The organism is Nocardia mexicana NBRC 108244, from assembly GCF_001613165.1.
Lineage (GTDB): Bacteria > Actinomycetota > Actinomycetes > Mycobacteriales > Mycobacteriaceae > Nocardia > Nocardia mexicana.
Window position 1 is genome coordinate 1 of record NZ_BDBV01000057.1, and the last position, 57,671, is coordinate 57,671.

27 protein-coding genes and 1 pseudogene (1 of these 28 running past the window's edge) are annotated in these 57,671 nt (G+C 66.2%); 13 read left to right on the forward strand and 15 right to left on the reverse strand.

Annotated elements, in window-relative coordinates:
* Positions 1–187 precede the first annotated feature (187 nt).
* Entirely contained in the window at positions 188–376 is a 189-nt protein-coding gene (locus NM1_RS42450; RefSeq protein ID WP_147288878.1) for a hypothetical protein, read from the reverse strand.
* On the opposite strand from NM1_RS42450, the gene NM1_RS23545 reads away from it, so the two are divergent.
* On the forward strand, positions 341–2,077 hold the full coding sequence (locus tag NM1_RS23545; protein ID WP_444980092.1) for a hypothetical protein: 1,737 nt from the start codon (positions 341–343) through the stop codon (positions 2,075–2,077). The two genes, NM1_RS42450 and NM1_RS23545, sit on opposite strands and share 36 nt — an antisense overlap.
* 68 nt (positions 2,078–2,145) lie before the next feature.
* Here NM1_RS23545 and NM1_RS23550 read toward each other — a convergent pair whose 3' ends face one another.
* The 6 genes from NM1_RS23550 to NM1_RS23570 all read right to left on the reverse strand — a co-directional run bounded on the left by NM1_RS23550 (position 2,146) and on the right by NM1_RS23570 (position 33,133).
* The gene (locus NM1_RS23550; protein ID WP_068023719.1) at positions 2,146–2,670 is read right to left on the reverse strand and encodes an ROK family protein; all 525 of its coding nucleotides are present in this window, start codon (positions 2,668–2,670) and stop codon (positions 2,146–2,148) included.
* Positions 2,667–3,572 carry an alpha/beta hydrolase gene (locus NM1_RS23555; protein ID WP_068023867.1) on the reverse strand — a complete coding sequence of 302 codons (906 nt, stop codon included), beginning with the start codon at positions 3,570–3,572 and terminating at the stop codon, positions 2,667–2,669. Before NM1_RS23555 ends, NM1_RS23550 begins: the two co-directional genes overlap by 4 nt.
* Positions 3,573–3,652: 80 nt before the next feature.
* Positions 3,653–4,255: a TetR/AcrR family transcriptional regulator gene (locus tag NM1_RS42455; protein ID WP_169814316.1), complete on the reverse strand. Its 603-nt coding sequence runs from the start codon at positions 4,253–4,255 to the stop codon at positions 3,653–3,655.
* A gap of 125 nt (positions 4,256–4,380) precedes the next feature.
* Entirely contained in the window at positions 4,381–4,536 is a 156-nt protein-coding gene (locus NM1_RS42460) for a hypothetical protein (RefSeq protein WP_157123993.1), read from the reverse strand.
* 718 nt (positions 4,537–5,254) lie between these two features.
* Complete coding sequence (locus NM1_RS23565; RefSeq protein WP_169814317.1) at positions 5,255–5,590, reverse strand: helix-turn-helix domain-containing protein; 336 nt, start codon at positions 5,588–5,590, stop codon at positions 5,255–5,257.
* Between the two features lie 552 nt (positions 5,591–6,142).
* Complete coding sequence (locus tag NM1_RS23570; RefSeq protein WP_255286208.1) at positions 6,143–33,133, reverse strand: LuxR C-terminal-related transcriptional regulator; 26,991 nt, start codon at positions 33,131–33,133, stop codon at positions 6,143–6,145.
* Between the two features lie 498 nt (positions 33,134–33,631).
* Between NM1_RS23570 and NM1_RS44115 the strand changes: the two genes are divergently transcribed.
* The gene (locus NM1_RS44115; RefSeq protein ID WP_255286209.1) at positions 33,632–34,078 is read left to right on the forward strand and encodes a hypothetical protein; all 447 of its coding nucleotides are present in this window, start codon (positions 33,632–33,634) and stop codon (positions 34,076–34,078) included.
* An 810-nt stretch (positions 34,079–34,888) separates the two neighbouring features.
* Positions 34,889–35,122, forward strand: a complete 234-nt coding sequence (locus tag NM1_RS44120; RefSeq protein WP_255286210.1) for a hypothetical protein — start codon at positions 34,889–34,891, stop codon at positions 35,120–35,122.
* 1,404 nt (positions 35,123–36,526) lie between these two features.
* Here the strand turns inward: NM1_RS44120 and NM1_RS44670 are convergent.
* Positions 36,527–37,951 (reverse strand): annotated as a pseudogene (locus tag NM1_RS44670) (preprotein translocase subunit SecA); the annotation flags it as partial.
* 1,146 nt (positions 37,952–39,097) lie between these two features.
* Between NM1_RS44670 and NM1_RS44135 the strand changes: the two are divergent.
* Both NM1_RS44135 and NM1_RS44140 read left to right on the forward strand, forming a co-directional pair.
* Positions 39,098–40,051: a hypothetical protein gene (locus tag NM1_RS44135; protein ID WP_255286213.1), complete on the forward strand. Its 954-nt coding sequence runs from the start codon at positions 39,098–39,100 to the stop codon at positions 40,049–40,051.
* Between the two features lie 69 nt (positions 40,052–40,120).
* Positions 40,121–40,243 (forward strand): hypothetical protein, encoded by a 123-nt coding sequence (locus tag NM1_RS44140; RefSeq protein WP_255286214.1) that lies wholly within the window; start codon positions 40,121–40,123, stop codon positions 40,241–40,243.
* A 369-nt stretch (positions 40,244–40,612) separates the two neighbouring features.
* On the opposite strand, the gene NM1_RS23575 is transcribed toward NM1_RS44140, so the two are convergent.
* Together NM1_RS23575 and NM1_RS23580 are read right to left on the reverse strand one after the other, a co-directional pair.
* Positions 40,613–41,035 (reverse strand): YbaB/EbfC family nucleoid-associated protein, encoded by a 423-nt coding sequence (locus NM1_RS23575; RefSeq protein ID WP_169814318.1) that lies wholly within the window; start codon positions 41,033–41,035, stop codon positions 40,613–40,615.
* A 66-nt stretch (positions 41,036–41,101) separates the two neighbouring features.
* Positions 41,102–42,778 (reverse strand): WXG100 family type VII secretion target, encoded by a 1,677-nt coding sequence (locus NM1_RS23580; protein ID WP_068023731.1) that lies wholly within the window; start codon positions 42,776–42,778, stop codon positions 41,102–41,104.
* Between the two features lie 254 nt (positions 42,779–43,032).
* Between NM1_RS23580 and NM1_RS42465 the strand changes: the two genes are divergently transcribed.
* From NM1_RS42465 to NM1_RS23600, 4 genes are all read left to right on the forward strand, one after another.
* Positions 43,033–44,166, forward strand: coding sequence for a lysozyme family protein (locus NM1_RS42465; RefSeq protein ID WP_068023734.1), 1,134 nt, complete (start codon positions 43,033–43,035; stop codon positions 44,164–44,166).
* Positions 44,167–44,264: 98 nt separating this feature from the next.
* Positions 44,265–45,404, forward strand: a complete 1,140-nt coding sequence (locus NM1_RS23590; RefSeq protein WP_068023737.1) for an asparaginase — start codon at positions 44,265–44,267, stop codon at positions 45,402–45,404.
* 91 nt (positions 45,405–45,495) lie between these two features.
* Positions 45,496–45,978 (forward strand): hypothetical protein, encoded by a 483-nt coding sequence (locus NM1_RS23595; RefSeq protein WP_068023739.1) that lies wholly within the window; start codon positions 45,496–45,498, stop codon positions 45,976–45,978.
* A gap of 78 nt (positions 45,979–46,056) precedes the next feature.
* Positions 46,057–47,217 carry an acyl-CoA dehydrogenase family protein gene (locus NM1_RS23600; protein WP_068023873.1) on the forward strand — a complete coding sequence of 387 codons (1,161 nt, stop codon included), beginning with the start codon at positions 46,057–46,059 and terminating at the stop codon, positions 47,215–47,217.
* A gap of 84 nt (positions 47,218–47,301) precedes the next feature.
* On the opposite strand, the gene NM1_RS23605 is transcribed toward NM1_RS23600, so the two are convergent.
* From NM1_RS23605 to NM1_RS23620, 4 genes are all read right to left on the reverse strand, one after another.
* A complete protein-coding gene (locus NM1_RS23605) occupies positions 47,302–47,721 on the reverse strand; it encodes a hypothetical protein (RefSeq protein ID WP_157123995.1) in 420 nt (139 codons plus the stop codon).
* A 236-nt stretch (positions 47,722–47,957) separates the two neighbouring features.
* Complete coding sequence (locus tag NM1_RS23610; protein WP_147288874.1) at positions 47,958–49,166, reverse strand: cytochrome P450 family protein; 1,209 nt, start codon at positions 49,164–49,166, stop codon at positions 47,958–47,960.
* 56 nt (positions 49,167–49,222) lie between these two features.
* On the reverse strand, positions 49,223–49,774 hold the full coding sequence (locus NM1_RS23615) for a DUF4254 domain-containing protein (RefSeq protein WP_246010816.1): 552 nt from the start codon (positions 49,772–49,774) through the stop codon (positions 49,223–49,225).
* Positions 49,771–50,574 carry an alpha/beta fold hydrolase gene (locus tag NM1_RS23620; protein ID WP_068023748.1) on the reverse strand — a complete coding sequence of 268 codons (804 nt, stop codon included), beginning with the start codon at positions 50,572–50,574 and terminating at the stop codon, positions 49,771–49,773. Before NM1_RS23620 ends, NM1_RS23615 begins: the two co-directional genes overlap by 4 nt.
* A gap of 174 nt (positions 50,575–50,748) precedes the next feature.
* Here NM1_RS23620 and NM1_RS23625 point away from each other — a divergent pair, with 174 nt between their 5' ends.
* A complete protein-coding gene (locus NM1_RS23625; protein WP_507762181.1) occupies positions 50,749–51,990 on the forward strand; it encodes a GAF domain-containing protein in 1,242 nt (413 codons plus the stop codon).
* Between the two features lie 69 nt (positions 51,991–52,059).
* On the opposite strand, the gene NM1_RS23630 is transcribed toward NM1_RS23625, so the two are convergent.
* Complete coding sequence (locus NM1_RS23630) at positions 52,060–52,791, reverse strand: IclR family transcriptional regulator (RefSeq protein WP_068023750.1); 732 nt, start codon at positions 52,789–52,791, stop codon at positions 52,060–52,062.
* Between the two features lie 110 nt (positions 52,792–52,901).
* Between NM1_RS23630 and NM1_RS23635 the strand changes: the two genes are divergently transcribed.
* The 3 genes from NM1_RS23635 to NM1_RS23645 form a co-directional block, all read left to right on the forward strand.
* Positions 52,902–54,068 carry a pyridoxal-phosphate-dependent aminotransferase family protein gene (locus NM1_RS23635; RefSeq protein WP_068023754.1) on the forward strand — a complete coding sequence of 389 codons (1,167 nt, stop codon included), beginning with the start codon at positions 52,902–52,904 and terminating at the stop codon, positions 54,066–54,068.
* Between the two features lie 230 nt (positions 54,069–54,298).
* Positions 54,299–55,645, forward strand: a complete 1,347-nt coding sequence (locus tag NM1_RS23640; protein ID WP_147288873.1) for an MFS transporter — start codon at positions 54,299–54,301, stop codon at positions 55,643–55,645.
* A 160-nt stretch (positions 55,646–55,805) separates the two neighbouring features.
* On the forward strand, positions 55,806–57,671 hold the 5' portion of the coding sequence (locus NM1_RS23645; protein ID WP_068023756.1) for an FAD-binding and (Fe-S)-binding domain-containing protein. Its footprint extends 1,107 nt past the window's final position; only the first 1,866 of its 2,973 coding nucleotides appear in the window; the start codon lies at positions 55,806–55,808; its stop codon lies beyond the right edge, outside the window.

Sequence of the window (57,671 nt, forward strand, 5' to 3'; positions counted from 1 at the left end):
GCCGCGACGACCAGTGCTCCCGGCTCCGGCTCCGGCACAGACGCTGCCACGACCAGTGACCCGGGCGCTTGGTAGGAGGCTGTGATTCGGACCGGACCCAGGAAAGGCCTGACGGATGGCTGCGGCGGTGATACCTACGGCGAATTGGCCCATGAAGGCCGCGGCCACGGTATCGCGTGTTCCCTGATCACGGTGATCGGCCCGACACGACCATCGATCCGGTTCTAGGACTGCGGGCGTGGGTGTCGAGATACCGCACGAAGTGGCGGCGTTCCTGAATTTCATAGGTGTCCCGTATCCGGACATCGACGAGGATCAGGTGCGCGAACTCGCCCGGCAGGTGCGGGCCTACGCCGAGAATGTCGCGAGCACCCACGAATCGGCGACCGGAGCGGTACAGGATATGGGCTCGGTCTATTCGGGCAACTCCTACGAGCAATTGGTCGCGGCGTGGGCGCGCATGAGCACCGGCAATATGGCGCAACTCGATCAAGCGTGCCGGACGGTGGCGCGGGTGCTGGACATCGCGGCGGAGGTGATCAACGCGGTGAAGGTCGCCGTGCTGGCCTCGCTCGCCGCGCTGGCTGCCAGTTACGCCTCGATGATGGCCGCCACGATGGCGACGGGCGGAGCGTCGGCGGCGCTCACGTTGGCGGTTCGCGCGGCTGCGAACAGGCTCCTCGACGCCATGCAGGACATGCTGCTCGGGTATATCGCCACCGAGGTGATCGATAAGGCTATCGAGCCGCTCGAGGATGCCGTCGAGCGCATGATGAACGGGGCCGCCTACCATAACCCGGCCGACGAACTCAGGGCGCCGCCTTCATCGCAGCAGCAGCTTCACATCGATCCCGACGCAGTGCTGCGCTACGCCGACCTGCTCGACAAGTACGCCGACGACATGCTCGACCACTCGACGCGGTTCGCGGAAAATGTTGCGGCACTGGAATTCAGCCGACCCGGCGGCGACGGAGAACCAAGCGCCACGGACCCGGGCGGACAGCCTCCACCACATTCGAGCACGCCCGGGGACGACGGTCGATCTCGGGGTGGAGCCACAACACCGGGTGAGGTACCGGCCAAGGCCCCGGCACCTCGGGTGTCGCCCGGCGGTCTGGGCGACGGAGGCGCATCCCCGGACCGACCCGTGGCCGACCGTTCGATGGCGACGGCACCGACATCGGACGCGCCGGGGAAGTCGGATCGTCCGAACGCTCCCTCGGAGAACCACCCGGCCGCAGCGCAATCCGGGGGCCGACCCGGCACGGGCGATCCCGTCGCCGACCGTGCGGCGGCATCGCCTGCACCGATGACGGCAGCCAGCGTTACCTCTCCGGAGGGCGAAAGCGCAGCGGAACGCGGCGGGTCCAATGGGCAGCAGGCGCCGGTCGGTTCGTCGATAGGTTCGGAAAGCCTTGCACAACAAGGTAATCCGGCTTCGAATATGCCGGTGACATCGGCTCCTCAGGGCTCGGGTCCGTTGTCCGAAGCAAACTCCCAGTCCCCCGGACAGCAGCAAGACGCTCCCCGGGGGCAGAACGCTCCCCGGGGGCAGGGGACCGCACAGCCTTCGCGCGGGCAATCGCAGCCGTCCACTCCGTGGCAGCGCACCGGACGAACGAGCGGCCCGAAACAGGAGCGGCGCGGCCCCACGCGCCGGGCGACCGCTCCGGCCGCAAAGCACAAAACCGGGGCGACTCCCTGGTCGAAAGGCACCCGGCCCGCGGCTGAGGAGACTGCCGAGCCCAAGGTGTTCGCACCGGAATCCGCCGAGCACAAACGGGGTGCGGCGGAACCCTCCGGTCCCAAGGTGATCGCGCCGGATACCGGCGTCCCCAAGGTGATCGCGCCGGATACCGGCGGTCCCAGGGTGGTCGCTCCGGAGACCGTCGAACGCAAGACCGTTGCGCCGAAAAGTGATGAGCCCAAAGGGAACACGTCTGACGCCGGGGAGACCGAAGCGCAGACCCCGGAACCCGTCGAACAGGTGCCCCCCTTGGGAACGGCCGACCACGCGGCCCCCGGGGATTCCGGGCAGCAGCGTCGCGATGTCTCTTCGCCCACGGCGCGGCCATGAGGGACGTAAATCTCCTTCGGGCGCACGGTGGATGCGCCAGCGCGGGGCGGCGTTGTGATGGCCTCGCTTCACCGCGCCTGACGGCGGCACACCGCTCGACCGGTCGGCCAATGGCGGGCGGGTTCGCGCAGGTACCTGGCGCCGGGGCCGCCCCTGCGGTCGGGCGCGGACCGGTCGTCCCTCCGCTCATCGATGAGCAGGGCGAGGGTTCCGGCGCCGGCCAGTATCGCGTCCCCCCATCCGCTACCGCCGCCACGTTCGGCCAGCGTCAGGCACAGTCCATCGGTCGCCACCCGGACGATGGCGACGGGAAACAGCCTCCGCACCGCCTCGGCTATTCCGAAACCGTTGCGCCACTGTGGTATTCCGTCCGGCGCGATTATCCCGCTCGGCCGGTGCACCGGGCCCGGGCAGGCAATGACGACCGCGGTGACCTCCTCGTCTCCGGCGACATCGAGCAGGAGGTCGCGGCACGTGGTCCAGGCATCGTCGACGGGTACCGGCACCCGCCGGATGTCCCACGATCCGGACTCCGCGCCGATTCGGCTCGCCGCGAATTCCGCGCGCCCGACCTCGAGCGCCATGACGGTCATGAACTACCCACCGCCGCAGCACCTTTCAGGTGGGTGAGCAGGAAGTCGCGAGCCGCGCCCGACGCTCGGTCGAACTGCTCGCCATAGACCGAGAAATGGCCACCGGGCACGAGCTCGAGCTGTTTCGGTTCCAGTGCTTCGGCATATCCGGTGAGGGCGAGGTCGGTCGGGGTCAGCGTGTCGTGGTCGGCGACCACCATCAGCAGCGGTGTCGGCGACACCCGTGAGAGGAATGCCTCCGGCGCGTAGGCCTGGAACTTGTCGATACTGGAGAGGGTGACCTCGTTCCGCCAGGTCGGAACCTGCGGCCCGTTGGCCATCAGCCACTCGTAGACCTCTATGCCGGGCATCGCGACCATGTCGGCGGGATCGTCGGACGCCGCCTTGATCGTCTCGTGCGGCTTCCCCACTGCACGAGCGAGACGGTCGGCCGCGATGGCGTCCCGCACCGCGGGAATCATGATGGGCGACACCAGCCGACTGAACGTAGCCCACCCGTGCGTCAGCGGAACCTGGGACACCACGGCGCGCACCCGGCGATCGGTCGCCGCGACGACCAGCACGTGCCCACCGGCGAAACTGGTGCCCCACACCGCGATTCGGCTCCGGTCGATACCGTCGAGGGTCTGGGCGAAGGTGATCGCATCCCGGTAGCCCTCGATCTGAGCCGCCGGGTCGACCTCGTAGCGGGGCTCGCCGTCGGAGGTCCCGAAGCCGGGATGGTCGTAGACCAGGCAGGCCAGGCCGGCGTCGGTGAACACCTCGGCGAACGGCGCCACCCACTCCTTGACCCCGGCGAAGCCGTGCGTCATCACCACGAGCGGTGCCCCGGCTTCCGCGGGGCGATACAGCCATCCGCGTAAGGTCACGCCGCCACTGGTGAACTCCACGTCAGACCGCATCGCCACTCCGATTTCGTTACATACTGGAACGTAATGAATGCTAGCCCGCATGAAATGTGACGTCAACCACAGGCTCGGCCCTAGCTGTGCCGATAGCCGACCGCGTCGAGCGCCGCGCGAACGGTCAACTGCACGAGGGATTCATCGATCGGCCCCAGCGTCGGTATCAGTGCCCGCATCAGCATGGGCCCGGTGATCAGGTCGCAGATCCATTCCGGATCCGTGCCCGCGGCGATCTCACCGCGTGCGACCGCGCGATCCAGAATCGATGCCGTCGAGACCCGACGCGGCTCGAGGAATCGCTCGTGGAAACGGCGAGCGAAATCCCGGCTCCGCGACAGCTCCTCCAGCAGGCCCGGCATCGCGTTGCGCAGCACCGGGTCGTTGAACAACGCCACCTGATGCCGCTGGATGGCCAGCATCTCGGCCTCGATGCCGTCCAGGTCCGCCGCGCCGGGCTGCAGGCCGAACCGCTCGATGAGCACCGACAGCACGAGTTCGGCGCGGTCGGAGAATCGGCGGTACAGCGCGGGACGGCTGGTCGAGGCCTCGTCCGCGACCGCCTGCAGAGTGACCGCGCTGTAGCCCCGCTCGGCGATCAGCCGCGCCGTCGCCGTCAGCAGGGCGGCGTCCAGCCCGGGATCGCGCGGGCGGCCCGCACGCGATGGCCTACTGTCTGGCATGGCAACACCGTACCCAGGCTGGGGATTCAGTCTCCGGTTCGGCTGTGTGGCAGGGGAGCTACCTCGGCGACCCATGGCCAAAGGGTGCCGGGATGGTGGTTGAGCAATTCCATCGTCTTCGGAATCTAGCTGCGAGACAGCACGATACGGCCCGGCCAGTGAAGCTTGTCGAAATGCGAGGCCGGGTCCAGCGCCTCGGGCATGTGGGTCGCGATCGTGGCCGGGGTGGGGTAGCGGTCGCCCACGAGGGTGTCGTCGTTCGGTGGGTAGTCGGGTGGCACGTCGCGAGTTCGCCGAGGATCTGTGCCGGACGCCGGCGAGATTCCAGTTGTCCAGTCGTACACCCCCGCCGTTCTTGGCCCAGAGGTTGCGGTAGAGCAGGTTGCCGTGGCTCAGGCCCGCCTCCCAGATCGTATCTCCAGGCACCCAGATCTGTTGCGAGAGCGGTATTCTCATCGCACGCAGCATCGGGTGAGCCTGCCTCTGCTTGATCCTCTGCATGCTGAGGTACAGCTGCTCCTGTTCGGCGACTGTGCGGACCGTCAAGTCGTCGGGGAGCGGCTCCATCGTCTGCAGCAGTCGTTCCTGCTCGAGCAGATGGTCGAGGGTCTGCCTCCAGTCACGATCTTCGGTCGTGGGAACGCGGCCCGGACCCATATCGCGGAACGAATCCTCGTCGGCACGCGCCATCGTTTCGGGCACGTCGACACCGGCCACCTCACGGGCCAGTTTCTCCGCTCGTTCCTCGGTCAGTGGGACAACGGTGATCGGCCGGTTTCCGCTGTCGCCTATCTGCGACGAGATTCGGGTTCTGCGATCGGCGGTCCGGGAACATCGGTTCGGGCCGACTTCCCCGCGCTCAGGATCGCGGCCCGCCTACCCTCACCGTCGTCCAGGGACCGCATTTCCCGGCCGCTGCACAGCGCTGTCAGGCGGCGCCGTCGAAACTCCCGCGGTGTCTTCCCCGTATCGGGCCTTGAACGCCGCGGAGAACCAGGTCTATGCGAATCCGGTGCGTGCGGCGATCTCTGTGATCGACATCGACTGCGCACCAGCGCTTTCCAGCAGGTCACGAGCGACACGCAGGGCTGCCTCCCGGCGCACATCGCGATAGGTGGTGCCCGCCTGCTGCAGCGCGACTCGCAATTGCCTGGGCGACCAACCGAGCGCATGCGCGACCGCGGGTAGTCGCACATCCGCGACACCGATGGAGTCGCGCACGTAACGCCGCACCGCCTCGGCGGTCTCGTCGAGTTGCCCGCGCTGCGGTCGGGTGTCGGGCGCAGGTCGCGCTGCTGGGCACAGGCGCCGACGTGCGGTAGTGATCGGTGTCACCGTCACCACTTTCAGCGGAGAATCCGCGAGAGCGACCTGACCGTTGGCCATCAGCGCGCCCGCCGCCGAGGCCGCGAGGGCGAATCTCCATCGTCTGGTTGCGATTCATGATTGTCAATCTCCCGGGAATGAGCAATTCAGGGAGTTCGAGCGTCTGCCGCCGGTCGCGGTCCGGCCAGATGCAGCAACAGACTCTGCCGCTAACCGTAACTTCGCCGAACAAAGACTCCAGGGCGGTTCGCCGGGGCGCCGAAATGCCTGTGCGATAGGAGGTCTCGGTTCACCGTTCCTGGCGGTGGCACACCACTCGGCCCGTCACGGTGCCGTGTGGCCCACCAGTGGAAGTCGTCGCAGTAGTCCGCTGCGCTCATTCCCGGCGGCAGGTGACGGTCGATTTCGGCGAGGGTGGGGTAGTGGTTGCCGGATGGGGTATCGAGCTCGTTCAGCAGTTGTTGGAGTTCCCAGCCGACCGTTGCGTCCGGCCTCAGCGCGAGGGCACCGCGTATGCGCGCTCTCGGATACCGGCTGTCCGGGATTGTGTTGTGCGAAGAGCTATTCGGCCATATCGCCACGGAACGGCAGGTCCTGCCCCACCAGGTCGACAACACCCATCGTAGTTCCGGTGCTGTGCTCGTGAGCGACGACATCGGGGCTCTCGGAGCCTTCGTCGTCGGGGTTGAGGTTGATCTCGACGGTGTCAGGACCGGAATCGGCATCGCGAACCCCTTGCCGGATGGTGCCGGACCCTGCGTCGGCTGAGCCGTCGGATGTGGGGGTGTCGTCGGGCAGCAGTCCGTGTTGGCGGAGCATGGGGCCGTGTGTCGGGTCATCGCCGGCGAACTCGCGGAAAATGTCCATCGGATCTCGGTGGCCGAGGAGGGCAAAATACTTGGTGCGCAGCCACTCGCCCAGTTCCAGGGGCGTCCCGTCGAAATTGGTGATGACTTCGGCGAGACAGGCGCGCAGCACTCGGCTCCAGCAGTAGCTGTACTGCAGACCCGCGTAGGCGCCGTCCATGATGTGGCTGAAATTCAGAGTTCGGAAGGACATACCTATCGTGTCGAGGGAGATTCCCGCCGCGGCCAGTGTTTCTCGTTCGAATCGTTCGACTACGGCGGCCGCGTCCTCGTTCGGCCCAGGCACCGGTACCTCCTCGGGCGTCAGCCGGTGCCACGCCTGGTCCAGTATGGCATCGGCGAGGTCGCGTGTTATATATGCACCTTGATCGTGGTGCTCTCGGAGTTGGCGTGCCCCCAGCTCGGTGATTCCGGACGGAACCTCGATGTAATCCCACGGTACCGCTGCCCATCCGGCGGGCAGACCGACATCCGACAGCAGCATCTGCAGGGCATGGCCGACCTCGTGCCATGCGGACAGTTTCTGCTCGCGGGTCAGCTTCGCCGCTTGCCCGGGTGCAGGTTTGGTGAAGTTGAGGACCACCGATACCACTGGTTTGGTGCCCAGCAGACGGGATTGCTCGGCGAGGAGTATGTTCCAGGCGCCGGACCTCTTGTCATCCCTGGCGTACAGGTCGGCGAACACCAAGCCGAGTGAGCATTCGTTCCGGTCGAATACCTCGAACGCCCGGACGTCCGGATGCCAGGCGGTAACGTCGTGCCGCTCGGTGACGGTAAGGCCGAAAATCCGAGCCTGCCGCCGAATTTCGAGCAGTGTCTGTTCGAGGTCGAACTGCTGATCTGCCGGGGTATCGGTACCGCCGGTGTCGTCATCCCGCATCTTCTTGGCGTAGTAATGCCAGTCCCAGGGCTTGATCGGGCCTGCATCGGGGCCCAGATCGCCGTCGTGGTCCATAATGGTTTGCATCTTGTCGGAATCCGCCGTTGCGGCGCGTGTTGCGTATGGCATCACCTCGGTCAACATATTCATTGCGGCATCGGAGCTGCCGATGGTCTGCCCGGCTGCCGCGTAGTTGGCGTAGTGCATGAAGCCCAGCTTCCTGGCGAGCAGCGCACGCGTCCTGAAGACCTCGAGTGCCAGCTCGGCGTTGTTGTCGTTCCCGCGCTGCCGTGACCGGGTGTAGTAACCTTCACGAACGTCACGGTTTCGGAGAAAGGCCAATTCCGGGGGGGAAGTGAGCAATGTTGGGACGAGCCGATACACGCCGTTGTCGTCGGCCAGGGCCGATAATTGCTCGGGGGGTAGTCCGTCCAAAAGTTCCGGATCGGTGACTTCGAAGGCCGCCGCGATTCTGTTATTGCGCACGTTCTCGCCGAACTTGCTGGTCAGATCGGCTATTTTTGCCTTGAGCCCGCGAACTTCCGCCTTGTCGTCCGGGGACAGCAAGACACCTTCTCGGAGGAGTTCGGCATGCAGATTCTCCAGCACGTAACAGTCCTCTGATTCGAGGCCGGCGCGTTGTTCGTGGACGACATCTATCCGGTCGAACAAGGCGCGGTTGTGCGAAACAGCGGCGTTCTGCAGTGTTATCAGCCGTCGCACCTCGGCATTGACCTCGTCGAGTTCGGGGCTCCCGGCCAGCGCCGACAAGGTGCTCAACAACATCTCCACCCGGTGCGGGGGCTGCTCGGACAACTTCAACGCAACGACGGTGTTCTCGAACGTCGCCTGGTCGACGGGGACGGTCGTGATCGCATCGAGTTGCTCGTTCTGCTCGGCGATGGCGTCTTCGGCCATGCGTACAATCACTCGGACATCTGCCAGGATCTCCTCGAAAGGGGGCAGGTGATAGTCCGACAACCCGTGGAATCCGGGGTGATTGAAGGTCATATCGGTTTCGGGTCCGGGATTTACCATGTCTGCGGCCCCACCGGCCTCGCCTCGGGTTTCGTTCCCGGCACGATCAGTGATGTCGCCGAAGGCCGGCTGTCCGGCGGCCGGAAGCGCCGTATCCGTTGATTCGGAGAGCATTTCGGCGATGCTGTGCACGATGTCGTTCGCCGTGCCCAGCGCGAACTCCGTGTTTTCGCCTGAGACGGTGCCGCGCAGGTACTTGTCGACGACCGAGATCAGATATTCCTCGGCTGGTCGCGAACCTGCTTGTGACCAGACGATGGAACAGAGGGTGCGGGCGCGCAGATACTCAACGCTCTGCGCCTCGAGCCGCTGGCCTCCGGGGAAGAACGGTACCGACCACGGGTCGTCCTGCGAGGTGGTGCGTTCCGGCATGGTCCGGAACTTCCAGACACGGACGGTATTGCCGCCGCGTGTGACCTCCTCCGGGGTGAAGAACATGGTGCGCCAGTCGATCGTGTGCTCGTGGGCCAGCCGGTCGATCGAGGAGCCTGCAAAATTGATCAGGGCGAGTGTCGCGTACAGGGGCGCGCGCTGGATGAGCCGGCGGAGTTCGAGAAGATCCTTCTCGGTGAGTTCCACGTTGCGGAGTGCCTCGACGTCTCCGGTGAACAATGCGAGAAACCACTCCCACCGATTGCCGATCCAGTCGGCCCCGAACGGTGCTCCGTAATCCGGGAGCGGCAGATTGCGGAGGTATGCGAAGCCCTCGGGGCTGATTTCCAGCAGTTCCTCGATGGCGGCCCGCACCGGCACCCAGTAGTCCGCTCCGGGCATACTGTGTTCGGCGTCGGGCGCCAGGATCGTGCGGGGGCGCCGCAGGGCAGCTGCGAGGCTTGTCTGTGGGTCGTTCGCGGTGTCCGGATGGTCGTCGAGGGCGCGGACCGTGCCGTTCGAGAATTCTCGGATCATTCGTCGCATCGGGTCGAAATGTATTTCTCCGTAGGCCGCGAAGACCGCTTTTCCATCTGCCAGGTACTCTTCTATCTTTTGGGAGGCGATGTGCTCTCTGCGAGTCTGGCAGGCGATGGCGAAACCGCGAACAAGGCTTTGTTCGGGGCGCAGGTCGGTATCGGTGGTTTCACTCAGCAGCCAATCTTCGTCTTCTGCAGTGAAACTGGGCCCGCGTCCCGGATACTCCTGCGCTAGGAGGCGGAAGAACTCGCCGCGTACATCGGTGCAGTCGGGAAGGATGAACGCATACAGGTCGAGTGCTTCCTGTAGATGACTATCCATATCTGTGTCCGTCGCACGCAGCCCTTGGGGTATATGGCGCAAGACGTAATACAGGAATACTACATCGCGGTCGTGGCCGTCGTACAGGAATTCTACGCCCCGGTCGTGGCTGTCCTGAATGAGAAAGTCGACCTGGTCCTGTATTTCCTCTTCGAGGGATACGAGTTTGATGCCGTGCTTTCGCGCAGCGTACGCCATCAGTGCCATCTCGCCGCGAGAGCTGGCAAATGACCCTCGCGGCGTCGCACCCGGCTCGGGAACTCGACCCTCGACCCCGATGACCCGATCCTGCCCCGTCGTGTCCGTGACCCATTCGTCCAGGCATTGTGCGAGCGCCGCCGATTGTGGGTGATCGGGGTCGGAGCTGTGGATGGTACCGGCGAGGACACTGGCACCTGTCGTTGCGATGCGATGCGGCGCGTTGCGGTCGGCGGCATTCACCACCCTGGACTGGCGCCCCGGCAGTCGTCTGTTCTCCTCGCTCGGAGGCGTAGGCACTACCGGGGATGGCTTATTGGGAACCGGATCGGTGTGGTGCACACCCTCTCCCCAGGGGCGGCCGTCTTCGGGATTGTGGTGAAAGGCGAGATGGGCATTTCGCGGTACGACCGCGGGTTGGCGTCCAGCGCCGACGAGGCGATGGCGTTCGGGGGCGATACCTGCAGCCGCGGCGAGGTCGTCGAGGGGGTTGAAATGCATTGTCGGGCTTGGCGGTACGGAATCGCGGGTGCCTCCGGCCTTCTTGGCTCGGGTGCGCGGGGACTCATCGTCGGTTGTGATCCGATCGCGCGCTTCTGAGGTGCCGACATCGGAATCGTTGTGCCGCACCGTGATTCCCGTGACCACGACATCTCGGATGTAGAAGCGTCCGGTGAAGATGGTTGGGGTGGGGTCCGATGTCGCAACGTTGATCTGCGGAACATGAGCTTCGAACCAGCCCGACCGGGCGTTGTCCGGGTCGGGATGCAGCGTGACCGTGATGTCGGTCCGGATCGCTTGCCGCCCGGTCAACCGGTGCAGGAGGTCGATAGCGTTGTCCTTGGCGCACACCACGACCTGATCCCAGTGCACGTCCGGGTGTGCCCGGGCGAGACGTAGCAGGCGACTTCGTTCCTCCCACCCGGTCGTGAGAAGCGCTCGGGACGGATCGATGGCAACGTGGGCCTTCGTATCGAGGCCGATAGCGCGCACAGTTCGCGTGGACCCGGCGGCGGCCGCCGAACAGGTCCGGCTCGAGGTCGTGGCACCGGTCAGGTCGCCGGGCCAGCGGGGTCGGCCGTCGTGACCGACCAGGATCGGTTGGTTCTCCTGACCGAACTCGCGTAACACCTGTTCGGCGCACAGTCGCACGTTGTGCGCGGAACTCCGCTCGTCTCCGTGGACCTCGGCACTGCGCACATCGGCCGGCAGCACGTGCCGGAACAAGGTCGGCGTCGGCGTCACGTCGACCGCGGAAAGGTCCTGGGGCGCAGTTTGTCCGGCTTCCTCCGGCGGATGCGAGGTCGGGTGCAGACCGCCTCGATCGCGCAGCAGTGCCAATGCCTGCTCGATCGCGGACACGGTCGCTGCATGGTTCTCCAGGTGGTCCAGCGTGAGTTCACGCAGGCTGGCCGAACGGTCCGCCGGAGTCTCCGGAGCGTCGGCCAGCGTCGTCAGGCTCGTGTGGAGCCGGTGCACGGCCAGGCCGGCCATCTGTAGCGCCTTCTCTCCGGGCATCCGGGAACACACCGCTGCCAGCGCCTTGTCGGCACGGCCGATCAGGTCGATCCCGGCTGCATAGCCGGGGCTGCAGGTCAGATAGAATACCCCGTGATTGAGCAATGCCGATAGGTACGACCATGCCGCGGCGCCGAGTTCGGATGCCGTGCCGTTCAGGGCCTCCGCGAATATCTCGGCTCGGTCGAGCAGCGAATGCTCGGCATCGGCAAACTCGCCGCCCAGCGGTATAGCCGAGCCGTGTGTTCGGGTGTCGTTTCGGGCTCCGGCTACTTTCTGATGCGCGGACATTGTGGAAGGGTGCTCGGCTCCGGGACCGACCAGCCCCATGCGCAATGCCTTTATCCCGATCGGAGTTCGCCCGGTTGCGCCGAGTTTGATGCCGATACGTTTCCTGCTCTGCTCGACGGCGCGTTCATCCATCCCCAGGCTCTTGGCGATGGCCTTGTCCGTCAGCCCGTCCACCATGAGCTGAAGCAGTTCGAGTTCCTGTGGGGTCGGCATGGCGGAAGTCCTGGGCCGCGGCAGATTGCGGGTGGTGATCAGTCCCTGGGCCCTGGCTTTCGCCAACGCCTCGAGCACATCTTCGGCGTCGAATTTTTTCAGCGTGCTGGAGAGCCGGTTTCGCGCGGTCCTGGGCCGGACGCCGAGTCGTGCCCCGATCTCGGCTTCGGACAACCCTTCGTAGACAAGGGTGAGGACTTCGACATCGCGCCGAGACGGTACTCCGGGGGGAGTGGGTCGGCTGCGCTCACGCGGTCGCGCGTTCGGGAAACGCTGTCCCAGTTCGTATTCCAGGGCCCGCAACTCCTCGGCCCAGAGCAGTTTTCTGTGCGGGTTCTTCACGCTTTTGATCCGCCGCCGAACGGCGGTGATGCGTCCGCGTATATCCGTCTCGGTGAGATCTGAGCCCATGAGTAGATCTCCACTCATCTGCCCGGCCCGATATATTACGGGGTCGCCGTATCTTTCCTTCAGAATCGGCTGCTGTATCGTGTAGTGGCTCGCGCCGAATCCTATGAATACATCGGCGCCCTGCCGATGCCAGCGGTCGATTCCGTCCAAGATGGCCAGCTCGCGAGTATTAGTTTCGAAGCGCGATATTCTGTTGACCGGGTTGTCGTCGTCCATGAGGTTCGGGTTGTTCATGTCCTCGAAATCATCGGCGACATCGAATGGCTTACGCATGTGCTTTTCGTACAAATCTACGAACTTGGCGTAGGTCAGCTCCTGTACACCGTCCTGGTGCGGCCATTTACCGGTCCTTCTCAGGCGATTCTCCAGGTTGTTTGCCCATTGTGGAATCCCCGAGAGAATGACATCGGGATCCGTACCCTGCCTGTGGCCATGCCGAATCTTGTTCGTAAAGATGCGCAAGAGGTGGAGTTCTTCTCGATGGGGGTCGAGAATTATCCAATCGTCCAGATATATGTCGCATCGCTCCACATGGATTCCGTGGTTAATTGCCAGGTGTTTGGTATGCCAGTTGTCGCCGTGTGCAATGGCTTCGGCACGACTCATTTCTCGTATCCTGTCGGTGGGTATCTCCCATCCCTCATACAGGACGACGCGGTCTCGGCCCCCCGACTCGGCGTCGAACTTGTCGAATGCGCACGCGATCAGGCCGAATTGCGGATCTTCGGGATTATATTTGTGTTGCTGCGCGCTATACCATATGGAGCGACCGTCGGATGTTGTGTATCGAGCAACTCTGGCAGTATGCTTGAATACTTTCTTCATCTTGTTTTCTATAATCTCGCACTCCGGCCTGCTTTCGTTGAAGATCTGCCCGTCTGCGATGCGGTAGCCCAGGATTTCGTCGAGAGGTTCGTGCTCTTGACCTCCGCGAGCAGAATCGCCGCTGGTTCGGGCGCCGTCGGGCTGCGGATCCGACTGTGCGTATTCACGGTGCTGTGGTCGGCCTCCGTCGTCGGATCGGCCGAGTAGTTGGACCGGGTGTTTGCGGCGTAGGTATTTCGGCGCGGGTCGGCGGGCGGGCGTGGGTATGCCGTCGGTGGTCGTGAAGTAGGCGACGAAGGCTTGTGTGTAGGTGTCGTAGCCGGGTTGCCATTTGTTGTCGCCGTCGTAATTGCGGATGTGGATATTGCGGTGTTCGGCCGTGGGGTCTGTGCTGTTGGTTTCGGGGGTGGTGTCGTCGGGAGGCTCGATGAGGGTGTCGAAGACGAGGATTTGCCCGTTGGCTTCGACGAGGTAGTGGATGTGTCCGTCGACGGTGACGGCGGCTCGATCGATGTCGTTTTCGGGGTCGCGGATGGTTGCGGCGGCGGTGGCGATGGGGTCTGCGCCTTTGGTCTTCATGGGCCGCAGCTGGGCACCGAGGGTTTCTTCGGTGATGCGCCAGTTGTCCTTGGCGTTCCATCTGGGGTCGGTGTCATCGGGTTGTGGTGCGGTGTCGTCGCCGAGTGCTTTGTGGACGCGGGCGACGTGGATGGCGCAATTCTTGACGACCTCGGGATCGGGTGACTGGGGGACCGTGAGCCTGCCGCCGTCGTGGTCGAGATATGCGACATAGGCTTCGACGTCGTCGAGGTCGTCGATCTTGCCGAAGTACTCTTTCGACAGCCGTTCCCATTCACCGGCAGTGTGGACCCGTGGGATGCGTGAGTCGGTGGTATCACGTTTCTTCGGTTTCGGACGATCGGGGTTGTCCGGATCGGCGATGTCGACATCGACGACGAAGACCTCCCGCCCGTGCCTGTGGATCAGCGAGGTGCGCCATTGATCGCCGTCCCTGACCATCAGGAGACCGGTGTCGGCGGCACTATCCGGGCTGCTGACTTCATCGAGGACGTAAGCGAAGGGATTGCTGGTGTCCGAGTCGGGGCGGGCTTCGGCGAGTTGGGTGAGAATCGCGCTTTCGGTGCTGCCGGGGTCGGGTGTGAGGGCGGTCCGGAGTTCGCTCACTGCGTTCCTGCCCGGCCCGGGGCCGGTTGCACTGTCGAAGCCGAGCGCGCGGACGACCTCCGCGACCTGCTGGACAGAACCCAGCAGTTTCGACCTCCTGCTCCGTCGGGGGATCCAGCGGGCCGCGGAACCGACCGCGAAGCAACCTGCCACTGCGCAGGCGCCGATTCCGGTCGGTTGGTCTCCTACCAGCGCCAGCACGCCGCCGCCGATCGCTCCGCCCAGCGCGAACGAACCCATCATCTGCGAGGTGCGTATGCCGGCTGCGGCCCCGGCCTTCTCGGTTGGTGTGTTTGCGTTGACGAAGGCGTTGACCGGTATCCCGGCCGCACCGAGGGCCGCCCAGCCGGCGCCGAGTCCGATCGAGCTGATCAAGGGGTCCGACGTGAGCGCCAGCAGAATCGAGGTTGCACCCAAGGCGCTCAATTTGGCATTGAGCAACGCGTCGACGCTGAACCTTGACGACCACTTCTTGGGAGTCAGGTTGCCGAGCAGTGCCGCACCGGGGACCAGCGCCGCTATCGCGCCTTGCTGAAAATCCGTGAGACCGGAGGAGACCATCAGGTCGCCGAATTGGATCCCTTGCACTCCGAGGTAGAAATTGGTCATGACATTTTCTGCTGCTGCTCGCCTCAGCTGAGCATCGCCATAGACCGCATCGATACCGTCTTTTACCGATTTGTGGAGATCTCTGGTAACTTGGACAATGCGATTCGAATCGCTTTTCGGTCCGTTTCTCTGCGGAGGTGCATCAAGGGGCATGTGAGACAATGCCCTCAGATTTGCCGCGCTCGACAGGAAATCGATGAGTGCGGCCGGCCACGCACCGGCGGTCAACAACAGCGGTGCGAGGGAATTCGACATTATTCGGGTGCTGTTCATCTTGAAGTTGTTGAATTTGCTCAACGCAAGATTCGAATTGCCGATGTTGGCCCGGAACCACTTCCTGGAAACATTGTCGTATACAGTGCTGGACGCCGCCGCCACGAACGTTGATCCGACGAGTATGGGGACGGTGTATGAGCTTCCGGTCGCCAGAGCGGCGGTTGCGGTAGCCGACGCCAACGCTACCGTTGCGCTACTGCCGAACATCAGCTTCTTCAGCGAGAGGTGGTCGGACATATATCCTGCGATCGGCGATCCGAAAATGCCCGGCGCGCTGGCGATCATCATCAACGTACCCGTTGGTCCCGGTCCGACCTCCTTTATCAGGTATAGCTGCGTCGTCACGCCGAGTATGCTCGTGCCGGCCGCGTTGAAATATTCGGCACCCATACGAAGGCGAATATCGGATTCGGTCCGAAGCAGGTTGAAGAGCTTCTTGCCATCGGTGCTGGCCGGTGGCCCGGTTTCGCCGGACCCCTTGGATCCGTCGGGCTCGGGATCCGGTTGTCCGCCACGAGCGCCGCCGCCACCGGTGGCGTGCAGTATCCCCAGCGTGCGGGGGTCGGGGGTCAGGTCGCCTCGCCGGAGCCTGTCGTCCCAGGGGCGATCGTTGAAGCCTCCGGTCTCGAAGGGAACGCCACCCCAGACCTTCGGCCGATGTACGCCGGGTTCACCCGTCTCGATGGATGGCGGTGAATTCCTCGGTGCGGGATCCGAATCGGTCCAAGGTGTTTGTCGGTTGGATCGATTGCCGGATGCTGCTGTCCCCTTCCCGGGATGTTGTGCAGAGTTCGGTGGCGGCGATTCCTCGACAGGTAGTGGCGTTTCGGCTGCCTTGGCGCCGGAATCCTGGTGCGATGGCTCGGCCGGTGTCCGTGGCGGGCTCCACGGCGTCGAACTGCTCCCGGTGTCACGGCCCGCCGGCGGTTCGGAGGGATTCGAGGTGGGAGCCGGTTCGGGCCGACCCTGCTCGGGTTCTCCTTCGCCGCGAGTAGGAGAACCGATCGGACCTTGGAGGTAGTCGCGTCCTGGTACGCCCGGAATCCCTTCTCCCGGAACTACTTTCACGATGGGGCTCCGTTCGGAATCGAACAGTGCCGCGGTGACGATTTCCTCGGCGGGGCCCTCCGTACCCCATCTGTAGGGACTCCAGCTCTCTTCTCGATCCCGGCGTTCGAGCACCTGGGTGGTCGGGTCGTAGCCGACGAGATCGCCTACGTGGATACGGCCATCGATGTTGCGCATCAGGTACATGTGCGCACCGGAACCATTGGGAGCGTCGATCGCGACCGCGGCCTGGGATCCGGGGCCGAGGGCCTCCAGCTCCGCCGCGATACGGTCGCGTGCGGTACCGCTCTCGTCCGGTTCGACGCCCTCGAACCACCCCGCACGCGTCAACTTGCTGAATTCCGTTGCCAGCAGCCCACCTGCGGGGAACGGCCCACGGAAGGGTTCGACCCGGACGCCGTCCAGTGCGAGCTGATTCAGCACCCACAGCACGCAGTCTCGCCGGCCCTCCATCAGGCTGGCGAGTGCAGGGTCGTGCCACGAAGCGGGAGGTCTGCTCGGCGGACGATGGGCCGCCGAGCCGTCGACGGCCGTGAACTCTCGGGCGCGCCCGTTGCCTGCAGTGCCCGTGGACAATCCGTCGTCGTGAACAGTCGAAAGGCTCGGCCGCCCGCCGGGTTGGCCGGCGTAGTATTCGCGGGTCTGCCTGAGCCCGAGCATATCGGATTGCAGGCGGTCCACCGCGGCGTCGTGGCCGCTGTACCCCATCCACAGCACCACAGCGACTCGGCGGCCCGGGTAACGTGCGGTGGCCGCTTCGTACTTCGCCACTGCCTCGGTCACCCCGGCGGCGACCGACTGCATGTCCTGGTCACGTCCGCCGATGACGAACTGGACATCATCCGCCGCATCGGGATCGCCCAGGACTGTTGTGAAATGTCCCGGTGTGTATTCCCACACCCGGACCGGGGGATTGCCGGGCAGGTCGGCGGCACGCTCCTCCAACATTGCCAGTCCGGCTACAGCAGCGTCGATATTGATGCCGTAGAGCAGTTCGGCCACGTCGGACGGCATCGCTCCGGTCTCGATCGCGTCGTTGACCCGCCGCAGTTCCCGCAGCATTTGAATCCGCCCGTACCTGTCTCGCCACACGGCCGGAACATCTGCCAAATCGACATGGTCCGTGAGCGTCCCGACCAGGTCCCAGCGTTGTTCCTGGCTCAGGGAGTGAAATGCCTTGGGGCCGACCCATTTCGCGCTGTCACCGTCGTCGGTGACCTGCTGTTCCATAGCGGCCAGATATGCCGACAGGTGATCGGCCGCGGCGGCCTCGACCCGGCCCCTGTCGGTCTCGGGAAGATGCTGTGGGAGTACCTGTCTGGGCTTCGGGTTCGCGCGCAAGCGGTCCACGAGCGCTTCCAGCCGACTGCCGAGATCCCGGGCGTTCCGGTCCGCATCCACGAACCGGAGGTACTCCGGTGTTTGGGAGATATTCGGCTGCAACGGATCTCGAAGTCCGGTACCAGCGATGTCGGCGGCCGTCTCGATGCCGGTCCGAGCACGCTCGCGCAAGGCGTCGGCGCTCTGGTACTGCTCGTCGAGAGTTGCGAGTTCCTCGAGTAGTCCGCCGATACGGGCTGTCTCCTCGAGACTGGTCATAAGGCGATGCAGGCGGGTGTACCGCTCGACTTCCTCCCGCCGCGCAGCACCGGTCGGCGACGTATCCGCCTCGCCGAACCGGGTGAGACAGTGCACCCACGGCCCCACGACGGCCGGTTCGACCCCCAACTGCTCGGCGATTCGTGCGCCCACGCCCCGCAGGTTGCCCTGCAGGCGACTGCGAAGGCTCGAGAGGTTCTCCGGGCTCAGGTCGCCCAGATCTTCCGGCGCCAGGCCACACGACTCGGCAAGCTCCCTCGCCGCGGCCAGCGCGCTCGTGTGCGCCGCTCGGCTCTCACGGCGGGCCGAGTCCAGGGTGTCGGTGAGTTCGATCCGAGCGTCCAGCTCATTGACCCGATTCGCACAGGCGAGCAGATCACGAGTCTTCTGGAACCGGTCGGTATAGGTGCCGGTTATCAGCGGATCGGGTTCCGGCTGGTTCAGCTGACCTTCCACCAGCACCTGCGCCTGGCCTGCCATTCTGCGCAGGGTTTGCAGTGCAGGCGATCCCGGCCGCAGGATCGCCGGATCGATCCGTAGCGAGCGCGCCAGGTCGTCGCGCCGGGTGCGGGCCTGTTCGCGCAGCGATTCGAGTCGTCCGCGGGGCGAGCCACCCGATGGCTGGTAGCTCCGGCCGTCCCCCGGCGGGAACATGTGCGGGAAGGCATCCGGGGTGCGTGGAGGCCGGTTCGGCATCGCCTGCGCGGAGTCGATGCCACCGGTCGCTGACCCCTCTGCCGTGCCGCGGCCACCCGTGTAATCCGCTGTGCCGGAGGACAAGCGTCGATCGGTGGGTTTCGGTGCGGTGCCGTCGCGCTGCCCTTCCGGGTCTCCGGCCCGCCCGGCGGTTCCTCCGGTGGATCGCGACCAGGGCGTCTCGGGTGCCGCTTTGTCGGGCGGTGTTGCCGGTGCGGGGTCTGCCTGGGGCGTGCGCCGGAAGATGGCGCGCACCGTTTTGCCGTGTTGTCCGGTGGGTTTGAGTTCGACGCCGATCGATTCGCCGAACTCGAGAATGATCTGGGCGCCTCGGCCGTGCATACCGGCGGGCCGGTCACCCTGCCTCTCCGTGTCGGTACGTTCGGCCTCCATGTCCTCGAGGCTGAACATCGCCAAGAGGTCATCTTCATCGAAGTCCGGTACCGTCAGGTTCCATCTGGGTAGTTTGCGGGAGTTGTCCTCGAATTCCAGCACCAGTTCGGCGTCGTTCAGGTGCGCCGTGACGACGACGCCGCCCGTGTATAACATCGCGTTACCGGCGAACTCCGACACCGCTAGTACGGCGTTCTCTACAACGTCCTCGCTGAGTCGTCCGGTGCCCTCGAGTGCCGCGCCGACGCGGTTCTTAACCTCCGAATTTTCTTCTCGGTAGCCTTCTATCTCGAGTCTGATCACCTGCTGTGAGGGGCTTGTCGATTGCTCGGCCGATTCGGCATCCACCAGGAATCGAATCCGTCGTGTCCGTTGCCCGTCGTGGTGCATCACGAATTCCCACGACGTTTGCGGGGAGCTTTCCAACAGTTCGGTGACGCCCGCGGCTTCGGGCGGCCATGCGGTGGGGTCGTCCGGGTCATCCAGATCCGATTCGTGGCGCCATGGCACGCGGGTGGTGGTATCGGTGACCTCGACCGATATCCATCGCGCCGGCCCCTCACCGCCGTGGTCGAGCCGAACCCGGGCGGGGTCCTCCGCCGTGCGCAGCAATGCCTCGAGAGCTTCCTCGGCAGCCGGGAGATGTTCTGCCACAGGCCAGTCCGCCATCAGAGCACGAAGAGTGCTCAGATCGGACCGTTTGGTGAGTCGTTCAGGGTCGGCTGTCGGTTCTTCGGCCGGCTCGTCCGGTATCGGGGAACCGATCCTTTTCTCCGGATAGTCGAATCCTCGACGAGATGTCGACGGGGCAGTGGGCTCGAGGGCGGCCACCGGGCGACGGTCGCTTCCGAAGGGAAGTCCGTAGACCTTCTCTCCGTCGGGCCCGGCAGTGCCGCGCCGGTATTCGTGCCAGGCTCCGACGCGGTGATCGCGATTCAGTCGTTTCTTGGTGGGGTCGTAGCCGGCGTAGTCGCCGACCATGATGCGGCCATCGGCCAGGACGCGCATCAGATAGAGGTGCGCGCGACCGCTGCCGGGAGTCTCGACGGCCACGGCGATCTGCGCCCCCGGGCCCATCACGGTGAGCAGGTCGGCGATCTTGTCGCGGGCGGTGCGGTGCTCGTCGGGTGTAAATCCATCGGCGTGCCATTCGGCGCCTGTGAACATTCCCAGTAGATCGCCGTCCGCTCCGGACGCCGGCAGCGATCCGCCGAGCATCACCGGCACACCGTCGAGGGCGAGTTGGCCCAGGACCCAGTGGGCGCAGTCGCCGGAACCCTCCAGCAGGGCCGCCAGAACCGGGTCGTGCCACCACGTCAGAGGGTTGCCGGGCCGCCGGGGCGCAGTGTCCCGGATACTCGGCGGGTCATCCAGTTCGTCCCGGTCTTCGAAACCGTCCTGGTCGTCCAGCCGTTCCAGCGCGTCCAACTCGTCCCGCACACTCGGCCCGCTCATACCCGGGCGTTGACGTGCCAGTTCGATCAGCATCTCGCCTGCCAGACTCGGCGCGCTCAGATAGATTCCGGGCTGGTCATCCGCGCCGGGCTGTCCGGTGCGGACGCTGGGTGGCGCCGGCACCCCGCCCGGCTGGCCCGCATAGTATTTCCGGATTCGGAGCAGCCCGGTGAGATCTGACGCCAGGGCGTCGGCCGCGGTGTCGAGGTCCTGGAATCCGGTCCACAGCACGGTGGCGACGCGCCGGCCTTGTCGCGCCGCGGCCGTGCAGGCGTCGACTGCGGCGGCCACGCCCTCGGTTGCGGTCTGGGCCGTGAGATGCTGGTCGCCGATCACGACTTGGATCTCGTCGGCGGTGTCGACGTCACCGATGGCCAGCATCAGGTGCCGAGTGTCGGGGCTGAATTTCAGTACCTGCACCTCCGGCCGACCGGGCAGGGCCGTGGCCCGCTGCTCCGCCAGCGCGAGTCCGGCCACCGCGGCCTCGACGACGGTCGTCAGGTCGGCGAATTGGACCGGAATGTGTTCTGCGATATTCGCGTACTCTGCGATCGCGGCTCTGCGATCGCGGTCGCGCCATCGTGCGGGGATCCGGTCCAGCCCGACGCGCTGGTCCAGCACCCCGACCAGATCCCAGCGTTGCTCCCGGTTCAGCGCATGGAACGCCGCGATCGCCGCGTCTTCCGCGTCGAATGGGACGCCGTCGACCATGGCCTGCAGCTCGAGGGCCTGCATCACCGTGGCCATCTGATCGACGGCCGCCGCCTCGTTGTTCAGCTGTGGCGCGGCGATCGGCTGTTCGGCATCCGATACGTCGGGGACAGGCGTCGGGTCGGGCAGTAGGCGCCTTGCCGGAGTGGCGAAGACCAGCACGCTGTCGGCCAGTTCGTTGAGCAGTCTGTCGAGGTCGCGCACCTCGGCATCGTGTTCACGGAACGTTGCGTACTTCGAACCCCGGGCGGCGGGCGGTTCGAACGGATCACCGATCTCGGCGGTGATCGTCTCTGTGGTTCCGCCGACGTTCGCACGGGCCCGTTCACGCTGTGAGGCGGCCAGGTGCCGCTGCCGGGCGGTTTCCTCCAGTTGCGCCGTCAGGTACGGGGTTCCCGGATCCAGTGTGTGGTACAGCTCGGCATTCTCTGCCAGCGATTCGAGCGCGGCATACTGCCGGGCGAGTAGGCGACGAGGATCGTCGGCGGGCACACCCCTGACTCCGAGGAATCTGTCGATCCACCCCACCCACGTCCCCAGTGTGTTCGGCTCCACACCCAGCAGCTCCGCCAGTTCCGTGCCCACCTCATCGCACCGCACGGCGAAATCCATGGGATCTACCTCGCCCCACGCCACAGGGGCCGAGCCGTCGAGGGCCAGTCGGTCTGCTGCCTCGTCGGCTGCCAGGCGCGCCTCGACCCGTCGGTCCGCGGCGCGGCGGCGGGCCTCCTCCACCTTGTCGAGCAGACGGATCTCGGATTCCAGCCGGATGACTCGCTCGGACAGGGTGAGCAGGTCCCGGTGATAGCGGAACGACTCGGCATCCGCCCGGGCGCCCCGGTCCGCTCGGGGCGATCGATCGGCCTGGCGAGCCAGTGTGTTGCACTGCGCCTTGCAAACTTGCAAGCGTGTGTCCCACAAGATATTCCCCGGCCGGAGGGCCGCTGGATGATATCCGCGCCGCGCGGCAAGTTCGTCACGTTGTGCGAGGGCTTGTTTCCACAGCTCGACCAGACGATCTCGGGGGCCGGGCTCCGGCACAGGTTCCGTCTCGGGAGTGCCGGGGACCGCGGCGCTGCCGGTGAATTCCGCCTGCAGTTCCGCGGCCTGTTCGAGGACGCCGGAATCCACCAGGGCGACACCGGAATCGGTGAGCCACCGGTCCACAGCCATCGCGTGGAAATCGCCCAGCGCCGCGATGACTCGTACCGGATCCTCGCCGGGAACGAAATCGGTGTAGCGAGCGTTGATTACCCCGTCACGGCGTTCCAGGACAAGCGTGACCCGGCCGGGTTCGGAGCGAACCGGGTTGAGCGTCACCGTGATCGAGATTCGCTCGGGTTCGGCCCGTAGATCGGCGACCTCGGTCCAGTAGAAGTCGCCGGCGCCGGGTATCTGCTCGGCCAGGCCCGCGCCGCCGCGATCCAGGTAGCTTGCGACGGAATCGGTCTGCCCGTCGGCCTGCCAGAATTCGCTGGGTTGGAACCCGCGGAAATCGATGTCGGACAGGTCGACACCCGCCGCGATCAGCCAATGACGAACCTGCGCTTCGTGTTTCGGAAGGTTGCTTTCATCGCCGATCGTCGCGCTGACCCCGGCGCCCTTCAAGCGCCCCGGCCGGTCCGGGTCGAACACGAAGATGCCGGATCCGCTGACACCCGGGTTGTCGAGTGCGTGATACAGGCTGATGTGCTCGACCTTATTGGAGGCGGCGCACAACACCTCTCCCGGTGTGCCGTCCAGCACGAAGGTCTCCGCGATCGGGGCACCGACGTGAGCCCGCCCCTTCGAATCGTAGAACACGCCCCCGCGCGCGGTCAGGGTTCGGGCCTTGCGTTTCGTAATTATTTTGGGAGCGGGCTTATCGTTGGAATTCGCCGGTGCCACATCGTATTTCGGGCGCAGCCCATCACCGCGGAAGAGCCATCGACGGAATTTCTCTTGCGCAGTGGCGATTTGGTCCGGCGGCGCCTCATCGCCGGGCATGCCTTCGATATCGCCGTCGCGCGGGGGCGCCTGCTCGGGGTTGGGCGGGCGGAGAGCCGACAGATCGCCGTCGTCGGATCGGAGGTAAGCGACGAAGGCTTCCTTGATCCGGTGGCGGCGGAAGGACTGTTGCCAGTCGTCGTGCGCGCGCACGCGGGGAATGCGGTCGGGGTCGTCGGCGGCGGGGTTGGGATTGCCGGGGTCGGTGATGTTGGTGTCGAAGACGACGACATTGCCGCCCTTGCGGCCGTCTGTGTTGGTGACGAGGTAGGTGTGCATCTTCGTGCCGTCGTCCACGAGGACGACGGCGGTATCTGCGTCGTCCTCGAGATTCCGTACGTCGTCGATGACGTGTGCGAGGGGGTCGTCGAGGTAGGGGTTGATGTGAGTCTTGGTGAGCTGGGTCCTGATGGAATTGGACAGGTCGTGCCATTTGCTCTGTCCGGGTTCGAGTTTTCTTGCCGCGTCACCGTCGAGCGCGCGGATACCCTCCACTACTTGGTTGATGCAGTTCAGCAGATTGTTGTCGACCGACAACCACGGACGTTCGGGATCCACGCCGGCCTCGCGCAGGGTCGCGAAGGCGCGGTCGCGGAATGCGGTGAAATCGTCCCCGGATTCTTGGGCGGCTCGCAGGGCCGCGTAGATGGCCCAGGCGCGATGCGAACCGAAGCTGATGGTGCCGGGCTGTTCGGCTCCGAAACCTACGCCGTCCATCACCTGCTGGGTGAAGGCAGGGACGGAGCGCAGGAGTGCCCCGGGATGTTGCGTGCCGTATCTGCGTAACCATGATGCGACGCGACGGGCGTCGTCGATCTTGTCGACGTAGATGACGATGCGGTCGTCACGCGCGGACGCGGGGCCGGCGATCTTCGTGCTCACCACGCCCGGGAAATCATGGGGGCGGTCCAGGATCTCGTGCACGATGCCGCTCATGAGCGCGGGCGCGGCGTCGGGATGTGCGTTGACATAGACACGGAAACCGGGTTGGTCAGCTGCGTCGGTCCGTTCGAACTGGATGAAGTCGATGGCGTCGGCCATCCGAATGGCGCTGTCGATCCGGTCGGAGTCGAGGTCCAGCGTCATTCCGGCCGCGGTGGCCTTGGCACCCGGATGCTCCGAGCCGCGTTCTCGAACGATATCGGTCAGCGTTGTGACGTAGGACCGGAAATCGGTGGCCGTCCCGGTATCCGGTGATGTGTTGTATCGGTCGTAGGCATCCTTGTCTGTGACAACGGATTCCCGGTTCTCCCACACGTGCCGCAGGAATTCCTCGAGACTTTCGAGGGACAACTGCGGTGCGGCACGGCCATTTCGCTGGTAGGACAGCTCACGCACCGCGGCGAGGTCGTCGAACGATGTGCCCGGGCGCAGTGTCCGAGCGAGTTCCACGAGTGTGCGTGGTTGGTCGAATACGCTGGGGAAGTCCGCTTCCGCCCGTTCGATGTAATCCGGAGTGCCGGTCGTTGCCGAAGTACTCCACGGTGTCGTGGCTCGCGCAGGCCCATTGCCGGTTTCGGGCACCGGACCATCGCGATCCGTCGCCGTGCCCGTCGGCTGTGCGGGACTCGCGGCCTTGGTGGGACCGTCCATCACGACGACCGTGATGTTGTCGGTTTCGGGCTCCGTCCCGTCCGCCCGCCGAACACCGAGGGCCCTCTGGACCATGGCCTCCGACGCTCCGAGCCGGTTTTCCGGTGATCGTTCCAGCTCTTGCCGGACGGTGTCGGCGAGCGCTTCGTCGGAGACGCCCTTGAGCGCCCCATCGGAAACCAAGACCACCATGCCGTTGCGGGTTCGCCTGTGGCTCTGGGGTTCCGGCTCTGTCCACGGGTCTTGCCATTGCTCCGCGTTGCCGCCGAGGCCGCGGGTGATCACCGACGCGAACGGCAGCTCTTCGGCCTCTTCATCGGTTAGTTGCCGGCCTCTGCTCCTGGCCAATTCGATATGTTTCTGGGCGCCCGAATCGTCCACGGTCAGCCGTTCCGCCGGACCGCCGTCGAGCGGAACCCAGTACGCCCGGGCGTCGCCATAGGATTCGGTGACGATCTCCGTGGGAGTCACCAGCGCCACGACGATCGTGCAGGCGGGCGGGATTTCGCAGCCGACGAATTCGTCTTCGATCAGCTTGCTGACCGCGGCCTGAGCGGCATTGATGGCATCTTTCACGACCTGCGTCGGATTCCACGGCGCTCCGGCCGCGGTGGCTGCCGCCGCCTTGTGCAGGACGACACTGGCGGCTTGCGATGCCACCTTCGCGGCGAGATCGCCACGCGCCGTGTGAGATACACCGTCGCACACCGCGGAGAGAGTCATCGGCTCGCCGTTGACGATGGCCTCCGCCACCGCGAAGTCGTCCTCGTTCTCGGAGTGCCCTCGGCCGACATCGGTATATCCGGCGGCGTGCTTCAGGCCGTCCTCCGGCCCCTCCTTGCGACGCTTGGGCGGTTTCGGCAACTGCATCCAGGGCAGATGCGGGACCCAGTCGTATTCCGGCGCTGGCGGGGCAGCTTCCGGAGCCTCGGCCTCGCTCGGCGTCTGCGCCCACGGTGACAGCCGGGGGGCGTGTGCTTGCTGCACTCCGAGCGGTGCGGGTGCGTCGTCCGGGTTTGCGGGTAGCGGGGTGGCGTCTGCCGGAGTCTGGGCGGCCGGGAGCGCGTCCAACGCCGCGACCAGGGTCCGGACCCGGCTGTCCGCCGTGTGGAAGTCGTTGAGGGCCCGATTGATTCGCCGCTCCAGCTGGGCGGCTTCGGCAGCGTGGCGTGCGGTGTCGTTACTGTTCAACCACTCCGCCAGCCATCGCCGCATCGCATCGACGTGCTCGATCAACGCCGCCAGCCGTGACCGGGCGATTGTCACGTACGGGTTATCGGCGACCCGCTGCAGCTCCTGCAGGGCGGCAAGCGAGACCTGCAGTGTCCGTTGATATTCGAACGCGGAGGCCCGCGGATCCGCGGCGGCCGGGCCCAGTTGCGCGAGCACCGCGTGCACCCCGTCCACCGCCTGCATCAGCCGTTCGGTGTCGATCGATGCGAGCAACTCGGGGTCACGTGTCATCGGCTGCGCATCCACCGGTGCCGCAGCCAGTTTCGCCGAAACCTCGGCGAGTGCGTGATCGGCCGCGCGGAAGCGCTCGCTCGCCTCCCTGGCCTCGTCGGCCCGCATGGACGCCGTGGGTTGCACCTGCCCGTCGCCCTGGTCGGTGACGAAATCATCGGCTGCTGTCGCTGCGGCCAGCCACTGCGCCACGGCCTGGGCGAGACTCGTCAGAACGCGGTGCCGGGCCGGGAGGATCTGGGGCCCCGGGTCCAGCAGTTCATCCAGCAGCGCGACGATCTGCTCGAGGTGGCGAAGCCGCTCCACATCGGCGTGTGTCACCGCCTCGTGCGTATCGAACATCGCGTCATCCCGCTCGGCGGCGACCGCATCCCGCACCGCCCGCACCTCCTCGGCATCGAGCGGTGCATCCGCCTGACGCTGGCCGGATTCCGAGTAATTCGGCTGCTGTTGTCCGGTACCCGGTGTACCCCAAGGCATTCCGGTCTCAGGGTTGATATTGAAGGCCAGTACGCCCATCGGGGCGTCTGCGGGGACATGGGTGGCCATCCCGCCGCGGCGCTTTCGATTGCCGAGCGCATCGACATCACCGAATCCGTCGTAAGCCGTTGTCGCTCCGGGCGGTCCATCGACGCGGCCGCCGCCCCGTCCTCTCGACCTCGATGCGGGATCTGTCGCTGAGGCCCGGGCCGGGGTACCGGAGCTGTCCGGAAGCATGCCCGCATTCCGTGCTGCCGCTGCCATGTTCGAGCGACCGGAGATGCCGATCTTGGCGCGGATGCGACGGAGGTAGGTCTGCACCGTCCGGTTCGATATACCCAGTGCGGCAGCGATTTCGGGGTCTGATCTGTCCTGCTCGACCAGAACGAGGATCTCTCGCTCGCGGGCGGTCAGCGTGATGTTGTTGTCTGCGGGGGATTGTTCGAGGGGTGTGTCTGTGTCCTCGGCGGGGGCGGCCGCACGGTCGCCGACCTCGAGCTTGTGACGTATGCTGACCAGCCGGGTCTTCACGGTGCTGACCGAGATACCCAGTGCGGCAGCGATTTCGGCGTCGGACTTACCCTCGTTGACAAGCGTGCGAATCTCGGCTTCGCGCTTGGTCAAGGCGTGGTCGGCGGACTCGGGTCCTGGTGACCGAGTACCCTCGGATCCCCGTTTCTTGCCTGTGGCGGCTGCTCCTCCTGCCGGGTTGTCGTGCGGGGCCGGGCTGGAAGTGTCCAGGCGACGCCGCGATGTATCCAGCGCGATAACCGGACTCGGCGCGCCCGCGGGATAGATCGCTGCGATCAACTGCGTGCGCCCGCTGATCTGGACCTTTCGACCGATACTGTGAACGTGCTTCTCCGCAGTTCGTGTCGATAGGCCGAGGGTCGTTGCGATCTGCCTGTCTGTGTACCCCTTCACGACCAGTGCGAGAACTTCGAGCTCACGGGTCGTCAGCCGATCCACTGTCACGCCCTGTTGCCGCGCGACCTCCATCGTCTCGGCCCAGTTGGCCGCGGACGGATGAACGGGTGCGAGGAGTCCTTCGTGGAGGGCGGCCGCGGCGATCCCGGACCGCTGCCGCAGGCCGAGCTTGTGTCCGAGACGGACGACGCATTGGTTCACCGAGTTGAGCTCGAGCCTGATCAGGGTCGCAATGTCCTTGTAGGCCATCCCCGCCACGACCAGGCGAAGTATCTGTGTTTCACGCGCGGTCAGCTCGGCGACTCGGTGATCCGGGTCGACGCGTGACGTATTGGGCAGGACTCCCAGATAGATAGCCGCCGCCACGACGGCTGCTGGATCAGCGGGAACATCGGCTCCGAGCTTGTCGCGGATTCGAACCAGATGAGCGTTCACCGTTGCCGCCGAGTGCCCCATTTTCGCCGCAATCTGTTTGCGCGACATATCTGCGACGAGCAAATCCAGCACCTGGAGCTCTCGACCGGTCAGTCCGAGCGAGATCGCGGCCGAAGTGGGCGCGTTCGAGCGCGGTTCCTCGGCCGCTGGTGTGCCGCTGACAACACCCCCGTTGGGAGATTGCGCGGATATCTGCTGGCGCAGCGCGCGAAGCGCGTCCAGTTGATCCGGGGAGGCGGCACGGCCCTGGCGCATTGCACGAATCGCGGCGACCATCAGCCGATGCTGTCTGGCATCGAGTGCGCCGATGCCTGCTTCCAAGGCATCCCGTGCCAATTGGTGTAGCCAATTGTCGATCTTGCCCTGCGGATCATTCCGCCATTCGAGTGCTTCCGCGCGCTGGAAGGCGCTCGCTCTGACCGCCCGCGCCACTTCCACGAAGGGCACCGCCAGGGGTCTGCTCGCCGGAACCCCCAATGTCATGAGAATACGCCGGATTACGGCATCCCCGAGTTGTGATCGCAGCTTCTGCGTCGCCGCTGGGCCACCGGACCGGTCCGCATCGGGAAGTTCTTCGATTTTGCGGGTCGGCGGGCCTCCGCGGCGTCGCGAAGGCGGGAACGGGATCAGTCGGCCGTCGTCGCTGTCTGTCGCCGCTGCCTTGCTCTGGAATGTGTTGTAGCGGACGACGTATGCCTTGTCGACGTGGTCGTAGGGGGGTGCCCATTTGTTGTTGCCGTTTTCATCGCCGTCGTAGGAGCGGACGCGCGGGATGCCGGGGTCGGTGCCGCCGATGCGGACGTCGAACACGAGGAGAGTGCCGGAGACGTTGGTGATGATGTAGCCGTGCGCTTTTTTGTCGTTTTCGACGATGACGAGGGCAGTGTCTGCACCGTAGGTGTTGTTGCGGATGTATTCGGCGACCCCGGCCATGGGGTCGGGATTGCCGGGCAGCGGTTCCGGTCCGGTGTTTCGGAGTTGGGCTTGGATGTACTTCTCTAGGATCTTGTAGTTGTCCTCGGCATCCCAGGCACGGTCGGTATCGTCGGGATCGGGTGTGTCGAGTGTGGTGATGTTCAGCGCACGGAAGACCCGGGCGAGCTGGATAGCGCAATTCTGAATGACTTCGTCCGAGACTAGCGGTGGGGCTGTCCCGGGCGAGTTCTCCTTCTGTTCTGCGAGGCGAGATCGGAAGCTCTGGCAGGTATCTCGCGGTATGCCGAGTGTGTTGCTCGTGTCCGCGTCGGGGAGGCCCTCCACCAGCAGTTGCAGAACCTCGACCTCGGTGGGATACAACTGGATCTGTTCGGAGGAGGCGTGGGCCGCCTTGCCCGCGCGAACGCCGACAGCGGACGCGAGCTTCGTGTCCAAGTGGGCGAGTAGCTGATTCAGTTGAGCAGGCGGCATTCCGAGCGCGCTCGCGATGGATGATTCGGTCAACCCTGCCGCGACGAGACGGACAATATGTGCCTCGCCGTGCGTCAGTTCAACGAAATCAGCCGGGTCGATCACACGCTGCAGCGATCCCTGGATCACCATCGGAATGCGGCCGCGGACGCCGAGCTTGCTGCCCAGGCTCTCCAGATAGTCGTCTACCGTGTGTTCGGAGATTTCCAGCTGTGCCGCAATCTCTGTGCGCGACAGGTCCTGTGCTACCAACTCGAGTGCAAAGCGCTCGCGGGCGGTCAGGGTGCCGTGAGCGGCGGTGTTCGATAGTGGCCGGGTGCGATCGGGCGACCCGATGTCGAGCAGTCCTCGGCTCAGTGCTTCCCTGATGGTGGATACCAGGCCGGTGGTGCCCAGCTTCTTCCCAGCGCGAACCAGATGACCCCGCACGATGCCCCGCCTGCCACCCATCCTGGCCGTGATGGAGTCGAGTGTCAGGTTTTGCGCAGCCCAATTGAGCGCCTCGAGTTCAGCGGGTGAAAGCACGGCCGGTCGTGGTTGTGTGCCCGGCTCGTTCGTGGGTATGGCCCTGCCGCGCAACGGTTTCATGGCGTTGTGTGGCCCGGGGATGTACCCGTCGCCGGGTTGCGGGGCGTCGGGGCCGTAGGCGTGGACCTCGCCCGGATCGGTTCGCCGCCGGTTGCGGCGTGGGCGGGTTTCGTCGAAGGGGGGTGTTGCCTGATGGTCGCTACCGGAAGGGAGCTGATTGGCTTCCGGGAGCGTGGAGGACTGTGAATCCCCGGTGGCTGGCGATGTTTCGGACGTCGAATCGTTCGATCGCCACTCCCAGTATCCCAATTCATCGGCCGCCGCCAGTACTCGTCGTCCCATTTCGGAGTCGGCCGCGATGTGCTGGCGGAGCACTTGGTTGGTGACAGTTCTGCTGACGCCGGCCGCCTGTGCGATCTCGGTTTGGGTGGGCTGGTCTGCGAAGTGCCCGGGGACGAATGCCGTCCCGGCGAAATGTGGTGGGGTGAACCGGTTCCGGGCGAATGCGGGATCGATGACGCGGTGCAGGTCGGCTGGTATCGGGTAGCCCAGCCATTGCGCGGCGACAAGGATGCGCTGCTCTTGCTCCGTGTACGTCGGCTTGTCCCGGTGGAACGTCTGAGAGACGTCCGATGCGGTTACTCCCGCGAGCCGGGCGACATCCTGTCCTAAGGGTTTTTGGTTCAGTTCCCGCTCGTCGAGGGCGAGGTATCGTGCGGCAAGGTTGGCGAGCTCGGTAGGGTGCGTGAGATCGATGTGGGCAATCGCGGTCCGTACTGGTGGCTGGTCGATTGCGTCGGTCGGGACGCCGAGTAGCCGGGCCAGTTGAGCGCGGAGGGCTGCGACGCGTTCGATGGCGAGTCCGGGTGCGCCGGGATGCCTCCAGTACCCCAATTGATCGGCCGCTGCGAGTACTCGCTGTCCCCTCTCGGAGTCGGCCGCGATGTGCTGCCGGAACACCAGATTGGCGACAGATTTGCTCACGCCGGCCGCCTGTGCCACGTCGGCTTGGTACGGCTGGGCCGCGAAGTGTGCGGGGACGAATGTCGTGCCGGCGAAATGCGGTGGGGTGAACCGATTTCGGACGAATGCGGGATCGATGATGCGGTGCAGGTCGGCTGGTATCGGGTAGCCCAGCCATTGCGCGGCGACAAGGATGCGCTGCTCTCGCTCCGTATACATCGGCTCGTCGCGGTGGAATACCTCAGAGACCTCCGACGGGGTCACCCCTGCGAGCTGGGCGACGTCGTTCACCATGGGTTTCCGGTTCAGTTCCTGCTCGGCGAGGGCCAGGAACCGGTCGGCCAATGCAGCGAGACGGGCGTCTCGCTCCGACGGCGCCGCGGTGTCGATGCGGTCCATTGCCGCTCGCACCACCGTTTGGTCGACCGTACCGGGCTCGGTTTCGAGCAGGTCGGCCAATGTCCTGCGCAGAGCTGTGAACTCATCGGCCACGCCCACCCGAGCTGGCGTGCGCCGACGCCCCGAACGGGGGATCGTCGCCGCCGACTCTTGATCGGGGGCCTGCGGGACGGTCAGGTCACCTCCGAACTCGGCGACCTCCGCCGCGGGAACTCCGGCGACGGCGTGTGCGGCGTAATATGCGGCGGCGTCGAGTGCCGCGGCACTGCTGCCCATCACCGCCGCGGTCTGCTCTTCGGACAGGCCCCGGATGTGCCGGAGCATGAGGTAGCGGTGTTGCAGAGGCTTGGTGTCTTTGAGTGCGTCGACGCGGTCGCGTAGCTTCTGTGCGCTTGTCCGGGCCAGTGCCTGCCCGTATGGGCCGGTGCGAATGTCGTCGGGCAGCGCCGACCAGACCCCCCATCGCAGTCGGGCGGTTTGGAGCCGGTCACGAGCGACGTCTGCATAGATGAGCCCAAGGGCGGCCCCCGGGTTCTCGGAGGGTGACGGCTGTCGCTGTGCGATGCGGAAGGTCTCGTCGGTGATGTCGTGTGCGAGCCGCTGCTGCTGTGTTTCGTCGAGTTCGAGATTGCCGCGTTCGATCTGTTTCGCAACGGCGGATCGTGCCCTCGCGAAAACGTCCTGCCCGAACCGGTTTCGTAGATCCGCCGGCGCCCGGCCGAGTATGTCTCTGTCGCTCGGCTCAGTCCGACTGGGTTCGTCCGGTGTGAGGGCCGAGAGCTTGCCATCCTCGGAAGTGAAGTAGGCGACGAAGGCCGCTGTGGTTCCCGCCGCCGTAATCCCCTGGGACGTCTTCTTCAGTTCTTCGCCTGTGCGCACGCGGGGAATGCGGGGCGGGTTGTCCGGCTGCAGATTGTCGCGGGCGTTCGGATCGTTGAAGTTGGTGTCGAATATGACGATTTCGCTGCCGGGTTTGCCGGACCTGGTGACGAAATACGAGTGCATGGTGGTGCCGTCGTCGACGAGGACGACGGCCGAATCGGCGCCCCTATCGCCCTGTCGGACGGCATCGAGGATGTGGCCGAGGGGGTTTTCGCTGTCGGGATCCAAGTGCGCATCGGCGAGCTGAGTTGCGATGACGGCTGCGTTGGTGGCGGACCCCGGGGTCATCGCGGACTGTAGATGCGGCCATCTATTTTGCCCCGGACCGGGTTTGACAGCATCGTCGAGGCCGACCGCGGCGATTGCCTCGGAGACCTGGCGGATGCAGTCTTGGAGATTCAACGCGGCAGCCAGGTCGCGAACCTGGCGGTCGGCCGTGTCCTGCGCGTCGGTTGTCGCCACCACCCGTGGGTCCTGTTGGACGACATCGGGGACGTCCGGTACCGTGCCCGCGCTGTCGGACCATGATTCCAGCCATGCCCGGACCACGTCGGCGTGGTCGATCAGCAGTGCCAGCCGCGCCACGTCGACCTCGGCATCAGGATTGTCGTCGACGGACTCGAGCACATCGAAGAGCTCGTCCAGTCGTGTGAGCGCCTGTTGCAGCCGCTGATCGGGAGTGAACAGCTTTCGCAGGCCTTCGTGATCGGCGCGGAAATGGTCGGCCCAATCAGCGACCTTCCCGATCCTGTCCAACTCTGCTGTGACGTCGTCCCAGACTTGCCGCAGCCGGGCTGTGTCGAGCCACCGCAGCAGGTCGGCGCCGCGTGCGAGCTCCGGTGTTTCGGGTTGTGCGGCAGCGAGTTTCGCGTCCAATTCGGCCAGTTTGTCGTCGGCGGTGCGCCAGGGGCCCGGCGGCTGCGCTGCGCGATCGGCCAGCTCGGTCGCGGCGATCGCGCGGTCCTTCTCGGCCGCTGCCATCGCCTTGTCCCGCTCGGCCGTCTTGTTCAGCCAGTCGACCACCGCGGCGGGGATGCGAGCCAGGAGCGCATGTCTCTCGCGCGGGACCGTGGTGCTCGACGCGACCAGCAACTCGTCCAGCAGTGCGCGCAGGTGGTCCAGCCGGACGAATTCGGGCCCGTGCGAGTTGTCGCGCCGGGCGACGATCTTGGCGCGCACCGACTGTACCCACTGCGTGTAGGCGGCTGACGGCTCATTGTGAGGTCGGCCGGTCGCCGGGCCGTAGGCGGAGGCCAAGGTTTGGACCGGCGTGCCTCCGTATTCGGAGGGCCCGGTGGTGTTCGATAGTTCGGGTTGTGCCGCCGGTTTATCTCCGACGGCGGTGTGGTCGCCGATGGGCGAATCGGGGCTGATCGCCGTGACCATTGCGGGGTCGAAGCCGCCGCGTGGTCCGGCCACGCCGGGCTCTTCGAACGCCTCGTCCAGTCCTGCGGTGGGTGTTTGTGCGCGAGTGACCGGCTCTGCCGGGGCCGCTGTAGGGGTGGTGTTACGGCCCCGAAGTTGTATCTGCGTCGCGAGTTTCTCGATCGCGGAGACCTGGTGCGCGGTCAGGTCGTCGCCGCGGTGCAGTCCGGTGATCGCAGTGGCGGCGAGTTTGTGTTCGGCCTTGTCCAGGTGATTGACGTTGTCGAGCAGCATGTCCCGAGCGACGCCGAGGATCCAGTCGGCGACCTCCTCGCCTTCGGGCACGGGCCAGCGATTGTGGTCGGCGAATGCTATGACCGCGAAATGGATCGCGTGTGCCAACCGCGTGATCTGGATGGGCGGCATGCGGCGCAGGGGGTCCGCGCCCAGCATGGCCAGCACGCGCTGGATGTTGTTGCGGCCGTAGTGACGGGCCAGCGCCGTGGAAGCCGACTTGTCACCGGTCTGCGCGAGAAGCAGTGTGCTGTCGTCGATCGGCCACTCGCCGAATGGGTCGATCAGTGCATCCTGTTGTGCCGCTGAGGGTTTGGTCGTTCCAGCGGTGGTGCGGACCGGCGCTGCGCGCGGCCCCGTACCAGTCGAGCTCGGGTCCGGAGGCTTACCGTCCAGGCGCGCTGTGGCGAGGGGAGACGTTGGGCTGAAATCTGTTTCGCCGTGCTCACGGTCCTCGGCGCCGTCCCACCGCAACCACTCCGGTCCGTCGACGTGGAGAACTCCCTCACGGATGCCGGCGGCCACCATACCGGCGGGCGCGTGGATGCCGAGCCGGGCGCCGATGGCGTCGAGATGATGGCGGATCTCCGATTCCGGCATCGACAAGATCGCCGCGACGTCCCGCTGGGTGAGGCCCTTCGCGGTCAGGGTCAACACCGATTTCTGATCGTCGGATAGCCGCAGTGTTCCCGGCCGTTTCGTCTCCGTCTGTTTTGCGCCGGGGAAGGCGGTGATATCGAGGTCTCCGCGACGGGTTGCCTCGGCGACCGCCGCGGCCAGGGTGGTCGTGTCCAGCTGCTCGTTGATTCGCCTGGTAATGGCGCTCACGGTCCGCCGCGGTAGATCCAGGCGCCGGGCGATCACGTTGCGCGGCAAGCCCTGTGCCGTCATCTCGAGGACGGAGAGCTCGGCATCGGCGAGCTCGGCGGCCGTTCCGGGGATTCCGCGCTCGGTGGCGATCGAGCGGCCCAGGCGGCGCAGCGCGCCGGCGGCGATGGCCCGGACACCTGCGGCGTGCCAGCCCATCCCGGTGGTGGTGCGCGCGTTGTGGATATACGCGGTCTGATCCTCCGAGAGTCCCCGCCGGAATCGTTGGTGGAGGGCCTCGCGCTGGCTCGGATGGAGTCGATCGACCAGCTGCCCGAACAGGTGCAGGGGTGCCGCGGCGAGTGCCGCCACGACGGGGTCGGATTCCGTGACACCCTCCAGCGCCATGTAGGCGGTGACGACTCCCCGTTGCAACTGCCGGAGTTCCTGCGCGACATTCGGGTCCATCTCGGCGGCGGCAGCCGAATGCTTAGGTGCCACAACGGGTTCGACCGGGACGCCGGCATCGTCGACCGGCTGGTCTGAAGCGGGCGACTTGCCGGTTGGCGCGAGCGATTCTCCGGGAACGACGGGTGTGTCGGCGGCGGGCACCGGCGGTTCGGCGGGAGCCGCGGGTGCATCGGCATGCCCGGTGCTGCCGGTCGGTGTGAGTGCATCGGTCTGCCCGGCGGCGAGCCGTCCGGCAGGGGAGGCGACCAGTGTGCCCGGAACTGTTGGTGACGCGGACACGATCGATTCGGTGTCTTCGGACAGCGCTGACGATGGTGTGTTTGTGAGCGACCCCTGGGCCGCGACCAGAGCGCCCGCGCGGTGCTGCGTGTGCACCACCTGGGTAAGCAACTCCAGCGCGATCTGATGGGCGGCGAAGTCTTTGTGCTCCTGCGGCGCGTGCCGCGGGCGCAGCGCTTGTAATGCGTTCGCAACGTGGTGGCGCTCGGCATCATCCAGCTGAAGCAGGCTGTCGAGCAGGACATCGTCCGTCTTCTGGCGCAGCCAGTCGTCGACGTCCCGCCCTGCGGGGACCGACCATCCGTCGAGATCGGCGGCACGGAGCCCGGCGAAAGCAATCGCGTCCGCCAGCTGCTGAACCGGCCGTGCGGGTGGGCCGGTGGCGGCGCTCCAGCCCAGCGTGGTGGTTACCTGCTGGAGGACGGTCGGCCAGGAGCTCTGCACCTGCGCCGCCGGATTGCCCCGCTGAGCCTGCTGCAGCATCGACCCCGTGTCGGCCGGATGCTGCGGCCACCCATCAGCTGCGGCGGCCGGATCGGCGGCGGCATCGGGAGTCCCGGCGACGTGGCCTTGCCCGGCAACGGCATCGGGCGTTCCGGCGGCTTCGGACTGTCCAGCGACGACAGCGGGCAAGCCAGCGGTTGCACCGGATGCGGGGATCGGTGGCGGGTGCTGAGGTTGCTGCGGGGAGTTGGTCTCGGGGTTGACTGTGTGCGCGGCCGGTGGCGAGTTGGGGAGGTGGGCGGTGGCCGGATCATGGGTGTCGGACTTGCGGACGCCGACGGGCTGCAGCTTGTCGACCATCGCACTGAGATTCTTGTCGGCCTGGGCGACATTCTCCTGGGAGATCATGAGTTTGTCGGTGGCCTTGTGCAATTGTGCCTGGGAGTGATTGCTGGGCGTGGCCAGATGTTCGGCAAGTACGTTCTGGTGTGCGTCGAGCGCGGTTTGGTGCTGGGCATAGCGAATGATGGAAATCTGGGCTTGGGGGGTCTGGGCGTAGAGGGCGTCGTCGGGTGCGGTGAAGTACTGGACGCTGCCTCGGCCGCCGGCACGCGCGGCGCGGTTTTCGGCTTGGATATCCATGGCCCGGGATTCGGCCGAGCGGCTGGACATGATGACATGCAAGCCGCCGATGGCGTCCACTTCGGGGGAGATGGGGATGTCGATGCCGCGGCCGCCCTGCCGGTTGATCACGAGGACCTTGCCGCGTTCGCCGGCCTCGGCGATGATTTTCTGCAGTTCCGCTTCGGCCTTCTCACCGTGGCGGAGAAAGAATCTCGCATCCACCGCTACATGTTCGACATCGAGATCGTCGAGGAGTTTCGACAGTCTGCCTACGTCGCTGTTGCGGTTGCAGTGTGCCAGCACCGGGCGGCCCTGGAGCTGGTGGTCGCGGATGCTGTGGGCCATGGCCAGTCGCTTCGACTCCTGATGGCTGAGTTTCCCCAGCTCCTCGTGGGCGACAAAGTCATCGAGATGTTTCAGCTGTGATGCCTTGAAGCGCGGAATGTCGACGACATGTTTGACGCCGTGGTTGTTCCGCAGTTCTCCGGCCACGCCGTCGGCTGTGCCGGACAGGCCGAAGAGCACGTCGCTCTTCTCCGACGAGAACAGCTCCTGTGCGGAGATGGTCGTGGAACCTGTTGGGTCGTCGCGGATCTGGATGCCGTGCTTGGCCTCGACGGCCTGGGCCAGTCCGCCGTTCCAGCGGCTTTCGGAGGAGGTTTCGGCGTCGAACATCACCTTGTGCGAGGTGGAGTCGATGATGTAGATCTTGTGGGAATCCGGGTTGAGGATCTTGTTCCCGCGGCTGTCGAGCAGCGGATTGCCATTGGGTCCGGTGAGATATTCGGGGCCGAGTTCGGAATGGTGCCATACGACGTAGTGGTCCTCTGCGCCGTATTCCCATTCGGCCGTGGCGGCCATGTTCAGCCGGTGAGTTTCCTCGGGGGTGAGGTCCCGGCCGAGGATTTCCACGATCCTGTCGTGGCCCGCCTTGGTCAACTCCGTGCCGCCGCCGATCTGACCGGCCTCGCGGCCGAAATGGGTTTCGTTGAGCAATTCGGCGTCCAGGGCGCCGTGGAAGAAGGCGTGGGCGTCGTTGACCTGTTTGGTGACCGCGGCACCGGCGGGGTTGCCCGAGCCCTCGGAGATGATGAACGTGGCGTTGGCGAACACCAGGGCCTCATCGATCTCGTCGACACCGTTGGTCCGGGCGGGCGCGATATTTCCGCGCAGGTCGCCGAAGCCCGCATCGTTCATGGTGCCGACGTAAATGGTGGGTCGTCCGTCGGCCGGTGGTGTGTAGGGCTTGTCGGGGTTCATGCGCACGACGTCGAATCCATACTTGCCCAAGACCTTCCGATACTGATCGAAGGCCTCGTTGGCGAGAACGTCGCGGGTGGTGAGCACCTTCACCGGGTCACCGCGGGCGGCCCGTAGTGCCGCCGCCGCCAGGAACACCAGGGTTTTACCCTCGCCCGCCTGCATATTGCCCACACCGCCGTCGCGCGCGACCAGTGTGGCCATCACCTGCGTCCACCGCAGGGTCTTGCCCTCCTCGCGGCGGATGATCTCGATGATTGCCGTCGCCGCCTCACGCTCGTTGCCGTGGCGCAACATCCATTCGAGACCTTCCGGCGACACCAGACTCCAGTCTGTCGCGGTGTGGTCGTCGAGAATGGCCTCCGTCTCGGCCTTGTACTGAGCCGCCAGTTCGGCCGCATCCGGGGTTCCGTCCTGCCCTGGCTCGGTGCTCGCCGGATCCTGCTCGTCCCTGGTCCGACCTTGTTCGGAGTCCGGCTCAGCGGGTGGCGGTGCACCGGACTCGTCGGCCGGCTCTTCGGACTTCGGAACACCGGATTCCTCGGCAGCTTTCCCGGACTCCTCCACCTGTTCGGAAGTCCTTGGCTTTGAAGGATTTTCGGCACCTTCCGACCCCTCGGCGGCGGGTTTCGGCGTAGTTTCGGCACCGGACTTCGTGGCACCAACCGCTGCGGTGTCCAGTTTCGGCGGTGCGGTGGTCTCCTTGGCCGAGATCGGGTTCTCCGGCGCCTCCTGTGGTTTGCCGGAGGGCTCCGATGCCTGCGGTGGCTTCGGCTGTGCGGTGGCTTTGACCGGAGGCGCCTCCGAGGGGGCCGACTTCGGCGCCGACGTCTCGGGCGGTGATTTCGCCGCGGGCGTCGCCGGTTCACCGGTGACCACGACGGCATCGAGCTCGGCTTCCGCTGGTACGAAGGGCTTTTCGGTCAGGTCTGCCGGTTTTCCGGTTGGTGCTGCTTCGTCGATGACAGACCGTGCGCGGGCCGGTTGGCCGTCGGTGGAGGTGTTTACCGCCGCGGGCTCGTCGGCTCCGGTGGGCTTTCCCGGCTTGTCTGCGGCGATCCGTGCGGCGTCGGAGTCGTTGGCGGGCAGTGCATTGTGGTCCACGTCCGTGAGGCCGGTGGGTTTGTCGGGCTTGACAGTGTGGAGTTGCGCGGAGTCGTCGGCGGGCAATGTCCGGGGATCTACAGTGATCGACCCGCTGGACCTATCCGGCGCTGCCGTGTCGAGACGAGGGCCGTCGGAATCCTTGCCGGGCAGCACATTGAGGTCCACGGCTGTGGGCGCGGTAGGTTTGCCCGGCTTGACGCTCGAGGCCCGTGCGGCGTCGGAGTCGTTGGCAGGCAGCGCATTCGGCTCGGCCGGGGTCGGGGCGGGCTTGGTCGGATCAGCGTCCGGGACTTTCGCGGACGCTTCTTTCTCGGCGAGCCGTTGCAGCAGCCGGGCATGGAGGTCCCCGGCCGGGTGGCCCGACTGGGCTTCGCCAGCTGCAGGCTGCGCCCCGCCAGCTTCGCCGACCGGGTGCGGCGCAGCGGTGCCGGCTTTGTGCTGGCCGACGTCCACCGGCACAGGGTTGGCGTCCGAGGGGAACGAGACCTTCTTGGCATAGTTGACGTTGTCGGGCAGCGACAGGCCCAGATCCTTGGGCGGCGAATCGACGGAATTTTTCGCCGGGGCCGCCGCGGGCTCTTGGAGCAGGGTCGTGAGCAGTTCGTTGAGCAGTTTCTGACGCGACTTGGGCGGGCCGCTGCCAGGGATCGTGCCGTGTTCTCCGAGCGAATCGGCGAGTTCGCGCAGACCCCGTCCGGAGCCCGCCGGCGCGCCGCCGGCGGCCTCCGCCACACCGGCACCGGACGCGGAGACCTCCGGTACCGGTGTGGCGGAGCGGAGACCGGCCATGCCGTAACTGGCAGCGCCGAGGAGTCCACCGGTCATCGCCGGAAGGAGGCCCTCGGTGACCGCCTTGACGGTGAACTTCTCGCCCGACGCCGCGATGGACACTCCGACACCGGCGAGACCGCCCGTGAATGCGCCGACGAGACCGACGAACACCGTGCCCCCGACCTGGAAGGTCGCCCGCCCGAGGGTGCTGGAGGCACGTTCGGCGCGGGCCAGGGTGCTCGGGATGATCCAGCGGTCGCCGGCCACCTTGCCCGCGCCCGCGCCGACCGCGCCGCCGACACCACCGGCGCCGGCCGCGATAAGGGTCTGCTTCTCGTCGACCGACCCGCGCTGATCGTAGGCGACCTGTTTCAGCTGCGCCGCAAGGTTGATGCCGCCACCCTGTGCCACACCGATGGCACCGGCCTTCCCTGCCAGTCTCAGCGTTCCGCGTTGCGCGGCTGCCTTCGCGCTCAGCCCCGAGAGATATTCCAGCAGTTTGCGCTTGGCGATTCCTAGCGCGACCCTGGTTCGTGTCTCCGCGAGGTAGCGCATGATCGCTCCGCCGGCGCCGAACATGATCGCGGCGTGAATGACCGTCCACGCCAGGATCACCAGGAATCCGAGGACCATCCACTTGTTGACCTCGAAGCTGTTGGCACCCTCGAAAAGCTGTTCGGCCTGGCTGTCGAATTGGTCCGCCTGCTGTGAGAAGGTCTTTGCCAGGCTACGGAGCTGCTCCTCGAGCTTGTCGCCCTGCGCGCCCCGAATGGCGTAATGGCGCCTATCGGCCAGATTTTCGAGGGCCTCTGCCTTCTCGCGGCACCACTCGGCCTTGTCCGACAAATGTTGCCCGGCGGCACGCATCCTGTCTTCCAGGGCCTCGGGGAAGTGTCCCGCCGCGATCGCGACCACAGATGGTGGCAGCCATGGTGGCAATAGCAGACTCATACCCAGCCTGGCCCGTCAACCCTTGTCCGGCAACAGCGCTCATGCCCCCTACCGCAGCGACCGATCCAACTGAGCCGATTCTTGCCCGCCCCGTACCGGTTTTCCATCTGTGGGGATTCGTCTCGGCCGTCAAGCCGGAGGGTTCTGATCGCCCCGGAGGTAGGCGCGGATGTCGCGCAGACTGGGTGCTTCGGACATGATGTCGGGAAGATCGGGCTGATCGGCGAACTCGGCGCCGCTGATGGCTTTCTGCTGTTCGCTGGCGTGCCGGGCCGCCTCCTGGACGGCATCGACAATGGACCGAGCGAGCTCATCGGGAGCCTTCCGCAATGCCGCGGAACTCAGGGTCATGTCGACGATCACACCGCCGGCGTCGACCGTCACCTCCACCGAACGATCCGGTGAATTCGCCTGCACGCGTAGCGCTTCCAGCCGTCGGTAGGTCTCGCCCAACTGTGCCTGCTGCCGCTCGAAGGAATCGAGCAGCTCCTCGACCTGATTGCGCAATCCGTTGTTGGCCGACAGCAGGCCTTCACGCTTCCACCGGTCCACCACTCACATTCTTCTGGATTACCAGTAGTGGGAAGGTAGTTCACAACTCGGGCGGCGGGCTTCCCGCTATCGCCCGTGCTGCAACGCTGCCCGCGCCATCACAACCAACAGGCGGTGCAGCACCTTCGCCGGGCCGTGGGCGTCGCTACCCTGTAGTTCCACGGTGACGAACCCGGCCGCGAGGGCCTGGCCGGGGGCGAGCGCGCCATCGTCGAAGCAATGGTCACCGAGCTGGGACCGCCAGTGCTTGTAGCCGCTGACGATGCGGCCCAGGTTGTCTCGTTGCGCTCCGCTGACACGCAGATATTCGGTAATCAACGCACGCTGCACCTCTCGCCGGGCGCGGAGCCCGCCGGTGAGGTCGAGCGCGTGACCGAGTTCGAGCAGCATCGTTGTGTACATCGGCCGCCGTCGTAGCTTGTCGTCCGCGGATTGTGTTGCGACCCCGTCGCGTTCGATGAGTAGTCCCGGGTCCGCGGCGGCGGCTCGGGTGAGTACGATCCAGGGTTCCGGGGGCCGCGATGAACCGTGCGAGGAGCCCGACGCGGTTGCGTCGCTTCGATTCTCGACTCGCGACAACGGGCCTCCCTCGGAGATGGCGAGGCCGCTCAGGGTAATCGGGTGCTTCGTGAGCACGGAGTGGACGGCGTCGGCGATATCCTGTGCCGTCTGTTCGGCAATGCCCGCCGTCTCGAATCCGGTGAGGTCGAGATCGTGCCTGGCCGCCATCTCGCGCAGGATCCGCATGGCTTCGTCGTCGGTGACGGGTCTCGGTCGCGCGGCCGGGGGTTCTCGGCGCGGGGGAGTGGTGCGCAGCTTTTTCTCTTCGCCCGGTTTGGCCGAATTCGGTGGGCGCTCCGGAGCGCGTGGCGGCGAAACCCGTGGCGGTGTCTGGTTCTCCGCCGGGCTCGCGGACTTGGGCGCACTCGAGGACTGCGCTCGAGCCGAGTTTCGGGACCAGGGGGTTTCGGCAGGCGATCGCGCGGCAGTGCCGCGGGCCGCCGTGGTCGGATCGGCCGTGTTCGGATTACCCGGCGCCGAGCCGGGGCGGGCCGGAGCATCGGCTGCGGACTTGGCAGGGGTGGCGGTATTCGGGGCGGGGGTGTCCGGCGCGTAGGTGGTCGGCTGTTGTCCCCTGGTGTCCGGGTCGCTACCGGGATCGTTGCCGGGTGAGTTCGCATCGCCCGAATCCGGCTGTTGCGCCGGTTGCTGCTGTGCGGCGGGTTGTTGTTGGTTCGCGCTGGTAGCCGGGTCCGGCGAAACCGATCTGTCGTTCATCGAGTCGGTCGGTGTGCGGGACGGTCCAGCGGACGGGTTGCGGTCCGGGTATGCCGTGGTGGGCGAAGCAGTCGGATCTGCTGCCCCGGTCGGATTCGCGCCGACAGGGTCCGTGCCGACGGGGCCCGCGGGCGTGGGGTCTGCGGCGGTGGGATCGGCGCCCCGGATCTCCGGCGCACCCATCGCGTCCTGGTTTTCGAGCGTGTCGGTGATGTTGCGGACTTGCGGACCCATTGCGCGCACATTGGCAACCAGGTTTTCGAGACCTTCCATACCCTGCCTCGCGGCCGGCACATAGCTTTGGGCGAAGATCTTGCCGGGATCGTCATTTCCCCAGCACTCGCCCTGGTCGGCGAGGGCCCCCTGCAACTCGTTCATCATCTGGGCGGCTTCTTCTGCGAGCTGGTCGAGCCCCGCCGCCATCGCATCCATCTGGGCGGGATCGAGCCACAGGGATTCGCTCACGGTTCCACCTCGCCCACGTTCGGTTCCGGCGCCCGTGGCGTGTGTTGTGCGAGGTGGCCCGTCCACACCGGGATGATGGTGTGTGCCAACATTTGCCCGTACGCCACAGTATCGCCGGAGAGTCCCTCGATTTTGCGCGAGGGCGGACGGCAAGCGTTCCCACACCCGGGAACATTCGATAATCGACGCGTGTCGACGCTGTCTGCCCGGGTGAGAGCGTCGACAGTGTCCGCCCGGGTGAGAGCGAGGCGTCGATGGCCCCCGAAGGCACCAAGCGGCTGGGTGACCTGGAAGAGCTTCCGGATTGCGCACCGGCGGGATTGAAGGCGCTGTTCACCGAGGCCGAGGGAATCATTCAAGCCCAAGCCCAGAAGCTGGGGGAGGGCACGCCGTCCAAGGCCCCCGATCTGCGTCGGCGGTTGCGCAAGCTGGGGATCGACAAGCCCGACGATCGGTCGGTGATGATCGACAAATATGGCGAGCACAAGGACACGATGGCGAAGGCCACCGAGGACATCGACGGCGCGGACAAGGGCATTGTCGTGACGACCGAGGGGATCGGCAAGGTCGTGACGGATGCTTACGACGCCATCGATACCTCGGTGAAGGAACTGAATGGGAAGGTCAAGGAGTCCTACGACCACCTGGAGGATGTGACCGATAAAGACGGCAAACCGGTGAAGGATGAAAACGGCAATAACAAGAAGAGGATGCCGAGGAAGTGGGTCGACCTCCTGTTCGAGGGCGCCTGGGATACGTTGGACACGACATTCAAGCACGTCAGCGGAATCACGGACCGAGTAGCCACCGAGGCGGCCAGAATCCGCAAGGACCAGCCACCCGTCCCCCCTGCGAACAATAACGGCGGTGGTGGCGGCGTTCCCTTTGTGCCGCATCAGGGTGCAGGAGGTGGTGGCGGTACTCCGTGGTCTCGTAAGGCCACAGCCGCCGACTATGCCCCCTACAGGGGCAGCACCACCGTCGACCAAGCCATCGAGCAGGCCTTCGAGTTCTACTTGAAGGAGCATGTCCCCGCGGACAGTCCGTTGCGGACCAATAAGGCCGCTCACGATGCAGCGCTCGAGAACTGGAAGCGCGGTTATCGCGTGCTGATCCAGCGCGAATCCGGCGGTGACCCCAATTCCATGAACAATTGGGATGAGAATGCCGCCAAGGGAACTCCCTCCGGAGGGCTTACACATACCATCAAGCCCACCTTCGATTCGAACCATGTCAACGGAACGTCGACGAACATGCTGGACCCGGTGGCGAATGTCGCCGCCAGCATGGAGTACGTGACGAAGACCTACGGCGTCTCCGCCGACGGCAGCAATCTGCAGCAGCAGGTCCAGCAAGCGGACCCGACCCGTTCCCCGAAGGGTTACTGATCTCCCGCGACACGACCTGTTCTGTGTGCGAGGTCTTCGGATAGTCGGTGGTCCACGGCCGTACGCCGCTATCCTTCCGGAAAGGAAGGAAGTTCGGCATGGTGCGCTCGACCGTGATTCGTCTCTTCGGGCTGGCACTGGGCGTCACACTGATCGCGGGGTGCGGCGGTACCGATGCCCCGAAACAGGCTGGTACCAGTGATAACTCGGTATCCGGAGCCCCGTCGTCCACGCCGCTCCCGCCCGCCCCGGGAGCCCTTCCGCGCATCGCGGTCCTGGCCACCGGCGGCACCATCGCGGGCAAGTCCACCCCTGGTTCGGGCGTCGGGTACACGGCCGGCCAGGCCAGCGCGCAGGACCTCATCGACGCCGTCCCGGGTATCGACAAGATCGCCACGCTGCAGCCCGAGCAGGTCGCCAATGTCGGCAGTCAGGATATGACCGAGGAGATCTGGTTGACCCTCGCTCGCCGGATCAACCAAGTCTTCGCCGACAATGCCGCTGACGGGGTGGTGGTCACGCACGGCACCGACACCATCGAGGAGACCGCGTTCTTCCTCGACAATGTCGTCGGCGGCGACAAGCCCGTGGTGCTCGCGGGGGCCATGCGGCCGGCCACCGCGCTCAGCCCCGACGGCCCGGCCAATCTCCGTGCGGCCGTGACCGTCGCCGCGGCACCGCAGGCGCGGGGGCGGGGCGCGATGGTGGTGCTCAACGATACGATCCACGGCGCGCGCGATGTCACCAAGACGCATACGACGAGCGTGCAGACCTTCGTCTCGCCCAACTCCGGGCCCGAGGGCTACGTCGACACCGGATCGGTCCGATTCGTGAAATCCCCACTGCCACACCAGCGCCCACGCTTCCGGCTGCCCGACGCCGCGCCGCTGCCGCGGGTCGACATCGTCTACTCGCACGCGGGCATGCGCGCCGACCAGGTGCACGACGCGGTCGGCCACGGCGCGAAGGGCATCGTGCTGGCCGGTGTGGGTGACGGCAACACCGCCAAGTCCGTGATCGATGCGCTGGCCGCGGCGAACGACGACCGCGTGGTCGTCCGGTCCACCCGGGTCGGCGCGGGCGAGGTGATGCGCAACGCCGAAATCAACGACGACGAACTGGGTTTCGTCACCTCCGCCGACCTGAACCCTCCGAAGTCCCGGGTCCTGCTACAACTCCTGCTGGCCAACGACATCACCGACCCCACGCGAGTCCAACAGGAATTCGCGACCCGGTGAGAACCACACCACCACGCGGAATTCCGTGGCGGCGCAGCGTTGTGTGACGATGTCCGCGGCCCGTCGAGATGAGCGGTGGAAGGAACGGCGAATGCGGTATGTCGACCTCGACGCGACAATCGGCGAGATCACGGGGGTCATCAGTCCGACCGGCTACCTGAACCGGCTTCCCTCGTTCGTCGAGCACCTCCCCGACGGCGCGCGCGCCTTCGCGACCGATGCGGAGCATTACGACTTCTATGGCAAGCGGTGCGTGAAGGACTTGACACTCGAGGTCGTCCGCTTCGGCGAACCGAACAGCGGCGAGATCGAACTCCGGTTTCGGCACAATTGCTGGAAGCACGAGGAAGACCTGCACATTCGATACATGGGAGTGTCCGGTTTCGACGTCGATGCCCCCGGCGGTCCCGATTGGCGGAACCTCGCCGACGTGATCCTGGACGAGGTCCTGCCGAACGAGACCGGATGCACCCACGAGATCGCGTTCCGCCCGGGAACGCTCACGGTGACCTGCCGCGACCTGACGGCCACCTGGGTGGAGGCCGACTGCCCCGAGAAGCCTCGGCCGAGCTGACAGCGACCTCGGCCATCGGTAGCTGCTTAAGCTGGGTGGGGTGTGGAGGTGACCCCGGACCCGGAGGACGGTGACATTGTGCAGGGACTCGTCGTCGACACCGAAGTGCGCGGGTTGCTGCGCGGCAGCGTCGCGAAGCTCGCGGAAAAGTACGGTGCGGGATACTTCCTGGAGCGTTCGCGGGCGGGGGAGAAGGTCGACGAGCTGTGGTCGGATCTCGGTGCCGCCGGGTTGCTCGGCGTGCATCTGCCCGAGGAGTACGGCGGTGGGGGTGCGGGGCTGTCGGAGCTGGCCGTGGTCATCGAAGAACTTGCCGCACACGGTATTCCGCTGCTGCTCACCGTCATCTCCCCGGCCATCTGCGGATCCATCATCGCCGCCCACGGCAGCGAGGAGATGAAGCGGGCGTGGCTGCCCGGCCTCGCCGCGGGCAGCAAGAAGATGGCGTTCTGTCTCACCGAACCGGATGCGGGTTCCAACAGCCACGCGGTCAAGACCGCGGCCCGTCGCGACGGCGAGGACTGGATCATCTCCGGCGGCAAGTATTTCATCTCCGCCGCCGATGAGGCCGACGCGCTGCTGGTCATCAGCCGGGCGGGTGGACCGGCCGCGGCGACCCGTAATCCGTTGTCCTTGTTCGTGATTCCGGCCGACAGCCCCGGCGTCACCGTGCAGCCGCTCGACACCGCGGTGGTCTCGCCGGACCACCAGTTCACGCTCTTCTTCGACGACGTGCGCGTAGGCCCGGAGGCGCTCATCGGCGAACCGGGTAACGGCCTGCGGCAGGTGTTCGCGGGCCTGAACCCGGAACGCATTCTGGCCGCGGCCATCAGCTCGGGCATCGGCCGCTACGCCATCGACAGGGCCGTGCGTTACGCCAGACAGCGCCAGGTGTGGTCGGCGCCTATCGGTGCGCACCAAGGGATTTCACACCCCCTGGCCGACTGCCACATCGCGGTCGAGCAGGCCCGGCTGGCCACCTACCAGGCCGCCGCCCTCTTCGACCAGGGCGAAAACGCCGCCACGGCAGCCAATATCGCGAAATACGCCGCGGCCGAAGCCTCCCTGAAGGCCCTCGACCAGTCCATCCAGACCCACGGCGGCCTGGGCCTGTCCAAGGAATACGGCCTGGCGGAACTATGGTTCGTGGCCCGCCTCATGCGCACCGCCCCGGTAAGCCGCGAAATGGTCCTCAATTACGTAGCCCAAACGACCCTCGGCCTACCGGCGTCCTATTGATCGAAAAAGTGAGCAGCGCAGTGTAATAGCGCTACTACACGAGGTCATCCGAGACTGCCCGGTCGATACGCGGGGGTCGTTACCTCAGATCGTTTTCGTGCACGGTGTCCGCAGGTACGGCTGCCGGAGACTGGATCGCCGCCCGCCACGTAACCGGTCGGCGAGGGTGAGCGTGCGACCGGTACCGCGGGTTGGCAGGACGATCGTCCGCGTCGCATCGGTGCCGCCGACCGAATCGATGCGGTAGCTGCCGACCCAGCCGAATGGCATGAGATGGACGCGTTCGCCGTACTCCTCGAGTCGTTCGGTCACCTCGGACAGCACGTCCAAGGTATCGGCGACATCCGTCAGGACGTCGCGTCCCGTTCGACCGTGGTGTTCCCCGCAGGGGAGGGGGAGGTAGGGAAACCCGTTCACGACGATCTGTGCCGCGCGGGTGCGGGCGGCGGCGCCCCGGATTACCTTGACCGCCATTCCGGCCAGCGCGAGGTCACCGCGCTCCACACCCAGTGTCAGGAGCAGGCAGTCGAAGAATGGCCGATGCCGTCCGACGACGGACGAATCGAGAGGGGTGCCGCATGGACCGGGAGCCGTCACCATGTACTCGAATATTCGGCAGTGATCGGTGATGATTCGCATCGGTCGCTCTCGGGTCGGTTCGGCTCTCGTCTCATACTCTGCGTAGTCGGCGTGCGTCAGCCAATCCCTCGATGGGGGGTTGCACTCGGGTTGCATCGGATTCAGTCGATGAGGGTGACGTCAGCCCCGCTGAACAGGAGGTCGATCGCGCGCCCGCGCGGTGGTGACGTGCTCGGCAGCAGTCGCGCAGACGGCGTGAATTCGAACAGTTCATGCAGAAATACCTCGATTGCCAACTGCGCCAGCTGTTTACCGGGACAGACGTGCCTGCCGAATCCGAATGTCAGTGGGAGTTTCCCAGGACCGTGCAGAGCGAGTGGGTCGGCGAACGCTCGCGGGTCGCGGTTGGCGGCGCCGAACATTACCAGGACCGGCCCTCTCGGGAGCGTGGTGCCGCTACGCAATGTCACGGGATGCACGACGGCGCGTTTCCAGGCCACCAGGCCCGGGTCGAGTTGCAGTGTCTTCGCGGTTACTCTGGCCGCTTCGGCTCGGTTGGTGAGCAAGCCCCACCAATACCGGCCGGGGTCTCGGAGCATGCGCTGCACGCCCTGCTGAATACTGCCGCTGACGGTATGGACGCCTGCGGCAAGCGAATTCGCCACGGCGGAGACGGCGACTCGATGCGGGATGTCGGCCGCACGGAGCCTCGCGGGAAATCCGTCCGCCCCACCGCGTTCGACGGCATCGGCGCTCACGGTGAACAACCGGCCCAGAGCGCCGACCGCACAGGCCAATTCGCGGCCGCGCAGGCGCTGCCCGAGCAATCCGGACTGCGCGCCGCTCCACTCCGACACCCGGGGCCAGTCCTCGGGCGACAGGCCGACCGCCTCACCGATGACCCGGGTGGCGTAGGCGATCGACAAGGCCGTCACGTCGAGGGGGCCGCCCATCGCCCGATACGGGCTCAGCGCTCGATGGAAGTGCTCGGTCAGGTCCTCGAGGCGTTGTGGCCGCTCGGCCGCGGGGACCGTGAAGTGTCCGGCCGGGCCCGCCATGGTGTCCCACACCTGTTTGTGCATGGCCTCATCGGTCGAATCCGCGGTTGCCTTCGCGGGCAAGGGAATCAGATGCCGACACAGATGACCGACGGCGCGTGGGTTGGCCGCGATGCGCCCGAAACCTACCAGTGGCCGCAGCGAATTCGCGTGGGAGATCCCCGGATCGGCGGCCTCCAGCAACTCGCGCACGTCGTCGTACCGCCAAACCATACGCAGCCCGCTGGAGTGCGCATAGGTCGGTTCGGGCCAGCGGTGCAACCTCCGATAGCGGTCGTCGCGTTCGGCGAATGTCAGCTGGTTCGGGGTCAATCGCGCGAATGGGAACTCTCGTGTCACCGGCTTCCGATGCGCTCGTCCCAGATCGGTCACCAGTCGGCTTCTCTCGGTACGGGCAGGCGGCGGACTCCGTCGGTCACCTGCGCGATCAGATCGTTGTAACCGTCGGCCAATTCGGCCAGCCGATGCCAGGCGGCGTGCACGCGTGGTTCTGCCGAGCCCTCGGTCGAGGTCAGCGCGATCGTGGCTCGCACCTGTGTCTCGGCGAGATGATCGATCACCGACCCGAGCGTTTCGGTATGCAGCGCCACACCGTGACGGTGTTGTGGGATGTGCTGCTCGGTCCACACGTCGATGTCGTGGATCAGAGTGGCACGCGCATAACCCGTCACTTTCCCGGTGTCACCGGTCAGCCGCGCCCGGTGCATTTCGGCCAGCAGGTGCCCCCAGTGCGCGAGTGGATGCTCCGCGGCGTCGCCGATGCGAGGCGCGGCGTCGTCGCGCATCGAGTGCAGCAGATCTCGCGCCGACGGCAGCCGCCCGGGGCTCGCGGCCGCGCCCTCGACCAGCAGGGGCCGGCGGCCCGTCCACGCCGCGGGCGTGATTCGGGACGCGCCGGGTTCACAGGGCTGCCGGTTCACAGGAATTCGGAGACAACGGTGTTGAACCGATCCGGTTCTTCGGCGAACGGTACGTGACCACTGTGCTCGAACCGCACCGTCGTGGCCTTCGGCAGCTGCGTCGCCAGCCAGTCGTCGAGTGGACCGGGAAAGATCTTGCTCTGCGCACCGTAGATCAGCAGCGTCGGGACGGTGACCTCGGCCAGCACCGGTCGCAGATCGGCATAGGCCATGTCGTACCAGATGGCCGCGGCGGCCGACGTCGGTACCTTGGTCGTCTCCGCGTACGCAGCGTCGATCGCCTCCGCGGAAGGCGCATCGGCGAAGCATGCGGCGATGAACGGTTTGATCACCGTAGGGCGGGAGTGGCGCAGTCCCTGGACGAACACCGCCATATCGGATTCGGTGTACCCGCCCTGCAGCGGGAAATCCCAGTCCGCCGCGCCCAGGAAACGTGGGGATTGATCTACGAAGATCGCGGATCGCAAACGCCCGCACCCGAACTGGCGCACGTAGCTGAGGATGACCGCGGTTCCCATCGACCAGCCTGCCAGGCACACATCGTCGAGCGCGAGATGGTCGAGCAGGCTGTCGATGTCGCGGGCGTACTGCGCGAGGGTGTGGCCGTCATCGGTCTTCCCGGAGTTGCCGTGCCCGCGCAGGTCCACGGCGATCACCCGGTTGCCTTCGGCCAGCGCGGGGACGTTCTGCGCGAAGAATGTGGAGTTCATCGTCCACCCGTGAATGAGCACGACGGCCGGACCTTCGCCGTGGTCCTCGTAGTACATCGGCACGCCGTCCGGCAACTCCACATACGCCATCGCTGACCTCCACCCTGTCCGAAATATGTTTCATGGCACTTTCGCGGGTGCACGGCGCACGTGACCACACAGTCGGCAGGGGTTGCAATGACGTTGCAGCAGAGACAATTGCGGTAGCGGAGGCTCGGGGCTTACGCTCCAGCTATTGCCGACGACAACTTTGCACAGAAGCACTTGGCCAAGGCCCGAGATGACCTGCTTGCCAACGGACATGCACGGCAGGTGCGCTCCGATGTACGTGCCTCGTGGGACCGTGCGCGCCGCCGCGGGCTGCATCCCAACCGTCATCTCCCGCAGGTCGTGCTGACCGCCGACGAACTGCGGGAGTACCGGGAGAACGACCCGATGGGTACCGTCCTGCCGACGCTGCTGACCTCACTGGACGCCGCGGCGTCGGAGCCGGGACACATTCTGTTCGTCGGCGATGCCCAGGGACATCTGTTGTGGGTGCGGGGTGACGCCTCCACACGCCGAGTGGCGGAACGTGCGAATCTGGTCTCCGGGGCGCGGTGGAGCGAGGCGGGCGCGGGCACCAATGGTGTCGGTACCGCGCTGGCGCTCGGTAAGCCGTTCCAGGTGCGCGGGGCCGAGCACTACCTGTCGCTCGCCATGGAATTCACTTGCACGGCGGCCCCGATTCGGGATCCCGCTACGGGAGCCGTGATCGGCGTAGTCGACGTCACCTGCCGCCGCCAAGACGCTCGCGCCATGGCGTTACCCCTGGTGACCGCGGCGGCCCGGTTGGCCGAAGCGCATCTCGCGGACCTGTACCGTCGGCGAGATGCCGAGGCGCGCACTCGGTATGTGGACCGGATCTCCGCTCGCTCACCCGACTGGAACGCCTTGTTGTCGGTGGACGGGCGGGTGCTGCACGCGGAGCCCGCCGGTTGGTTGCCGACGATCTGGCCGGGGGCGCTCGTGGAGGGGCCGGCGACGCTACCCGACGGCCGCCCCGTTGTCCTCGAACGCCTGTCGCAGACAGGTATGTTCGCGGTCCGTGCTCCGCGCCGCGGTGTCCTCGATACACGGGTCGCCCACGTGACAGCCCTGGGGAGGGACCGTGCGCTCCTTGATCTCGACGGAGCCGTCCATCAGTTGAGCGCCCGGCACAGTGAGCTCGTTGTGCTCCTGCTCGCGCATCCCGAGGGCATCACGGCCGCGGCACTGGCCGAACAGGTCTACGGATCCGGCGGCAAGGTCGTCACCGTGCGGGCCGAACTCGCCCGGCTGCGGCGGATACTCGGGTATCGGTTGATCGCCAACCCCTACCGCATCGATCCCTCTGTCACCGCGGACTTCCAGCAGCCCGGTGACCGCGCGGCCGGGCGCACAGTGCTGCCCAGTTCGCAGGCCCCCGGAATCATTCGGCTCCGCCACCGCTTCGATCGGGGTGACGTCCCCTTCGGCCTCGCCTGACATCGTGATTTCCCTGGGAGTTCCGGCGTCCGCTGATCGAAACATCCTGCGGTACAGGGTTTTCCGCCACTATCCGAGCCGCGCGCCGAGGTCGGCTGCCGCCGCGCTCACCGCTGCCCCGAAGAACGGCGTGGATTCGTCGGTGAGGCGGCTGATCGGGATGTTCACGCTCAGGCTCGCGATCGGTCGTCCGGCGCCGTCGCGGACCGGCGCGGCGACGGCGCCGACATCGGACCGCCACTCGCCGCGATTGACCGCGTACCCCTGCTCGCGGACGGCATCCAGTTCGGCGCGCAGTGCGCCGGGATCGGTGATGGTCGTGTCGGTGTATCGCGGTAGCTCGTCGGAGAGCAACTGCCCGATGTCGTCGTCGTAGGCCAGGACCGCCTTGCCATTGGCGGAGGCGTGCAAGGGAAGTGCGTGGCCGAGCGCCATGCTGGTGCGCACCGGCTTATCGGTCTCGAGCCGTTCGATCAGGACCATCTTGCCGCCCTCGGGAACCGTCAGGTGCACCGTCTCCCCGGTGTGCCGCCGCAGGTCCTCCATGATCGGCAGCGCCGTCCCGCGCAGCCCGAGATCGCCTCCGGCGCGGCCGCCGACCGCCAGCGCCTTGGTGGTCAGCACCCATCGCGTGATCTCGCCGGCGGCGGGGCGGATCCACTCGGCCGTGTCGAGCGTGGTCAGCGCCCGCTGCACCGAACTCTTCGGCATATCCAGCACCCGGGCCAGCTCCCCGACGCCGACCGGCTGCCGAGCCGCGACCTCCTCGAGCACGCGCAGTGCGTTCAGGACACTTCGCACAGTCTCGACTCCTCCACTGCCTTGACTCCTCCACCGCGCATCCCTACCCTTACCGAACCTTATCGCGGAACAGTGTGCCACATTGTGGCACAGAACGGAAATCGGTTGTCATGACTGCTCGCACCGGACGGCATTTTCTGCAGATCCCCGGACCGACCAACGTCCCCGACCGGGTCCTGCACGCCCTCGCCCAACCGACCATCGACCATCGCGGACCCGACTTCGCCGATCTCACCCGGGACCTGCTACATCGTCTGAAACCGGTGTTCGGCACGGACGATCCGGTCGTCATCTACCCCTCGTCGGGAACCGGTGCGTGGGAGGCGGCGCTGGTCAACACCCTCTCGCCCGGCGACCGCGTGCTGGCCTTCGAAACCGGTCACTTCGCGACCCTGTGGCGCGATATGGCCGAACGACTCGGGCTCACAGTCGAATTCGTGCCGGGGGACTGGCGGCGGGGCGTCGATCCGGCCGCCGTCGCCGAACGGCTCGCCGCCGACACGTCGCACGGCATCGCGGCGGTGATGGTCGTGCACAACGAGACCTCGACCGGGGTGACCAGCCGGATACCGGAAATCCGTGCGGCCATGGACGATTCGGACCATCCGGCGCTGCTGCTGGTCGACACGATCTCCTCGCTGGGCTCCATCGACTACCGGCACGACGACTGGGGCGTCGATGTGACGGTCGGCTGCTCGCAGAAGGGACTGATGCTGCCGCCCGGCCTCGGCTTCAATGCGATCAGCGACAAGGCGCTGGCGGCGACCCAGCGGTCGCGGCTGCCGAGGTCCTACTGGGATTGGGCGAACATCCTGGAGGCCAACGAGAGTGGTTTCTATCCCTACACCCCGGCCACCAACCTGCTCTACGGCCTCCGGGAGGCGCTGCTGCTCCTGGAGGAGGAGGGCTTGCCGAATGTCTTTGCGCGGCACCGCCGCCACTCGGCCGCGACCCGGGAGGCCGTGCGGGGCTGGGGACTCGAGGTGCTCTGCGCGGACAAGCGCGAATACTCCGACTCCCTGACCGCCGTCGTGCTGAGCGAAGAGCACGATGCCGACAAGGTCCGCCGCATCATTTTGGAACGGTTCGACATGTCCCTGGGCACCGGCCTCGGCAAGCTCGCCGGGCGGGTGTTCCGCATCGGCCACCTCGGGTCCCTCAACGATCTGACGCTCGCCGGAACGCTGTCCGGCGTGCAGATGGGCCTCCAGCTCGCCGGAGTCCCGGTCGACCCGGCCGGTCTGCAGGCCGCGCTCGAGGTACTGCGCGGCGAATGAAACCCGGTTCGGCGTAGCGCATTCCGGTGACGGCACGGATGCGCGCAGCCGATCCTGGACGTCCTCTCCACCCTTTTCGCTCTCCGCTGGGCACGTCGTAGGCCCGCTCCGACGGCACGGACACGACGCTCGACGCTCCGCCACGAGCGATACCCACGCTCCGCGAACGAGCCTGGGCTCCACCATGAGTCGGCGCCGCCCGCGTCGGCCACTCACGAGGAGGTAGGTCGTTGATCGAGACGACTTCCCCTGTCCGGCGCCTGTCCCACATGAAGCGGTGGACCTACATCCTGCCGGTCGTCGTATTCATCTATGTCATCTGCTACATCGACCGCACCAATATCGGTTTCGCCCTGCCCCACCTCGAGGCCGATATGAATCTGACGGGGGCCCAGCAGGGACTCGCCAGCGGCATCTTCTTCTGGGGATATCTGCTGCTGCAGATTCCGGGCGGCTACATGGCCGAGCGGTGGAGCGCCCGGTGGTGGATCGCGATACTGATGGTGCTGTGGAGCGTGGCGGCCATGGCCTCGGGCTTCACCAACTCGGTCGGCCAATTGCTGCTCGCCCGTTTCCTTCTCGGCGTCGCGGAGGGCGGTGTCCAGCCCGCGCTGATGGCCACCATCCGGTGCTGGTTCCCGTTCGCCGAGCGCAGCCGCGCCTACGCGATCTTCAAGCTGTACACGCCGATCGCGGCCATCGTCGCCGCGCCGTTCTCCGGCATCCTGCTGACCTACACCGACTGGCGCTGGATGTTCATCATTCAGGGCGGCGCCCCGCTGATCGTGGGGCTGATCGCCTGGCTGGCGGTGGTGCGCGATACCCCCGCGAAGGCGGGCTGGTTGTCGGACACCGAGCGCAACTACATCGAGAGCTCCCGCCTCGAGGAGGGCGAGCCGCTGCAGCACCGCGGAACCTTCAAGGCCGCCTTCACAAGTCGCATAGTCTGGCGGTTCGCGCTCATCTACACGCTCACCCAGATGGGCCTGCTCGGCCTCACGCTGTGGCTGCCGAGCGTGCTCAAGAAGGCCTTCCACACCGATATGAAGGTGGGCCTGGTCGCGATGCTGCCACAGCTCGCGGCGGGTGCGGCCATCATCCTGGTCGGCCGCTCGGCGGACCGACGCGGCGGGCACGTCACCCATATGTCGGTGGTGCTGGGCAGCGCCGCGGTGATCCTCGGCGGCGCGAGTCTGATTTCGGCACAACAGAAATGGCTCGTGCTCGGGGCGATGATCCTGGGCACGGCCGCGTCGATCGCCTGGTACGGGCCGTTCTGGGCGACGGTCACCAAGCTGGTGCCCGCGGCCGCTGCCGGTGCGGGGATGGGTCTCATCAATGGCGTCGGGAATCTGGGCAGCTTCTTCGGACCGTATGTCGGCGGCTGGCTCAGCGATCTGAGCGGCGGGGGATACGCGCTCACCCAGGTGTTCTTCGGCGCGGTATTCGGCACTGCCGCACTGCTCGTGCTGACCTTGCGCAAGCAACTGCGGGAGGCGACGGGTGCAGCCCCGGTGCCGGATCCGCCCGAGCCGGATCGCGCACCCGCGGTCCAGCCTCCGCCGCAGCCAGCCTGATCACGCGCACCGTCGGCGGCCTGATGACGTGCGTGATCAGACCGCCGACAACGCCGGTCCGACCACGCTGGTCCGACCACGCCGGTTCGGCGAGGAGCGTTCGGCGAGGCCGGTCGCCCACGTCAGTTCGACGAAACACTGTGAACCACAGGGAGTTCCCATGACACCGTCTGCGACGGATCTCGCCGCGCGCCTGGAGCGCGCACTACGCGCCACGCTGGACGGCGAGGTCGCCTTCGACGACTACACCCGCCACATCTTCTCCCGCGACGCCAGCATGTACGCGATAACCCCGCTGGGCGTTGCCTTTCCGCGCCACGCGGACGATGTCGCCGCTGCGGTGCGGGCCGCCGCCGGGCTGGGTGTGCCCATCGTGGCCCGGGGCGCGGGCACCAGCCTGGCAGGCCAGACGGTCGGCCCCGGCCTGGTGCTGGACCTGTCGCGGCATATGCGCCGGATCGTGGAGATCGACCCGGTGCACCGCACCGCCCTGGTGGAGGCCGGGGTGGTGCAGGACCAGCTCAACCAGGCCGCCGCGGCGCACGGGCTGATGTTCGGCCCGGACACCTCGACCAGTAACCGGGCCACGATCGGCGGGATGATCGGCAACAACTCCGCGGGCAGCGGCTCCCTGACCTACGGGATGACGATCGACCACGTCCGCGCCCTCGATGTCGTGCTTGCCGACGGCTCCCGGGCTCGTGTGGAACCGGTCGACGAGGCGGAGCGGAAACGCCGAGCGCTCGCCCCGACGCTGGAAGGCCGCATCTACCACGCACTTCCACGCCTGGTCGCCGCCGAAGCGGAAACGATCAGGACCGCGATGCCGAAGTTCTGGCGGCGAGCGGGCGGCTACCGGCTCGACCGGCTGGTGGATTTCGGGCCCGACAAGCCGTTCGATCTCGCGAAATTCGTTGTGGGAGCCGAAGGTACGCTGGCGATCGCCACGCACGCGCTGGTCGACCTGGTACCCAGGCCCGCTCGAACCGTCTACGCGGTAGGTCATTTCGCCGATACCGTGAGCGCGATCGCGGCCACGACGGACGCGCTGCGGTGCGCACCCCACCAGGTCGAGCTGATGGACCGCACGATCCTGGACCTGTCCCGGCGGAAGATCGAATACGCCGGGCTGGGAGACATTCTCGTCGGCGATCCCGGCGCGCTGCTGTTCGTCTCGTTCGCCGGTGCGGACGAGGCGGAACTCGTCGCCGAACTGGACCGGCTCGACGACCTGTGGCGGCAGAACGGGCACGGCTACCACACGCTGCGCGCGGTCACCCCCGCGGAACAAGCGGCGCTGCTGAAGGTCCGCAAGTCCAGCCTCGGGCTGCTGATGGCCGCCGGGGAGGGCACCCGCCGCCCGCTCGCCTTCGTGGAGGACACCGCCGTCGACCCGGTGTACCTGGCCGAATACACCAAGCGGTTCAAGGCGATTCTCGACGAGCACCACCTGGAGGCCGGGTTCTACGGGCACTGCTCGGTGGGCTGCCTGCACATTCGCCCGTTCGTCGACCTGACCGAGCCTGATCAGGTCGCCACCATGCGCACGGTCGCCGAGGCGGTCAAGGATCTGGTCGCCGAGTACGGCGGCGTGAACTCGAGCGAGCACGGCGACGGCCTGGCCCGCAGCGAGTTCAACCGCGAGATATTCGGTGACGAACTGTACGAGACGATGCGAAAGGTCAAGCGGCTCTTCGATCCCGGCAATATCCTGAATCCGGGCAAGATCGTCGACGCGCCGCCGATGACGGAGAACCTGCGCGACCGCGACGCGCTGCCGCCCGCCCCGCCTATCACCACCGCGCTGCGATTCGAGGTCGTGGGCGGCATGCGCGGCGCCGCGGATCGCTGCATGAATATCGGGCTGTGCCGCAAGTCCGCCTCGGGCGTGATGTGCCCGTCCTACATCGCGACCCGCAACGAGGAACACGCCACCCGAGGCCGCGCCAATGCCTTGGTGAAGGCCCTGTCGGAACCGGATCCGCACGCCGCGCTGGGCGGTGAGCGGCTGCACGAGATCCTCGAC

Excerpts from the sequence above, each read along its gene's own strand:
- NM1_RS44135 (WP_255286213.1), top strand. The coding sequence starts at position 39,098 with ATGGAGGTCCCCGGCCGGGTGGCCCGACTGGGCTTCGCCAGCTGCAGG.
- NM1_RS23550 (WP_068023719.1), bottom strand. The coding sequence starts at position 2,670 with ATGACCGTCATGGCGCTCGAGGTCGGGCGCGCGGAATTCGCGGCGAGC.
- NM1_RS23635 (WP_068023754.1), top strand. The coding sequence starts at position 52,902 with ATGACTGCTCGCACCGGACGGCATTTTCTGCAGATCCCCGGACCGACC.
- NM1_RS23595 (WP_068023739.1), top strand. The coding sequence starts at position 45,496 with ATGCGGTATGTCGACCTCGACGCGACAATCGGCGAGATCACGGGGGTC.
- NM1_RS42455 (WP_169814316.1), bottom strand. The coding sequence starts at position 4,255 with ATGCCAGACAGTAGGCCATCGCGTGCGGGCCGCCCGCGCGATCCCGGG.
- NM1_RS42465 (WP_068023734.1), top strand. The coding sequence starts at position 43,033 with ATGGCCCCCGAAGGCACCAAGCGGCTGGGTGACCTGGAAGAGCTTCCG.
- NM1_RS23620 (WP_068023748.1), bottom strand. The coding sequence starts at position 50,574 with ATGGCGTATGTGGAGTTGCCGGACGGCGTGCCGATGTACTACGAGGAC.
- NM1_RS44120 (WP_255286210.1), top strand. The coding sequence starts at position 34,889 with ATGGAGTCGATCGACCAGCTGCCCGAACAGGTGCAGGGGTGCCGCGGC.
- NM1_RS23555 (WP_068023867.1), bottom strand. The coding sequence starts at position 3,572 with ATGCGGTCTGACGTGGAGTTCACCAGTGGCGGCGTGACCTTACGCGGA.
- NM1_RS23590 (WP_068023737.1), top strand. The coding sequence starts at position 44,265 with ATGGTGCGCTCGACCGTGATTCGTCTCTTCGGGCTGGCACTGGGCGTC.